The 57,155-nt window shown below is 61.8% G+C and carries 52 protein-coding genes and 4 pseudogenes (2 of these 56 only partly in view); 18 read left to right on the top strand and 38 right to left on the bottom strand.

Annotation, left to right across the window (positions count from 1 at the left end):
• On the top strand, positions 1–207 hold the final stretch of the coding sequence (gene mazG / locus SIN04_RS07095; protein ID WP_134487806.1) for a nucleoside triphosphate pyrophosphohydrolase. 654 nt of this gene lie to the left of the window's left edge; the window shows 207 of its 861 coding nt (coding positions 655–861); the start codon falls outside the window, past its left edge; it ends in the stop codon at positions 205–207.
• On the opposite strand, the gene hflX is transcribed toward mazG, so the two are convergent.
• From hflX to dusB, 10 genes are all read right to left on the bottom strand, one after another.
• Positions 204–1,616 carry a GTPase HflX gene (hflX, locus tag SIN04_RS07090; protein WP_423135999.1) on the bottom strand — a complete coding sequence of 471 codons (1,413 nt, stop codon included), beginning with the start codon at positions 1,614–1,616 and terminating at the stop codon, positions 204–206. The two genes, mazG and hflX, sit on opposite strands and share 4 nt — an antisense overlap.
• 75 nt (positions 1,617–1,691) lie before the next feature.
• A complete protein-coding gene (gene hfq, locus SIN04_RS07085) occupies positions 1,692–1,949 on the bottom strand; it encodes an RNA chaperone Hfq (RefSeq protein ID WP_134487803.1) in 258 nt (85 codons plus the stop codon).
• A 177-nt stretch (positions 1,950–2,126) separates the two neighbouring features.
• Positions 2,127–2,987, bottom strand: coding sequence for a D-amino-acid transaminase (locus SIN04_RS07080; RefSeq protein ID WP_134487800.1), 861 nt, complete (start codon positions 2,985–2,987; stop codon positions 2,127–2,129).
• A 16-nt stretch (positions 2,988–3,003) separates the two neighbouring features.
• Positions 3,004–3,543 (bottom strand): chromate transporter, encoded by a 540-nt coding sequence (locus SIN04_RS07075; protein ID WP_134487797.1) that lies wholly within the window; start codon positions 3,541–3,543, stop codon positions 3,004–3,006.
• Positions 3,543–4,106, bottom strand: coding sequence for a chromate transporter (locus SIN04_RS07070; protein ID WP_134487794.1), 564 nt, complete (start codon positions 4,104–4,106; stop codon positions 3,543–3,545). The genes SIN04_RS07075 and SIN04_RS07070 overlap by 1 nt, the downstream gene beginning before the upstream one ends.
• A gap of 34 nt (positions 4,107–4,140) precedes the next feature.
• A complete protein-coding gene (locus tag SIN04_RS07065) occupies positions 4,141–5,508 on the bottom strand; it encodes a sigma-54-dependent transcriptional regulator (RefSeq protein ID WP_134487791.1) in 1,368 nt (455 codons plus the stop codon).
• A gap of 9 nt (positions 5,509–5,517) precedes the next feature.
• Entirely contained in the window at positions 5,518–7,821 is a 2,304-nt protein-coding gene (locus SIN04_RS07060; protein WP_134487789.1) for a sensor histidine kinase NtrY-like, read from the bottom strand.
• 225 nt (positions 7,822–8,046) lie between these two features.
• The gene (gene ntrC / locus SIN04_RS07055) at positions 8,047–9,516 is read right to left on the bottom strand and encodes a nitrogen regulation protein NR(I) (RefSeq protein ID WP_134487786.1); all 1,470 of its coding nucleotides are present in this window, start codon (positions 9,514–9,516) and stop codon (positions 8,047–8,049) included.
• A gap of 114 nt (positions 9,517–9,630) precedes the next feature.
• Positions 9,631–10,782 carry a two-component system sensor histidine kinase NtrB gene (locus tag SIN04_RS07050; RefSeq protein ID WP_134487783.1) on the bottom strand — a complete coding sequence of 384 codons (1,152 nt, stop codon included), beginning with the start codon at positions 10,780–10,782 and terminating at the stop codon, positions 9,631–9,633.
• A complete protein-coding gene (dusB, locus tag SIN04_RS07045; protein WP_134487780.1) occupies positions 10,782–11,804 on the bottom strand; it encodes a tRNA dihydrouridine synthase DusB in 1,023 nt (340 codons plus the stop codon). Before dusB ends, SIN04_RS07050 begins: the two co-directional genes overlap by 1 nt.
• 156 nt (positions 11,805–11,960) lie before the next feature.
• Between dusB and SIN04_RS07040 the strand changes: the two genes are divergently transcribed.
• Both SIN04_RS07040 and SIN04_RS07035 read left to right on the top strand, forming a co-directional pair.
• Entirely contained in the window at positions 11,961–13,175 is a 1,215-nt protein-coding gene (locus SIN04_RS07040; RefSeq protein ID WP_134487777.1) for a bifunctional 2-C-methyl-D-erythritol 4-phosphate cytidylyltransferase/2-C-methyl-D-erythritol 2,4-cyclodiphosphate synthase, read from the top strand.
• A 10-nt stretch (positions 13,176–13,185) separates the two neighbouring features.
• Positions 13,186–13,677: a CinA family protein gene (locus SIN04_RS07035; protein WP_341264319.1), complete on the top strand. Its 492-nt coding sequence runs from the start codon at positions 13,186–13,188 to the stop codon at positions 13,675–13,677.
• Between the two features lie 15 nt (positions 13,678–13,692).
• On the opposite strand, the gene SIN04_RS07030 is transcribed toward SIN04_RS07035, so the two are convergent.
• From SIN04_RS07030 to eno, 10 genes and pseudogenes are all read right to left on the bottom strand, one after another.
• The gene (locus tag SIN04_RS07030; protein ID WP_341264318.1) at positions 13,693–14,145 is read right to left on the bottom strand and encodes a type II toxin-antitoxin system RatA family toxin; all 453 of its coding nucleotides are present in this window, start codon (positions 14,143–14,145) and stop codon (positions 13,693–13,695) included.
• 101 nt (positions 14,146–14,246) lie between these two features.
• Positions 14,247–15,254 carry a lipoyl synthase gene (gene lipA, locus SIN04_RS07025; RefSeq protein WP_134487768.1) on the bottom strand — a complete coding sequence of 336 codons (1,008 nt, stop codon included), beginning with the start codon at positions 15,252–15,254 and terminating at the stop codon, positions 14,247–14,249.
• A 35-nt stretch (positions 15,255–15,289) separates the two neighbouring features.
• Positions 15,290–16,732 (bottom strand): dihydrolipoyl dehydrogenase, encoded by a 1,443-nt coding sequence (gene lpdA / locus SIN04_RS07020; protein WP_134487765.1) that lies wholly within the window; start codon positions 16,730–16,732, stop codon positions 15,290–15,292.
• 24 nt (positions 16,733–16,756) lie between these two features.
• Positions 16,757–18,073 (bottom strand): pyruvate dehydrogenase complex dihydrolipoamide acetyltransferase, encoded by a 1,317-nt coding sequence (locus SIN04_RS07015; RefSeq protein WP_134487762.1) that lies wholly within the window; start codon positions 18,071–18,073, stop codon positions 16,757–16,759.
• A 146-nt stretch (positions 18,074–18,219) separates the two neighbouring features.
• Positions 18,220–19,608, bottom strand: a complete 1,389-nt coding sequence (locus tag SIN04_RS07010; RefSeq protein WP_134487759.1) for a pyruvate dehydrogenase complex E1 component subunit beta — start codon at positions 19,606–19,608, stop codon at positions 18,220–18,222.
• A 41-nt stretch (positions 19,609–19,649) separates the two neighbouring features.
• Positions 19,650–20,684: a pyruvate dehydrogenase (acetyl-transferring) E1 component subunit alpha gene (gene pdhA / locus SIN04_RS07005; RefSeq protein WP_134487756.1), complete on the bottom strand. Its 1,035-nt coding sequence runs from the start codon at positions 20,682–20,684 to the stop codon at positions 19,650–19,652.
• Between the two features lie 198 nt (positions 20,685–20,882).
• Positions 20,883–21,206, bottom strand: a complete 324-nt coding sequence (locus SIN04_RS07000) for an FtsB family cell division protein (protein WP_134487753.1) — start codon at positions 21,204–21,206, stop codon at positions 20,883–20,885.
• A 50-nt stretch (positions 21,207–21,256) separates the two neighbouring features.
• Positions 21,257–22,513 (bottom strand): SLC13 family permease, encoded by a 1,257-nt coding sequence (locus tag SIN04_RS06995; protein ID WP_134487750.1) that lies wholly within the window; start codon positions 22,511–22,513, stop codon positions 21,257–21,259.
• Positions 22,510–23,105: pseudogene (locus SIN04_RS06990) on the bottom strand (MFS transporter). The gene SIN04_RS06995 and the pseudogene SIN04_RS06990 overlap by 4 nt, the downstream one beginning before the upstream one ends.
• Before the next feature lie 113 nt (positions 23,106–23,218).
• Positions 23,219–24,502 carry a phosphopyruvate hydratase gene (eno, locus tag SIN04_RS06985; protein WP_134487747.1) on the bottom strand — a complete coding sequence of 428 codons (1,284 nt, stop codon included), beginning with the start codon at positions 24,500–24,502 and terminating at the stop codon, positions 23,219–23,221.
• 234 nt (positions 24,503–24,736) lie between these two features.
• Between eno and SIN04_RS06980 the strand changes: the two genes are divergently transcribed.
• Positions 24,737–25,543, top strand: a complete 807-nt coding sequence (locus tag SIN04_RS06980; RefSeq protein ID WP_244605702.1) for a lytic transglycosylase domain-containing protein — start codon at positions 24,737–24,739, stop codon at positions 25,541–25,543.
• A 30-nt stretch (positions 25,544–25,573) separates the two neighbouring features.
• Here SIN04_RS06980 and SIN04_RS06975 read toward each other — a convergent pair whose 3' ends face one another.
• Positions 25,574–26,155, bottom strand: a complete 582-nt coding sequence (locus tag SIN04_RS06975; protein WP_134487744.1) for a TetR family transcriptional regulator — start codon at positions 26,153–26,155, stop codon at positions 25,574–25,576.
• Between the two features lie 232 nt (positions 26,156–26,387).
• Here SIN04_RS06975 and queF point away from each other — a divergent pair, with 232 nt between their 5' ends.
• Positions 26,388–26,849 (top strand): preQ(1) synthase, encoded by a 462-nt coding sequence (gene queF, locus SIN04_RS06970; RefSeq protein WP_134487741.1) that lies wholly within the window; start codon positions 26,388–26,390, stop codon positions 26,847–26,849.
• A gap of 27 nt (positions 26,850–26,876) precedes the next feature.
• Here the strand turns inward: queF and SIN04_RS06965 are convergent, their stop codons facing one another.
• The 3 genes from SIN04_RS06965 to tpiA form a co-directional block, all read right to left on the bottom strand.
• The gene (locus tag SIN04_RS06965; protein WP_134487738.1) at positions 26,877–28,505 is read right to left on the bottom strand and encodes a CTP synthase; all 1,629 of its coding nucleotides are present in this window, start codon (positions 28,503–28,505) and stop codon (positions 26,877–26,879) included.
• 175 nt (positions 28,506–28,680) lie between these two features.
• Positions 28,681–29,082, bottom strand: coding sequence for a preprotein translocase subunit SecG (secG, locus tag SIN04_RS06960; RefSeq protein WP_134487735.1), 402 nt, complete (start codon positions 29,080–29,082; stop codon positions 28,681–28,683).
• A 230-nt stretch (positions 29,083–29,312) separates the two neighbouring features.
• Positions 29,313–30,098, bottom strand: a complete 786-nt coding sequence (gene tpiA, locus SIN04_RS06955) for a triose-phosphate isomerase (protein WP_341264454.1) — start codon at positions 30,096–30,098, stop codon at positions 29,313–29,315.
• A 144-nt stretch (positions 30,099–30,242) separates the two neighbouring features.
• Here tpiA and SIN04_RS06950 point away from each other — a divergent pair, with 144 nt between their 5' ends.
• From SIN04_RS06950 to aqpZ, 9 genes are all read left to right on the top strand, one after another.
• Positions 30,243–32,153: a peptidylprolyl isomerase gene (locus SIN04_RS06950; RefSeq protein WP_341264317.1), complete on the top strand. Its 1,911-nt coding sequence runs from the start codon at positions 30,243–30,245 to the stop codon at positions 32,151–32,153.
• A 10-nt stretch (positions 32,154–32,163) separates the two neighbouring features.
• Complete coding sequence (gene trpE / locus SIN04_RS06945) at positions 32,164–33,681, top strand: anthranilate synthase component I (RefSeq protein WP_134487726.1); 1,518 nt, start codon at positions 32,164–32,166, stop codon at positions 33,679–33,681.
• Positions 33,682–33,725: 44 nt separating this feature from the next.
• Positions 33,726–34,349, top strand: a complete 624-nt coding sequence (locus tag SIN04_RS06940; protein WP_134487723.1) for an FMN-dependent NADH-azoreductase — start codon at positions 33,726–33,728, stop codon at positions 34,347–34,349.
• A gap of 120 nt (positions 34,350–34,469) precedes the next feature.
• Positions 34,470–35,078 (top strand): anthranilate synthase component II, encoded by a 609-nt coding sequence (locus tag SIN04_RS06935; protein ID WP_134492330.1) that lies wholly within the window; start codon positions 34,470–34,472, stop codon positions 35,076–35,078.
• Between the two features lie 4 nt (positions 35,079–35,082).
• Positions 35,083–36,150: an anthranilate phosphoribosyltransferase gene (gene trpD, locus SIN04_RS06930; protein WP_341264316.1), complete on the top strand. Its 1,068-nt coding sequence runs from the start codon at positions 35,083–35,085 to the stop codon at positions 36,148–36,150.
• A complete protein-coding gene (gene trpC / locus SIN04_RS06925; RefSeq protein WP_174514011.1) occupies positions 36,147–36,977 on the top strand; it encodes an indole-3-glycerol phosphate synthase TrpC in 831 nt (276 codons plus the stop codon). The genes trpD and trpC overlap by 4 nt, the downstream gene beginning before the upstream one ends.
• Positions 36,967–37,491, top strand: a complete 525-nt coding sequence (gene moaC, locus SIN04_RS06920; protein ID WP_244605701.1) for a cyclic pyranopterin monophosphate synthase MoaC — start codon at positions 36,967–36,969, stop codon at positions 37,489–37,491. The genes trpC and moaC overlap by 11 nt, the downstream gene beginning before the upstream one ends.
• Positions 37,488–38,714 (top strand): gephyrin-like molybdotransferase Glp, encoded by a 1,227-nt coding sequence (gene glp, locus SIN04_RS06915; protein ID WP_134487720.1) that lies wholly within the window; start codon positions 37,488–37,490, stop codon positions 38,712–38,714. The genes moaC and glp overlap by 4 nt, the downstream gene beginning before the upstream one ends.
• 565 nt (positions 38,715–39,279) lie before the next feature.
• Complete coding sequence (gene aqpZ / locus SIN04_RS06910) at positions 39,280–39,981, top strand: aquaporin Z (RefSeq protein ID WP_134487717.1); 702 nt, start codon at positions 39,280–39,282, stop codon at positions 39,979–39,981.
• 309 nt (positions 39,982–40,290) lie between these two features.
• Here aqpZ and scpB read toward each other — a convergent pair whose 3' ends face one another.
• The 5 genes from scpB to SIN04_RS06885 form a co-directional block, all read right to left on the bottom strand.
• On the bottom strand, positions 40,291–41,049 hold the full coding sequence (gene scpB, locus SIN04_RS06905; RefSeq protein ID WP_134487714.1) for an SMC-Scp complex subunit ScpB: 759 nt from the start codon (positions 41,047–41,049) through the stop codon (positions 40,291–40,293).
• Positions 41,046–41,846 carry a segregation and condensation protein A gene (locus tag SIN04_RS06900; RefSeq protein ID WP_134487711.1) on the bottom strand — a complete coding sequence of 267 codons (801 nt, stop codon included), beginning with the start codon at positions 41,844–41,846 and terminating at the stop codon, positions 41,046–41,048. The genes scpB and SIN04_RS06900 overlap by 4 nt, the downstream gene beginning before the upstream one ends.
• A 136-nt stretch (positions 41,847–41,982) precedes the next feature.
• Positions 41,983–43,365: an SPOR domain-containing protein gene (locus SIN04_RS06895; protein ID WP_341264315.1), complete on the bottom strand. Its 1,383-nt coding sequence runs from the start codon at positions 43,363–43,365 to the stop codon at positions 41,983–41,985.
• Positions 43,366–43,586: 221 nt separating this feature from the next.
• Complete coding sequence (gene argS, locus SIN04_RS06890; RefSeq protein ID WP_134487702.1) at positions 43,587–45,380, bottom strand: arginine--tRNA ligase; 1,794 nt, start codon at positions 45,378–45,380, stop codon at positions 43,587–43,589.
• Between the two features lie 407 nt (positions 45,381–45,787).
• Positions 45,788–47,005: a deoxyguanosinetriphosphate triphosphohydrolase gene (locus SIN04_RS06885; protein ID WP_134487699.1), complete on the bottom strand. Its 1,218-nt coding sequence runs from the start codon at positions 47,003–47,005 to the stop codon at positions 45,788–45,790.
• Positions 47,006–47,162: 157 nt separating this feature from the next.
• On the opposite strand from SIN04_RS06885, the gene SIN04_RS06880 reads away from it, so the two are divergent.
• Both SIN04_RS06880 and SIN04_RS06875 read left to right on the top strand, forming a co-directional pair.
• The gene (locus SIN04_RS06880) at positions 47,163–47,507 is read left to right on the top strand and encodes a HesB/IscA family protein (protein ID WP_134487696.1); all 345 of its coding nucleotides are present in this window, start codon (positions 47,163–47,165) and stop codon (positions 47,505–47,507) included.
• Positions 47,508–47,670: 163 nt separating this feature from the next.
• Positions 47,671–49,572 (top strand): hypothetical protein, encoded by a 1,902-nt coding sequence (locus tag SIN04_RS06875; protein WP_134487693.1) that lies wholly within the window; start codon positions 47,671–47,673, stop codon positions 49,570–49,572.
• 102 nt (positions 49,573–49,674) lie between these two features.
• Here SIN04_RS06875 and SIN04_RS06870 read toward each other — a convergent pair.
• Positions 49,675–50,415: pseudogene (locus SIN04_RS06870) on the bottom strand (amidase family protein); the annotation flags it as partial.
• 63 nt (positions 50,416–50,478) lie between these two features.
• Here SIN04_RS06870 and SIN04_RS20235 point away from each other — a divergent pair.
• Both SIN04_RS20235 and SIN04_RS06865 read left to right on the top strand, forming a co-directional pair.
• Positions 50,479–50,649, top strand: a pseudogene (locus SIN04_RS20235) (transposase); the annotation flags it as partial.
• A 26-nt stretch (positions 50,650–50,675) separates the two neighbouring features.
• The gene (locus SIN04_RS06865) at positions 50,676–51,239 is read left to right on the top strand and encodes an IS5 family transposase (protein ID WP_423136016.1); all 564 of its coding nucleotides are present in this window, start codon (positions 50,676–50,678) and stop codon (positions 51,237–51,239) included.
• Between the two features lie 58 nt (positions 51,240–51,297).
• Here SIN04_RS06865 and SIN04_RS06860 read toward each other — a convergent pair.
• From SIN04_RS06860 to SIN04_RS06825, 8 genes and pseudogenes are all read right to left on the bottom strand, one after another.
• Positions 51,298–52,633 (bottom strand): annotated as a pseudogene (locus SIN04_RS06860) (IS701 family transposase).
• 561 nt (positions 52,634–53,194) lie between these two features.
• The gene (locus SIN04_RS06855) at positions 53,195–53,872 is read right to left on the bottom strand and encodes a hypothetical protein (protein WP_134487685.1); all 678 of its coding nucleotides are present in this window, start codon (positions 53,870–53,872) and stop codon (positions 53,195–53,197) included.
• Entirely contained in the window at positions 53,869–55,191 is a 1,323-nt protein-coding gene (locus SIN04_RS06850; protein WP_134487682.1) for a metallophosphoesterase, read from the bottom strand. Before SIN04_RS06850 ends, SIN04_RS06855 begins: the two co-directional genes overlap by 4 nt.
• On the bottom strand, positions 55,188–55,463 hold the full coding sequence (locus SIN04_RS06845; RefSeq protein WP_134487679.1) for a hypothetical protein: 276 nt from the start codon (positions 55,461–55,463) through the stop codon (positions 55,188–55,190). Before SIN04_RS06845 ends, SIN04_RS06850 begins: the two co-directional genes overlap by 4 nt.
• On the bottom strand, positions 55,450–55,680 hold the full coding sequence (locus SIN04_RS06840) for a hypothetical protein (RefSeq protein ID WP_134487677.1): 231 nt from the start codon (positions 55,678–55,680) through the stop codon (positions 55,450–55,452). Before SIN04_RS06840 ends, SIN04_RS06845 begins: the two co-directional genes overlap by 14 nt.
• Positions 55,677–56,126: a hypothetical protein gene (locus tag SIN04_RS06835; protein WP_134487675.1), complete on the bottom strand. Its 450-nt coding sequence runs from the start codon at positions 56,124–56,126 to the stop codon at positions 55,677–55,679. The genes SIN04_RS06840 and SIN04_RS06835 overlap by 4 nt, the downstream gene beginning before the upstream one ends.
• Before the next feature lies 1 nt (position 56,127).
• On the bottom strand, positions 56,128–56,544 hold the full coding sequence (locus SIN04_RS06830) for a hypothetical protein (protein WP_134487673.1): 417 nt from the start codon (positions 56,542–56,544) through the stop codon (positions 56,128–56,130).
• 5 nt (positions 56,545–56,549) lie between these two features.
• Positions 56,550–57,155: the 3' portion of a phage tail tip lysozyme gene (locus SIN04_RS06825; RefSeq protein ID WP_134487670.1), read on the bottom strand. It continues 249 nt past the right edge of the window; 606 of the gene's 855 nt are visible here — the last part of the coding sequence; the start codon falls outside the window, past its right edge; the stop codon is at positions 56,550–56,552.

The following is a 57,155-nucleotide window of genomic DNA, read 5'->3' as shown; positions in this document are numbered from 1 at the left end:
CATGCGAAGATAGACCCGGAATCGGCGGTCCGCCGCGCCAACGCAAAGTTTGAACGCCGCTTCGGCTTCATTGAGCGGGAACTCGCCAGTCAGGGCGTTGCGCTTGGCAACGCCACCTTGGCGGAAATGGACTCGCTTTGGAACGCCGCCAAAGCGCGTGAAAGCGTGGACCCAGAATTTGCAGGCAAATCGCCTGCTGGCGGTTAGGCGGAGGCCGCGGCCGGCTCCAGGAATTTTCGACGCAGCGCCGCGGCGCGTTCGGGGGCAACGCGAACGCGCACATGCACTGCCCCGTCCGCGGCGACGCTCTTGCGCATCACTTCCGCATTTTCATAGAGCCAATGCAGCCCTTCGCCATTGTCCGGCTTCAGCACAATCTCAAGGACGGGGCGGCCGACAGCCAGCCGCGATTCAATCTCTTCGCGCAGCTCATCTAGCCCTTGCCCTGTTAGCGCCGAAACGATGACCGGCCGGCCGTTGTCGCCACTCTGCGCCCGCCGCCGCTTCGCGCTGCCTCGCGCGGCGGACAGGCTGTCTTCGTCAAGCAGATCGGCCTTGTTCCAGACCTCAAGCAGGCGGCGATGGTCATTGGGGTCCACGCCAAGATCACTAAGGATCGCCTCGACGTCGCCAAGCTGAGCCTCTGCGTCTTCGTGGGCGATGTCGCGAACATGTAAGATAAGATCGGCCTCCAGCACCTCCTCGAGAGTCGCGCGAAAGGCGGAGACCAACATGGTTGGCAGATCAGATATAAATCCCACAGTGTCAGACAGGATGATCTCGCCGCCATGCTCAAGGACAACAGCGCGCAGGGTTGGGTCCAGAGTGGCGAAAAGCATGTCTTCGGCCAACACCTCGGCTTTGGTCAACCGATTGAAAAGCGTCGACTTTCCCGCATTGGTGTAGCCAACCAGCGCGACGATTGGATAAGGCACGGCGGTGCGGCTCTTGCGGTGGAGGCCCCGCGTTCGTTTCACGCCTTCGAGTTCGCGCTCGATCTTGGTCATCCGCTCCTGAATGAGCCGTCGATCGGTCTCGATCTGCGTCTCGCCAGGACCGCCAAGGAAGCCGAAACCGCCTCGCTGACGTTCAAGATGGGTCCAGGATCGGACGAGACGTGATTTCTGATAGGCAAGATGCGCCAGTTCGACTTGCAGCGCGCCTTCTCTCGTTCGCGCGCGGCGGCCGAAGATTTCGAGAATCAGCCCGGTCCTGTCGATGACCTTGGCGGAGAATGCTTTTTCGAGGTTACGCTGCTGTACGGGCGACAGCGCGCAGTCCATGATTACGAGGTCGATCTCCTCGGCGCGAATGAGATCTGCAATCTCCTCCACCTTGCCTTTGCCGAGGAAGGTCGCCGGCCGGATGTTTGCGAGCGTGACGAGCTTCGATGCGATGATGTCAAGGTCTATGGCCCCGGCGAGGCCATGGGCTTCCTCTAGTCTCGCCTCGGGCGAACGTCTGCGCCCGTCTGGCGACAAGGACTTCGCGCCGGGTCGCACCGCTTTTTCGTTAAGATAAGGACCGATAACCAATGCGCGTGTCTTCGCGCCCGGGCCGCGCCCCGCCGTCCGAGGCTCCTTTGCTAATGCTTCGATTTTCGTCTCCCGCACCAATTCGGCTCTGTCTTTCCACAGATTAACGCCATCGAACCTTCATATGGGAGCTCTGAGCTTCATTGTCGATTATTTTCAGGAAGGCGAAGAGCCTCCCTCGTCGCCTGCCTCGAACATCTGAATAGGTTGCCCCGGCATGATGGTGGAAATCGCATGCTTATAGACCAGTTGCGAATGGCCATCTCGACGAAGAAGCACGCAAAAATTGTCAAACCATGTCACGACGCCCTGCAATTTCACTCCGTTGACCAAGAAAATTGTCAGGGGGACCTTATTTTTGCGGACAAAATTGAGAAAAGTGTCCTGTAAATTTTGTGGCCTTTCCGCTGCCATCTTTAAATTCCTGTTTTGTTTTTGGCGCCGCGTTGGCGCAGTCTCTTGGATATCGCATAAAATCGCTGCTGACGTTGCGACTTGCAAGCATTAAGCCGCGGCTTCTGCGCGCGCTCGTCTGACCTGACGGTTGACATTAGACCTTTTGCTCACTGCGTTTGCAATGAGTGTTTCGCGTTATGTCGAACGGGCGGCCTCGTCGTGGAATATCGAGCGCAGCTTGAGCGCCATTGGGCCCGGCGCGCCCTCCCCGATCGTGTGGCCGTCGATGGCGACGACTGGCATCACGAGCGTCGTAGCGCCGGTGATGAAAGCCTCGCGAGCGCCCAGCGCCTCCTCAAGGCTGAACTTGCGCTCCTCTAGCCGCAAACCATGCGCGGAGATAATATCGATCAGCGTCGTGCGGGTGATGCCCCGCAGGATCGAGTGATCGACCTGGCGCGTGATGATCGTGCCGGATTGATTGATGATCCAGGCATTCGATGCGGCGCCTTCGCTGACCATGCCTTCGGCGTCGATCAGCCAGGCTTCATAGGCGCCCGTTTCTTTGGCGGTCTGCCTCGCCAGCACGTTCGGGAGCAGGGCGATGGATTTGATGTCGACCCGCTTCCAGCGCAGATCCGGCGTTGTCGCCACGGCGACGCCCTTCTGCGCGGCTGCATCCCCTTTGCGAGGATCAACGCTCCGCGCCGTCACGATCAGGCTCGGGCGCACGGAAGCCGGCGGGAAGACATGATCGCGCGGCGCAACTCCTCGCGTCACCTGAATATAAACATAGCCGTTTAAGATTTTGTTTTTATGCAGAACTTCGCGCAAGATGATTTTCAGCGCGACGGCGCCGACAGGTTCTGCGATGCGTAGTTCCGTGAGCGAGCGGGCAAGCCGCGCCAGATGACGGTCCTCATCGATCAGCGCGCCACGAAAAACCTCGCACACTTCATAAACACCATCGGCGAACTGGTAGCCGCGATCCTCGATGGAAACGACGGCGTCCCGGGTCGCGACATAGGCGCCGTTGACATAGGCAATTCTGCTCACCTGCGCTCCGAGAGGTTCAGATAGAAAGGCCAAGACGCTGGGTCGCCAGCCCGAGGATGGCGCCGGCAGCGATGCCGTACAAAGGATTGATCCGCGTCAACCCGCTGAGCAAGGTCATGCCGCCTGTGAGCGCAATCGTCAAGCCGCCGCTATCGGCGGCGCGCGCGAGAATGAGGCCGCTGGCGCACATCAAGCCAACAGCGATCGGAGCAAGGGCACTCTTCAGGATCAAAATGGCGCGGCTCGCTGAAAAGCGGCGAAGAGACCGTTCGGCGCCGAATGCGATCAGCGAGGAGGGTGCGATCATCGCAACTGTCGCGACGCAGAGGCCGGCCGCGCCGGCGACATGCCAGCCCATCAAGCTCATAACGATGACGTTGGGGCCGGGCGCGGTCTGCGCGAGCGCGACGAGACGGGCAAATGTCGCGTCGTCCATCAGATGGAGGGCGCCGACCATCTGACGGTGCAATTCCGGCAGGGTCGCATTCGCGCCGCCGACGGCCCCGAGCGAGAGCACGCAAAAAGTGATCGCGAGCTGCGACAGCGCCGATCGCATCAGCTGCGGCGCCCGTAGAGGACAAAGAGAACAACACTGGCCGGAACCGTGATCGCCAAGGTAACCAGCAAGGACAAATGAAAAAATCCGGCCGACGCGAAGGTGAAGGCGGCGATCGCAAGCGCGAGGACGTCGCCCCGAAGCGCCTTGATCAATTTATAGGCATTGCCGAGGACGAGTCCCGCCGTCGCCGCCGCGGCCCCGGCGAGCGCGCTTCTGACCTCCGGTCGCATTGCGAAATGATCATAAAGCGAAGCGATGCCGATCAGGATCACGAGCGGAGCAAGCAACAGAGCGACAAGCGCAGTCGCGGCGCCCGACGCGCCCTGAAAGCGATCCCCGAGCATGACCGCGAGATTGACCGTGTTGGCGCCCGGTAGAACGCTCGAGGCCCCCAGCAGTTCGGCGAATTCGCGGTCATTCAGCCAACCCCGCTCGTCGACGATGATCGGGCGCACCCAGCCAGCGACGCCGCCAAAACCGCATATGCCGATCTTGAAAAACGCGGCGAAAAGCTCTCGATGCGAAACGCCGCGTGGCTGTTCGGCGGCGAGATCTTCCATAATGACGATGCTCCGAGCGGGGTCAGCCTAAAGGCTAGTCGACCCGCAGCGACTTCAGCTTCCGATGCAGAGCCGAGCGCTCCATGCCGATGAATTCGGCGGTTCTCGAAATATTGCCGCCGAACCGATTGATCTGGGCGACGAGATATTCCCGCTCGAAGACTTCGCGCGCGTCGCGGAGGGGAAGGCTCATCAGCTTTTCGCCGCCCGCGCCATTCGGCGTTGAAGGGACCAGAGCGCCGATCTCAGAGGGCAGCATATCGGCGGTGATCGCGGCGTCCGGATCGCCGGCCGCGAGAATCATCAAACGCTCCACATTGTTGCGAAGCTGCCGGATATTGCCCGGCCAGTCATGCGATTGCAGCACCGCCATGGCGTCGTCCGCGATGACGCGCTTGGGCATTCCCGTCGTCGTCGAGACCTGCTCCATGAAGAAAGCGATGAGCTCCGAAATGTCTTCACGCCGTTCGGACAGAGCCGGCACGCGCACCGGGACGACCGCCAGACGATGGAACAGATCTTCTCGAAACGATCCATCGGCGATGAGAAGGGCGAGATCGCGCGAACTCGACGAGATGATGCGGACATCGACATGCACTCGCGTGACGCCACCGACCCGCTGAAAATTCTGCTCCACCAGCACGCGAAGAATTTTGCCCTGCGTCTCTCTCGGCATATCGGCGATTTCATCGAGATAGAGCGTGCCGCCGTGAGCTTCTTCGAGGGCGCCGATCTTGCGGCCTGCCCCATCTTTGCCTTCGACGCCGAAAAGCTCGATCTCCATGGTCTCGGGCGCGATGGTCGCCGAATTGATCACGACGAAGGGACCGCTCGCTCTCGCAGAGACGTCATGGATCGAGCGCGCCGCGAGCTCCTTTCCTGAGCCGGGCGCGCCGGTGATGAGGACGCGCGAGTTGGCCGGGCCAACCCGGTCGATGGTTTGCCGCAATTGATTGATGGCGGTCGAGTGGCCGATGATCTTGTTGACCGCCCCTGCCCTTGTGCGCAATTCGCTGACTTCCCGCTTCAGCCGCGAGGCCTCGAGCGCGCGTTCGGCGACGAGGACCAGCCGATCGGCCTTGAACGGCTTCTCGATGAAATCATAAGCGCCGAGTTTGATCGCCGAGACCGCCGTCTCGATATTCCCGTGCCCGGAAATCATCACCACCGGAAGCAGAGGATGCTGCTCCTTGATGATGCGCAGGATCTGAAGGCCGTCGAGCTTTGAGCCCTGCAGCCAGATATCGAGAAAGACGAGACTGGGCCGGCGCGCTTCGATCGCGGCGAGCGCCTCGTCCGAGTTCTTCGCCGTTCGAGCGCCGTGCCCTTCGTCGGACAGGATCCCCGACACGATGTCGCGAATGTCGGCTTCATCATCTACGATCAGGATGTCGCTCGCCATGAGTGTCCTTCACGATCCTTGTGTTGCGGCCGCGTTCGCGGCGTGAGCCGAAGGGCCCGGCTGATCTTCACCGGCTGCGGCTTGATCGGAGCCGCCGCGATCGGCGCCCGTTTCTCCGTTTATCGGGAAATACAAACGCACCCAGGCGCCGCGCCCTTTCGGGGCGTCGCGCAACTCGAGTCCGCCGCCATGATCGGCAAGGATCTTGGCGACGATCGGAAGCCCAAGTCCCGTGCCCTCCGCCCGCGTCGTCATGTAAGGCTCAAGCAGCCGTTGCCGGTTGTCTTTTGGGAAGCCTTTGCCATTGTCGACAACATCGATGAACACGATCTCCGCGGCGACGGAGAGGAAGACGGAAATATGTCCTTCGAAGCTGGCGTCGCCCGCATAAGCTTCGATCCCTTCAGTCGCGTTCTTTACGATGTTGGTCAAGGCTTGGGACAAAAGCCGTCGATCGAAATGGCCGAGCACCGGCTGGTCGGGCAAATGGTCCTCAATGACGATGCTTGGATGTGCGACGCGCATCAGGAAAAGGACCCGGCGAATGCATTCGCCAAGATCATTGTTTTCCACGCGGGGCTTCGGCATGCGGGCGAACGACGAGAATTCATCCACCATACGCTTAATGTCGTCCACCTGCCGCACGATCGTATCGGTGCATTGATCGAAAATATCGCGGTCCTGCGTGATGAGGCGCCCGTATTTGCGTTTCAGGCGTTCGGCCGAAAGCTGAATGGGCGTCAGCGGATTTCTGATTTCATGCGCGATGCGGCGCGCGACGTCGGCCCAGGCGGCGGTCCGTTGCGCGCTCACAAGGTCGGTGATGTCGTCGAGCGTGACGATATAGCTCTTGTCGGCGCGGCCTGTCGGGGCGCTGGTGATGCTGACGCTGAACAGCCTGTCGAGACCGCCGCGCGACAGCGAGATCTCGGTCGGCGCCAAGCGCGACAGGCCGGCGCGCGCCTCTGCGAAAGCTTCTCTGATTTCCGGCAGGACGGCATCGACCGCCTGACCGACGATCGCGGTCGCGCCCTCCCCCGCCGGCGGGATCAGCCGTTCGGCGGACGGGTTGAGCACTGTGATTTCGCCTTTGGCGCCGACGCCGACGACGGCGACGGGAACGCCGGACAGAACCGCCTCGGTGAAGAGACGTCTCTCGTCGATGAGATTACTGGCCGCGATGAGCCTGCTCTGCTGCAGCCGCAGCTCGGAGGTCATTTTATTGAACGTCTCGCCGAGATGGGCGAGATCCCCTTCCGATTTTCGCACCGCGACCTGAACATTGAGATTGCCGGATGAGACCTGATCCGTCGCGGCGATCAGGCGCCTGATTGGCGCGACAAGGCGATTGGCGAAGGACAGGCCGAGCCAGGTCGCCGACAAAAGCATGATCAGGGCGATCAGAATGAACATCGTCGCGAAAGCGATCTGAATGCTCCGCCGATGCATGTCGAAGCCGTCGTAGAGTGCAACGAGCTTGGTGGCCTGGCGGGGAAATTCCACCGTGAATGGATCGACTGGCCGCGCCACGTAGAGGAAAGTGTCCTGGAAGGAAATCAGCGCGCGCAGGGCGACGAATGTTCTCCCCTCGTCGAGCACAAGGCATAAAGGTTCATTCTTTCGGGCGTCTTCAAAATCATTGGCCTCCGGCCGGGCGACGCTATTGCCGATCAGCGCGCCCGTGTCGATCTTCTCGACGATGGAGCCGTCGGATTTCAAAAGCGCCGCCGCGGTAAAGCCGAGAAAGCGGGCGCGTGAGGTGAAGAAGTCGCGAAACAGCGGTCGATCGACCTCGAACATGAGCTTGGCGCGGTCGAGATCGGAGGCCGTCAGCCGCGCTTCCTGCAACAGCGACTTGCACTGCGCCTCCCGAAACAGCCGCGCGGCGTCGATCGTCGTCTGCACGAAGGCTTTGCCGTCGCGCATGAACGCCGGATTGAGGCTGCGCTCCAGGGTCACCGATCCGACCCAGGCCATCAGCAGCGCGGGCGCGGCGGCGACGATCGAAAACAGCGCAACGATCTGGATATGCAGCTGCGCGCCGGCGACGCCCGCGCGCCGTGCTTTGAAAAGCGAATAGGCCTCGACGACGATGAAGCAGAAGACGAGAAAGATGCCAAGGACATTGGCGACCAACAGCCAGAACAGCACGCCGCCTGTCGGAGCAATCGGGGTAAAGCCGGCAAAGATCAGGAAGCTGCCGAGCGCGACGAGCAGCACAGCAATGACGGCCGCGGGACCGAAGCGCACGGTAAAGCGACGATCGCTGTGGGAAGCGCCTGATAGGGCTCGTGCTTTTGTTTTGTCGCTCATCGAGGGTCAGATCAGGACTAGGGCTGCAAATGAGCGAATCCCAGTTGCCTTTATGCCACGGTGTTGCATGATTACGACATTTCGACGGCCAGAGCCAAGGCCGTAGCGAGCCAGCGCCAGCCCATTTTTAAGGGACGGCCGCAAGCCTTTGAAAACGCAGGCGCATTTTCTCACGCTTCGAGCAGGCTCCGGGAGCTCAGATTGCGAAGCGACTCTCGTTCCAAATTATCGTGGCGAGCGCATAAGCCGAATGTCGAGATCGCGCACTTTTTTGCGCAGCGTGTTCCGGTTTAGCCCGAGGAGTTCCGCCGCTTTGATCTGATTGCCGCGTGTCGCCGCCAGCGCTGCGGAAATCAGCGGATATTCCAGCTCACGCAGGATGCGATGGTAGAGGCCAGGAGGCGGCAGGCTGTCTCCGTGTCCGCGAAACAGTTCGGAAAGGTGCCGCTCCATGGCGCTTGCCAGCGTCGCGGCGCGCTCCGGCTCCTGCGGGCGTGCGGCCCCTGCCGGCGCGAAGCCTTGCGTCAAAGCCGGCGCATTGATGGCGAGCTCCATGTCAATCAGCTGAGCCGTCACCGCTTCCTGCGGATAAAGAGCGGCGAGCCGCCGCGTCAGATTTTCCAGTTCGCGTATATTGCCCGGCCAACGATAGCGCTTCAGCCGTTCGAGGGCGTCGGGCTCGATATGTTTCAGCGGCAAACCCTCGCTCGCGGCGAGCGTGAAGAAATGCTGCGCGAGATCGCCGATATCCTCGATGCGTTCGCGCAGAGACGGCAGACGCAAAGGCACGACATTGAGGCGGAAGAACAGATCCTCGCGGAAGAGTCCCTGCTGGATCAACACCAGGAGGTCTTTGTTCGTCGCGGCGATGATGCGCACATTGGTCTTGATCGGCATGCGGCCGCCAACGGTCGTATATTCGCTTTGCTGAAGCACGCGCAGCAGCCGGGTCTGCGCCTCCATAGGCATGTCGCCGATTTCATCGAGAAATAAAGTGCCGCCCTCGGCCTGCTCGAAACGCCCCGCCGAGCGCTGGTTGGCGCCCGTGAAAGCGCCCTTCTCGTGTCCGAACAGCTCGCTCTCGATCAGATCGCGCGGGATCGCCGCCATGTTGATCGCGACGAAGGGGCCCTTCTTGCGTTTGCCATAATCATGAAGCGCGCGCGCCACGAGCTCCTTGCCGGTGCCTGATTCGCCGCTGATCATGACGGTCAGATCGGTCTGCATCAGGCGCGCGAGAGACCGATAGATTTCCTGCATGGCCGGCGAACGTCCGACGAGCGGCATGCCTTCCAGCTCTTCGTTGCGCTCGACTTTGACCCGGTTCTTGGGTTCGCTCATCGCGCGCCCGACGATCGAGACGAGTTCGCGCAGATCGAAAGGTTTTGGCAGATAATCATAAGCGCCCCGTTCGGACGCCTTGATCGCGGTCATGAAGGTGTTTTGCGCGCTCATGACGATGATCGGCAGATCTGGCCGCAACTTTTTCATTTTGGGAAGCAGTTCGAAGGCGTTTTCGTCCGGCATGACGACGTCGGTGATGACGAGGTCTCCGTCGCCGGACTGAACCCAGCGCCACAGAGTCGCCGCCGTGCCGGTCGCCCGCACGTCATAGCCGGCCCGTGAGAGAGCCTGGCTCAGCACTGTGCGGATCGCCGTGTCGTCGTCAGCAATGAGGATGTTTCCGGTCGCCATTACCCAAGCCTCTCCTTCAGGGCGAGCGTCGATCGCGAATGCGCGATCACGCCATGCATACGCGTGGTTTCATCGGGCGTTGACCCGGGTGGGATACGCCGGCGCTAACTGACCTCAGCTGCGTGGCGCGCCCCGACCATCGCGTGGCGAATACATCGGCATGAGAACACGGAATGTGGTGCGCCTCGTCGCGGACTCACATTCAATAGTGCCGCCATGATCGCCAATAATCTTGGCTACCAATGCAAGTCCAAGGCCACTTCCGCTGGCTTTGGTGGTGATGAATGGATCGAACAAATAGGGCATTACTTCGGGAGGGATGCCTGGACCATTGTCGCGTACACAACATTCAAGTGGCAGGCTGACAGGCTTTTTGGAGCCGGGAATCTGCATTCGCACGCCCGGCCTGAACGCCGTCGATAATTCGATGTCGCCATCGCCTCCTTCGCCAATCGCTTCGGCGGCGTTTTTCACGAGATTGAGGAACATCTGCACGAGTTGATCCCTGTTGCCGAGCACGGGCGGCAGCGAGGGATCGTAGATCTCGTGAAAGCGGATGTTGCGGGCGAATCCGGCCTGCGCCACCTTCTTCACGTGATCGAGAATGGCGTGAATATTGACGCTCTCCCGCTCGATTGGCCGCCCATCCGAAAAGGCGCTCATCCGGTCGACGAGCTTTACGATCCGGTCGGTTTCCTCGCAAATCAGGCGCGTCAAAGCGCGGTCCGAATCATTTGCATCAATTTCAAGCAGTTGCGCCGCGCCTCTGATGCCAGACAGCGGGTTCTTGATTTCATGCGCGAGCATCGAGGCCATCGCGGCGACCGAACGCGCGCCGCCGCGGTGATTGAGCTGCCGCTCCATCTTGTCCGTCAGCGAACGTTCCTGCAGCATCACGACGACGCCGTTTTGCGGCTCCGCCAGCGGCGTCACGAAAATATCGACCAGAAGATCGACCGGTCCGCCTTTGGCGAGACCGAGTTCGACGCGATAGCCATTGAAGGCGGCGCCGCTGGCCTTTACCTGCTCGACGAATTCGAGGAGCGGAGAGCCGCGGACGACGAACTGACTCAACTTAAGCTGGCGCATCGATTCCCGGCTCATGCCGAAGAAAGTTTCCGAAGCGACATTGGCGTCGGCGATCGCGCCGTCCGGCCGAACGGCGAGCACCGGATGAGGCAATGCGTCCAAAAGTCGAGTCGCGTCGAACCCCGCCGGAGCGATCGGCGTGGGTTCATCGTTGCGGGCAGCCCAAAGCGTCGCCATTATGCCGCCTCCGCTTGGGCTGGCGCCTCGAAAGCCTCGCGCAAAAGAGATCTGACAATCGCCGGATCATCGGCCGTGACAAGGCGCTGGCGCAAGGTCCCTGCCCCGGACCATTGCGCATAAGCCGCCAGATGCTTCCTTGCGTGGCGGAGCCCTTGCTCCGCGCCGAACAGTTCGAGGATTCCCTCGTAATGCTCCAACGCCGCGTCGCGTCGCGCCTCGCGCGAGGGCTCGGGACGCATTGATCGATGCGCGAGAAAATGCGCGGCGTCGCCAACGAACCACGGACGCCCCACGGCCGACCGCCCGATCATGACCGCATCCGCGCCAGAGGCGGCAAGCATCGCGGCCGCGTCGGCCAGGCTGGCGCAATCGCCATTTGCGACAACCGGAATCGTCACAGCCGCCTTGACGTCACGGATCGCTCGCCAATTGGCCTTGCCGGCATAAAACTGACAGCGGGTGCGGCCGTGAACCGTCAACATGGCGACGCCTTCCGATTCAGCGAGGCGGCCCAGCTCAGGCGCATTGATCGAGCCCTCGTCCCAGCCCAGCCGCATTTTGAGCGTTACGGGGATGCGAACGGCGCCAACAGTGGCTCTGATCAAGTCAAGCGCAAGAGGGAGGTCGCGCATCAAATGCGATCCGGCGTAGCCGGTCGTCACTTTTTTCGCCGGGCACCCCATGTTGATGTCGACCATCGCGGCTCCGCAATCCTCAGCAATCCGCGCCGCTTCCGCCATGGCCGCGGGCGCGCAACCGGCGATCTGCACGACATGCGGATCGACGCCGCGCCCTTCCGCCTTCAGGCGATTGGCCGCGTCGCCCCTTACATAGGCGTCGGCGGCGACCATCTCGGAGACTACAAAAGAGGCTCCAAAGCGCCGCGCCAGTCGGCGCATTGCGAGATCTGTGACCCCTGACATGGGAGCCAGCATGGCTCGGCCCTCGACGCAAAGGGCGCCGATCCGAAGGCGGGCAGCCGGATCACGACTGCCTAAATTCTTAGCACTATCGCTCATGCCTATATCATAATCAATTTGTGCACCGCGACAATGGAATAAAATGGTTCAGATGACTGGACGGAGAAATTGACGCAGGGCTGGAAAAGCGACAGGAACAGCGCAGCTCTTTCCATGCTCCACAACGCTGATGCAATCCAGCAATTCTCAAGGTTCATGAACGCTCGATCTCCCTTATATGGCGCGGAATTGGCCATTCTCGTCGTCGCCGCCGGACGAGGCTCACGCGTCGGCGCGGGCCGTCCGAAGCAATACCGGCCGCTCGCCGGCCGAACCATGCTCGCCCATAATTTAGCGGCGCTGCTTCGCGCCGCGCCGCACGCTCTCATCGCGCCGGTCATTCACGAGGATGATCTCGAGCTTTATAGAGAGAGCGTCGCGAGCCTCGGCGCGCGGGCGCAGAATTTGAGAGCTCCGATCTTCGGTGGGGCGACGCGGCAGGAAAGCGTTCGGGCGGGGCTCGAGGCGCTTGACCTAGACCGGAACAAAAGACCAAAAATCGTGCTTATTCACGATGCTGCACGTATTTTTGCGAGCGATGAATTAATTGCCCGCGCAATTCTGGCGGCGAAGGCTCATGGGGCTGCCATTCCGGGGGTTGTCGTTACGGACACCATCAAGGAGATCGCCGACGACGATTTCATCGCCCGGACGCCGCCGCGTGCGCGGCTGCGGGCGGTACAGACGCCACAGGCGTTTGATTTCGACCTCATTCTCGCGGCGCACCGGAAGGCCGCGGCGGCGGGCGCGAACGAACTGACCGATGACGCCGCCATCGCCGAATGGGTCGGCCACCGTGTCCATGTTTTCGAAGGAGACGCAGGAAATATGAAAATCACCAGCGCCGAGGACGTAGTAGCCGCGGAGGCGAGGCTGATCCGGGACCTGCAGGACATCAGGACGGGTCAGGGCTATGACGTCCATGCATTCGGGCCGGGCGATCACATCTGGCTGGGTGGCTTGAAAGTACCACACGATCATGGGCTTGTCGGCCATTCCGACGCCGACGTATTAAGTCACGCGATCACCGATGCGCTGCTCGGCGCGCTCGCGGACGGCGATATCGGCAGTCATTTTCCGCCTTCCGATCCGCAATGGCGCGGCGCCGCTTCAAAAATTTTCCTCGCAGCCGCGGCGGCCAAGGTGCGTGAGCGCGGCGGCATGATCGCGCATATCGACGCGACGCTTGTCTGTGAAAGGCCGAAAGTTGGCCCTCATCGCGAGGCGATCCGCGCCAGCATCGCGGCGATCATTGACGCTCCCCTGGACCGGGTGGCGGTCAAGGCGACAACCAGCGAACGCCTCGGTTTTACCGGGCGCGAAGAAGGCATCGCCTCGATCGCCATCGCGACCATTCGGCTGCCGCTTTAAGGCGTTCTCAATGTTCGACGACAAGCTGATCCGCCGGGCCGAAGCGCTGATCGCGCTCTATCGCGAACAGCGACTTCTTTTGGGAAGCGCGGAATCCTGCACCGGCGGCCTCGTCGCGGGCCTTCTCACCTCGATAGCCGGCTCCTCCGAGGTGTTCGAGCGCGGCTTCGTCACCTATTCGAATGCCGCCAAGACGGCCTGTCTTGGCGTTGACAGCGCGCTTCTTGAGCGGTTCGGCGCCGTCAGCGCCGATGTCGCGGCGGCGATGGCGGTCGGGGTGCTGGAGAATTCGCCTGTGGACGTCGCCGTTTCCGTGACTGGGATCGCCGGTCCGGGCGGTGGTTCGCCTGCCAAGCCGGTCGGACTCGTTTATTTCGGCGTTGCGCGCCGCGGCGGCGAGGCGCGGACGCTCGAAAAGCGATTTGGCGACCTCGGACGATCCAATGTGCGGGCCGCGTCTGTCGCCGTGGCGCTCGATCTTTTGTTCAGGGCCGTGGAATAGGTTGACCTCGGCGCGTCACGGCGCGCCGTACACAACATCAGCGCGGCGCTCGAAGGCCTCGGAAAATTTGCGAAACGCCGTGTCGAACATGCCGCCCATCAAAAGGCTCAAAGCACGGCTTTTGAATTCATAAGCGATCTCAAATTCGACGACGCAGACGCCGGAGGCCTGTTCGCGAAAACTCCATCGGTTTTCGAGATGCCTGAAGGGCCCGTCGATATATTCGACAAAGATTTCACGTTTTGCGGGGTCGCAGGCGACGCGGCTCGTAAACGTTTCGCGGATCGCTCTGTAGCCGACCGACATATCCGCGACCTTTGTCACGACGCCGTCGTTCTCCGTGCGTCTGCGGATCTCGAGCCCGCGGCACAAAGGCACGAATTGCGGATAAGCTTCAATGTCCGCGACAAGGTCGAACATTTCGGTCGCGCTATGGCGAACCCTGCGGGTCGTTCGAAAGGAAGGCATGCCTCGTCACAAATGCCCCTTAAAGCAACATGCGGCCATTTTGCGCGGGCAAGGCGCAAAGAGCATGCTTTGCTTTGGAAAATCGGAACTGATCTAGCGGCTCAGGCGCCACGCTGCAAGGCCGGGCGCCGCGCCTGCCGTTGCGACTTCAGCTTGGCGAAATCCTCTCCCGCATGATGCGAGGAACGCGTCAGGGGAGACGAGGAAACCAGGAGAAAGCCTTTCGCGTGTCCGATGGCGGCGTAAGAGCTGAACTCCTCCGGCGTCACGAAACGCTCGACGGCGTGATGCTTTTTGCTCGGCTGCAGATATTGTCCGATGGTCATGAAGTCCACATCGGCGCTGCGCAGATCGTCCATCAGTTGGAGCACCTCATGGCGCTCCTCGCCGAGGCCGACCATGATGCCGGATTTGGTAAAAATCGTCGGATCGAGCTCTTTTGCCCTCTGCAGCAGCCGGATCGAGTGGAAATAGCGCGCGCCCGGACGAACCGTCAGATATTTTGAGGGGACAGTCTCAAGATTATGGTTGAACACGTCGGGTCTCGCCGCGACGACAGCCTCTAGGGCGCCGGGCTTGCGCAGGAAATCCGGTGTCAGCACCTCGATCGTCGTCCTCGGGCTTGCGGTCCTGATCGCCTCGATCACCTGCGCAAAATGGCGCGCGCCGCCATCCGTAAGGTCGTCGCGATCGACTGACGTGATGACGACATGTGAGAGGCCGAGCTTCGCCACGGCGTCCGCCACTCTCTCTGGTTCATTGGCATCAAGAGCGCGCGGCAGTCCGGTTTTGACGTTGCAGAAGGCGCAAGCCCGCGTGCAGGTGTCGCCCATGATCATGAAAGTCGCGTGCTTTTTCGCCCAGCACTCGCCGATATTCGGACAGCCGGCCTCCTCGCACACGGTGACGAGCTTGTGATCCTTGACGATTTTTTGCGTCGCGGCCCATTCGGGCGACCCCGGCGCTCTGACCCTTATCCATTCCGGCTTGCGCAACACCGGCTGATCGGGGCGATGCGCCTTTTCAGGATGGCGCAGCGGCTCGTTCGCGCGGGCTTCCTGCGCCTTCGCGTCTTCCACGAGTTCGGAGAGGTCGGATGCGTCCGTCATATCTGCGTTTCCCTGCCGCCTACTCGCGACCGTAACTACATATGTATCACGCGCCCATAAGCATCGAGCACGCTTTCATGCATCATCTCGGAAAGAGTGGGATGTGGGAAGACCGTATTGATGAGCTCTTCCTCGGTCGTCTCGCAATTCATGGCGACAACGAAGCCCTGGATCAATTCGGTCACTTCCGCGCCGACCATGTGAGCGCCGAGGAGCTTGCCGGATTTGGCGTCGAAGATCGTTTTGACCAGCCCATCGGGTTCGCCGAGCGCGATCGCCTTACCGTTGCCGATGAACGGGAAGCGACCGACCTTCACGTCATATCCCGCCTCTTTGGCCCTGGCCTCGGTCAGCCCGACGGAAGCGACCTGCGGATTGCAATAAGTGCAGCCCGGGATCATGAGCTTATCCATCGGGTGGGGATGGAGTCCCTTGATCGCTTCGACGCAGATAACCCCCTCATGCTCGGCCTTATGCGCAAGCATCGGCGGCCCGGCGACATCACCGATCGCATAGACGCCAGCGACATTGGTGCGGCCGACGCCATCGGCTTTGATGATTCCGCGATCGACGACGACGCCAAGCGCTTCGAGCCCAAGATTTTCAATATTGCCCATGACGCCGACCGCCGAGATCATGCGCTCGGCGGCAAGTGTCTGGGTCGCGCCCTTGGCGTCCTCGATCGTGGCGACGAGGCTGTCCGCCTTCTTCTCGACCTTCGTCACTTTGGTCGCGGTGAAGATCTTGATCCCCTGCTTTTCGAACCGTTTGCGCGCGAGCCCCGCGATTTCAGCATCCTCGACCGGCAAAATTTGCGGCAGTACTTCGACGACGGTCACTTCCGCGCCCATGGTTCGATAGAATGAGGCGAATTCAACGCCGATCGCGCCTGAGCCCATGACGATCAGGCTTTTCGGAAACGCCTCCGGCTTCATCGCCTCGAAATAGGTCCAGATCAGCTTGCCGTCCGGCTCAATGCCAGGCAGCACGCGGGGCCGCGCGCCGGTTGCTATTATGATGTCCTTCGCCCGATACGTCCCCTCGCCGAGGACGCCTTTGGGAACGGGGTTTTGCGGTTGCACAACAGGCTTTTTCGAGGCGCTCACAACAACTTCGCCAGCCTTGGTGATCGTCGCCTCGCCCCAGATGACGTCGATCTTGTTCTTCTTCATCAGGAATCCGACGCCCGCGTTGAGCTGCGCGGAAATGGCGCGCGAGCGCTTGACCACCGCGCCGGCGTCGGCGCCCGCCTTGCCCTCAAGCGCCAGACCATAGTCCTTGGCGTGATGCATGTAGTGGAAAATTTCGGCCGACCGCAGAAGGGCTTTGGTCGGGATGCAGCCCCAGTTGAGGCAGATGCCGCCAAGATGCTCGCGCTCTATTACGGCGGTGCGGAAGCCAAGCTGGGCGGCGCGGATGGCGGCGACATAGCCGCCAGGCCCGCCGCCGATGATGAGAATGTCGTATGGGTCTGCCATTGCGGACTCGTTTCGGAAGAAAAACTAGACGAGCATCCCCATGGGGCGCTCGATCAGATGTTTGAACGCGCCGATGAGTTCTGCGCCGAGGGCGCCGTCGATGGCGCGATGGTCGGTCGAGAGGGTCGCGCTCATCAGGGTTGCGACCACGGGCGCGCCATCCTTGACGATGACGCGCTGCTCGCCCGCTCCGACGGCGAGGATCGAGGCCTGCGGCGGATTAATGATTGCGGAAAAGGACTTGATCCCCATCATGCCGAGATTGGAGACCGAGGACGAGCCGCCCTGATACTCCTCAGGCTTCAATTTCCGAGCTTTCGCGCGGGCGGCGAAATCCTTCATCTCGTTCGAGATCGTCGAGAGGCTTTTCGTGTCTGCGGAGCGAATGACCGGCGTAATCAGGCCGCCGGGGATCGAGACGGCGACGCCAACATCGGCGTGCTTATGTTTCAGCATAGCGGCTTCGGTCCAGGTCACATTGGCGTCCGGCACGCGAATAAGTGCGAGCGCCAGAGCCTTGATGATGAAATCATTCACCGAGATTTTGTAGGCTGGCTTGCCGTCCTTATCGCGTGGCGCGCTCGCGTTGACGCTCTCGCGCACGGCGAGGAGAGCGTCAAGATCGCAGTCTACCGAAAGATAGAAATGCGGAATCGTCTGGCTCGCCTCGACAAGGCGACGCGCGATCGTCTTGCGCATGGAATCATGCGGCGTCTCGTCGTAGGACCCAGGCTGAAAGAGTTTCCGAATGGCGTCGTCCGAGGCTGGCGTAGGCGCCGGAGTAGTCGGCGCGGGAGCGACCGGGGCCTTAGCTGTTTGCAGGCGTGGCTGAGTTAGCGCCGCCTTCACGTCTCGCTCGATGACGCGGCCATGCGGCCCTGAACCGGCGATAGCCGAGAGATCTAGGCCTTCCGTTTTCGCAATGCGTCTTGCGAGCGGCGAAGCGAAAATCCGCGGTCCTGCATGCCCGTTGACGCTGGAGCCCAAAGGAGCGGCGGCTGGCGCTGCTGGGGCGACGGTGGCGGGAGCCGGGGCGGAAACCGTCGTCGTCGGCGCGGCCTTTGGCGCAGCGGCCGGCGCGGCGGATGCTGCGTCCTCGCCATCGCCTGCGATGACGCCGATGACGTCATTGACAGCGACATCAGGCGTTCCGTCCGGAACGACGATCTTAGCGAGGACGCCTTCGTCCACGGCTTCGACCTCCATCGTCGCCTTGTCCGTCTCGATCTCGGCGAGAATGTCGCCGGACTTGACCGTGTCGCCTTCCTTTTTCAGCCATCGGCTGAGATTGCCTTTTTCCATGGTCGGGGAAAGCGCGGGCATCAGGATATTGATAGGCATGGGAGGCTCACATTTCGAGCTGGACGCCGACGTCGATGGGGGTCATCTTCAAACGAGGCGGAGAACGCCAACCTCAAGAAAATGAATAAAAACACATTGTTAGCTGGTTTCTATGATGTCGCGCATGAAAAACTTCTCCAAGCGGCTCATCGATAAAGCGCGGCTTTCGCCGCCGCGACGACTTCACCCGCGTTGGGGAGCGCGAGCTTTTCGAGGTTGGCGGCGTAAGGCATCGGCACATTCTTGCCGCTGACCCGCACGACAGGGGCGTCGAGATAATCAAAGGCGCGCTCCATCAGCAGCGCGACGATTTCCGCGCCAACACCGCTCTGCGGCCAGCCCTCTTCGATCGTCACGCAGCGGCCTGTCTTTTTCACGGATTCAATAATCAGCTCCGTATCCATTGGACGAATGCTGCGTAGATCAATGACCTCGGCCTCGATGCCTTCCTTCGCCAGTTCCTCGGCCGCCTTTAAGGCGTAAACCATGCCGATACTGAAGGAGACGAGCGTCACGTCCTTGCCGGCGCGCGCAATGCGGCCCTTGCCGATCGGCACGACGAAATCATCGATCTTCGGCACGTCGAAGCTGTGCCCATAGAGGATCTCGTTTTCGAGAAAGATCACCGGATTGGGGTCGCGGATGGCGCTTTTCAGAAGGCCCTTGGCGTCGGCGGCGGTGTAAGGAGCGACGACCTTGAGACCTGGCACATGCGAGAACCAGGCGGTGTAATCCTGGCTGTGCTGGGCGGCGACTCGCGCCGCGGCGCCGTTGGGGCCGCGGAAAACGATCGGGCAGCCCATCTGTCCGCCCGACATATAGAGTGTCTTGGCGGCGGAATTGATGATCTGATCCATCGCCTGCATGGCGAAGTTGAAGGTCATGAATTCGACGATCGGGCGCAGACCCGCCATAGCGGCGCCGACGCCAAGGCCGGCAAACCCGTGTTCGGTGATCGGCGTGTCGACAACGCGCCTGTCGCCGAATTCCTGCAATAGTCCTTGTGTGATTTTATAGGCGCCTTGATATTCGGCGACTTCCTCGCCCATGACGAAAACGCTTTCGTCGCGGCGCATTTCCTCGGCCATGGCGTCACGCAACGCTTCGCGGACGGTCATTGAGACCATCTCGGTCCCTTCAGGATATTCGGGCGCGCGCGGGACGACGGCCACTGCGGGCGCCGCGAAAAGGGATGCGCTCGACGCCGGTTTTGCCGCGGCGGGTTCGGCGGCCGGGGCCGTGGTCCCGCCATTGGGGCGGGGTGCGGGAGCGGCGGCCGCTGCGGCGTCTTCGCCCGCGCCCGCGATGACGGCGATTGGCGTATTCACTGCGACATTGTCGGTTCCATCAGGAACAAGGATCTTGGCAAGCGTGCCTTCATCGACCGCTTCGACCTCCATTGTCGCCTTGTCGGTCTCGATCTCGGCGAGGATATCGCCGGAACGCACCGAATCGCCCTCTTTTTTCAGCCATTTCGCGAGCTTGCCCTGCTCCATGGTCGGCGAAAGCGCGGGCATGAGAACATTGGTTGTCATCGGCGTTCCTTGAACAAATCCCTCGAATGTTTTTTTGGAGCCTACTTCAACACATCCGTCCACAATTCGGCTGGATCAGGCTCTGGATCATGCGAGGCGAAGTCGACCGCCTCGGCGATGACGGCGCGAACCTCGCCGTCGATAGCCTTGAGATCATCCTCACCGAGCTTGTGTTCGGCGAGCAGGCGCGCGCGCACTTGCTCGATCGGATCGTGCTCCTCGCGCATCTTCTGCACTTCTTCCTTCGATCGGTATTTCGCAGGATCGGACATGGAATGGCCGCGATAGCGATAGGTCTGCATCTCGAGGATGATCGGGCCGTTGCCGCCGGCGCACCATTCACGCGCGCGGTCCGTCGCGGCCTTGACGGCGCGCACATCCATGCCGTCGACCTGCTCGCCAGGAATATTGAAGCTCTGGCCGCGCTTTGAGAAATCGGTCAGGGCCGAAGATCTCTTGACGGAGGTGCCCATCGCATAGCGGTTGTTCTCGACGATATAAACGACGGGAAGCTTCCACAGCTCGGCCATGTTGAAGCTCTCGTAGACCTGCCCCTGATTGGCCGCGCCATCCCCGAAATAAGTATATGAGACGTTCCCGTTGGCCCGGTAGCGGTCGGCGAAGGCGAGCCCGGTGCCGAGCGGCACCTGCGCTCCGACAATGCCGTGGCCGCCATAGAAATTCTTCTCTTTCGAGAACATGTGCATCGAGCCGCCCTTGCCTTTCGACAGGCCGCCTCTACGCCCGGTCAATTCGGCGAGAACGCCCTTCGGATCCATGCCGCAGGCGATCATATGGCCATGATCGCGATAACTCGTGATGGTCTGATCGCCGGGCTTTGCCGCCATCATGACGCCGACGACGACAGCTTCCTGCCCAATGTAGAGATGGCAAAATCCGCCGATGAGGCCCATGCCGTAGAGCTGCCCCGCCTTCTCCTCGAAGCGGCGGATCATCAGCATCTCGCGATAGGCCTTAAGTTCTTCCTCTTTCGAGAAGGGAGGCGGGACAGGAGGGGCGTCGGTCGCCTTCCGCGACTTCGATTCGGCGCGGACGGAGGTTGATGCATCGGCCATGGACAGACCCTTTGCAAGTGCGGACACACAAGATGAAGCGAAAGCTAACGCAGCTCTTCGCCGAAAGCGAGAGCGGAAGATCACGCCTTGATTACGGCTCGAGGAGAGGCTCGCGGCCGCACTGACGCATAATCCTACCGAGATGCCCGAGCAAGCGTTGTCTTGACCTGAGCATCGACAATCGGCGCCGGCTCGCTCTTAGTTCGCGGGATGAGGCAGCAAAACGACGAGATCATTCTTATCGTCGCGTCCGAGAAGACTCCTCGCCTCTTCGTCGAGGAGGTCGCGATCGATGACGGCGCCGTTGATCAACTCGATTTTGTGCTGCCAAAGGGCCCGGTCCGCCTTGAGACCCCGCAGCTCCTTTTGCAGACTCTCAATTTTAACCTGGTATTCGTCCTGAGTTTTCAGCCCGCGCTCGCCGTTCACTGCGTGCCATACAAAATAGCCGCCCGCCGCGCCGGAGACGCAATAGAGACACAAGGGATAGAGGATAGCGCGCCAGCGCCTGCGAATGACCATTGCGGCACATTCCCCGACCAAGGTTAGCGATCCATTAACGCCTCCTCGATTCATTGCGAAAGCGCGAAGGCGCCCAAGCCAAGGCTGAGCACAGTCAGGGGAAGGCCGACCTTCAAATAGTCGAAAAAGGAGATGGTCACGTCCGATCGCTTCGCCCGCTCCGCCACGATCAGATTGGCGATCGAGCCTACGAGAGTGAGATTGCCGGCGAGCGTCGAGCTCATGGCGACGACAAGCCAGGCCTGATTCGCATTGGGCGAAGCCTCGATAAAGGGCTTCAGAACCAGCACGGCCGGAACATTACTGATGAGATTGGAAAGGCCCGCCGTCACGCCGGATAAAATCCAGCCATTTTCCAGGTGGAGCCGCCCAACGGCGGCGAGGGCGTCCGGCGTCAAAAGAGCATTTTTCGCGCCAGCCACGACGATGAAAAGCCCGGCGAACATCAAAAGGAGAGCGCCGTCCATTTCAGCGTAGATCTTTTTCGGATTGACCGCGCGCGAGACGAGAAGCAAAGAGCCGCCGATGAGCGCCGCCTCGGCGACCGGCGCGCCGGCGAAGAAGGCGATGATGACGCAAACCGTCACCAGCGCCGCCTTGCCGATCTGCCAGGGGTGGCGGCGAGCCCGCGCCGGTCCGTCCGCCTCCGAAAATGGCGTCGAAAATTCCCGCCGATGCACAACCGCTATGAGGCAGAAGGTCAAAAGCAACGCCGCCGCCGCGATCGGCGCCAGCCGAAGAGCGAACTGCGCGTAGGGAATATGCGATGCGACGCCGATCATCATATTCTGCGGATTGCCGGTGAAGGTCGCAACGCTTCCCGCGTTCGACGCCATGGCGACCGCGAGCAGATAGGGAACCGGATTGCGGCGCAGTCTGCGCGTCAAGTCGATGACCAGCGGCGTCAGCGCGAGGCAGATCGCGTCATTGACCAGAAAGGCCGAAAGGCATCCCGTGACGATGACAATCGCCGCGAGAAGCAGCAGCGGACCATGCGCGCGCCGCAAGGCAAAGCTTCCGGCGAGTTCGAAAAAGCCAGAAACGCGCAGTTGCGCGACAATGATCATCATGCCGAGAAGCAGCGCGATCGTGTCGAGATCGACCGCTTTGAGCGCGTCCTCGAAACCAAAAGCGCCGGTCGCGAGCATCATGCTGGCGCCGACGAGCGCCATGCCCGCTCGATCGATCCGCAGGCCGGGCGCCCGGCCGACAGCGATCCCCGCCAAGGTGACAAGAAAAATCGCGACGACTGCGATCCGCCGCCAATCGAGCGCAACTGTCCACGAGAGTATAGCTGAAAAGCTCATTGAGCCGGGACCGGCGCTGGAATTGTCTCTCCTTCGCCTCGATCAGGTTCGAGCGTCTCCGGCATGCCGAACAAATACAATAGAAAGCCGAGAGCCGCTATCGCCCCGAGCACGAGAAAGGCCGCGGAATATCCGGCGCGCACGACGATAAATCCGGCCAGAGAGGTGCTTAACGCCGCCCCTACGCCTTGCGCCGTGATGACAGCCCCTTGCGCAAGATTGAAATGTCCGCCGCCGCGCGTCAGATCGGCGACGACGACAACGAAAGGCGCTCCATAAAGGCCCGCCCCGACACCGTCCAGCCGGCAACGAGGATGAAGGAGGTCATATAGGGAAGGATGATCGACGCGCCGGTGACGACAAGGGCGGCGGCGATGATGATCGCTCGCTTGGCCCGGCTGGCGTCGGTCAGCGCTCCGGCCTGCGTCTGCGCGATGATGCCGGCAAGGCCGGCGATCGTTATGACCAGCCCGATCCTGTCTTCCGGCCAATGACGCTCCGTGAGGAGATAAATCGCGAGGTAGGGCCCCAGCCCTTCCCGTACATCGGCGAGAAAGAAATTCAAAGCGTCGAGCGACGTTTCGTTGTGCATGGAGCCGCCTGGAAGAGCTGAAGCGTGACGCCTTAAGCCTTCGAGGCGACGTTGGTTCCAGGGCTTCGCCGAACATTTTCGCGGCGAAGCTGTCGTTCAAACGGTGCCTGCCCTCAGGCGAAAGCCTTCAGCGCCTTGCGTCCGGCGTAGACCGCCTGCGAGCCGAGCTCCTCTTCGATCCGGATCAGCTGGTTATATTTTGCGGTGCGGTCAGACCGCGCGAGCGAGCCCGTCTTGATCTGCCCGCAATTGGTCGCAACAGCGAGATCGGCGATGGTCGAATCCTCCGTTTCGCCGGAGCGATGCGACATCACTGCGGTGTAGCCGGCGCGCTGCGCCATATCGACGGCGGCGAGCGTCTCGGTGAGCGAACCGATCTGATTGACCTTGACGAGAATGGAGTTGGCGATGCCTTTTTTGATGCCTTCGGAGAGACGCTCGACGTTGGTGACGAAAATATCGTCGCCGACGAGCTGGATTTTGCCGCCGATCAGATCCGTCACGATCTTCCAGCCGGCCCAGTCGTCCTCCGACATGCCGTCTTCGATGGTCGCGATTGGATAAGACGCGGCAAGTCTTGCGAGATAATGGGCCTGTTCCTCCGGCGAACGGGAAAGCCCCTCGCCAGCATAGATATAGGCTCCGTCCTTGAAGAATTCGGTCGCAGCGCAATCGAGGCCGAGCGCGATGTCGGCGCCCGGTTTGAAGCCGGCGCTTTCGATCGCCCGCAGAACAAAATCGAGAGCTGCTTCGGCAGACGGCAGATTAGGCGCAAAACCGCCTTCATCGCCAACGTTGGTGTTGTGTCCCGCCTTTTTCAAAGCGCCCTTCAACACCTGGAACACTTCGGAGCCCCAGCGCACGGCCTCTTTGATCGAGGGCGCGCCGACCGGCAGGATCATGAATTCCTGGAAGTCGATCGGATTATCGGCGTGCACGCCGCCGTTGATAATATTCATCATCGGAACGGGCAGCACATGCGCCTGCACGCCGCCGATATAGCGATAGAGCGGTAATGCGGAGGCGTCGGCGGCCGCCTTGGCCACCGCGAGGGAAACCCCGAGAATGGCGTTGGCGCCGAGCTTTGCTTTATTCGGGGTTCCATCGAGCGCAATCATGATCGCGTCGATCTTGCCCTGATCTTCCGCCTCGAGGCCGCTTAGAGCATCGAAAATGTCTCGGTTGACGCTTTCGACGGCCTTCAGCACGCCCTTGCCGCCAAAACGCGACTTGTCGCCATCGCGCAATTCGACGGCTTCATGCGCGCCCGTCGAAGCGCCGGACGGCACGGCGGCGCGGCCGTGTGAACCATCTTCCAAAGTCACGTCGACCTCGACGGTTGGATTGCCGCGGCTATCCAAAATCTCACGGGCGGCAATGTCGATGATCGCGGTCATGGAGGCTTCCTCTTCTTTCGATTAGGGCGAATGGCTTAGGCTTTTACGACGAAGCTTCGCTGGACAAAAGGGCTTGAACAGGGTCTTGCGCTTGGAATTTTTTAAGCCTCTATCTAAAATTTCTACGCGACGCCCTCTGCCCGCGAAAAATCTTGCCGAGGGATTGAATGCAGCGATTCCTTTTAATTATTCCGCGTTAGCGTCAGCATCGCGACCCTTAGGCAAGAGCATCACGTGGCAGGCAAAATCGCTTTCGCGTCAATCGGAGCCATTTGCGTGGCGCTGACGGCGCCGGTTCAGGCGCAGAGCAATGCGCCGGCCGCTCCGTTGCCGGTCGCAAGGCCAGCCAGTCCCGGCGATGCCGGGCGTCACGACCCGGCCGGCGCAGATAAGACCGCGCAAGATAATGCGGACGATGATCGCCATGAGCCTGCCTTTTCTGCTGCTTCGACAGATGCGCGTAAAAATTTTCGCACTTTGTTGCGGCGCGAGGCTGGCAAGACAGGCCTTCCGCCCGACATAGCCGATGCCGTCGTCGCCATTGAAAGCGGCTATGATCCAACCGTGATCGGCGACATCGGCGAAATCGGACTGATGCAGGTCCGGCCCGAGACAGCCGCCATGCTTGGTTTTCGCGGGGACGCGACCGAACTCGCCAGGCCGGAAGTGAATATTCACTATGGCGTCGTCTATCTCGCGGAGGCGTGGCGGCTCGCCAATGGCGATCTCTGCCGCGCGCTGATGAAATATCGCGCCGGCCACGGCGAGGAGCAGATGTCGCCGCTGTCCGCGACTTATTGCGGGCGGGCGCGGGCGCATCTTGCCGCGCTCGGCTCTCCCTTCGCGGCGGCGGCCTCGGTTCCGATGGTTTTCGAGTCCATCCAGTCGAAGGCGCCGCGCGCTTTCAGAACGGCAAGGCGCGGCCTGCCGCGGCTTCGCACCGCGTCAACCAGCCGGGCGTTCTGGGCCGCGCACGAGGCAAGGGTCGCGGCGATTTCGCGGCGCATCGAGGCCAAGTGGCGCAGAATGGCGTCGCGTTAACGAAATGGGCGATTTGTCTTAATTGGTTGCTCACCGGCTAAGTCCGCGCGAAATCAGCCGCCAAACCGCGTCAAAATTCAGCTTCATCTCCGGGCGCGCCCATTCGCGCGCGTGCAGCGGATGATGAAACCGCAACGTCGCGTCAAGAATAGCGCAGGCCGTCATGCCCGATTCGACGGATGTGAAGGCGGCCTGCTTCACGCCGTCGTCGATGATTTTGGCGACATGGACCGTTAATCTCGCCAGGTGGTCAGCGACGACGGGACGGTCTAAGCGGGCCAGTTCCAGGTAGGTTCCAAAAAGGTCTGGATCGTTTTCCGCCTTGGCGCGCGCCGAGGCCATGAGGATATCGAACCATCGCCGCAAGCGTTCCGGCGCGGGCCCGCTTTCGGCGGCGATCACCGAAAGAGGCCCCGCCATGCGGGATAACCAGCGCGCGACGACGGCGTCGAGCAGTTCCGCCTTGCCGTCGAAATGGCGGTAGAGGCTGCCGTGGCTGACATTCAGAGCCCGGGCAACGTCGATAACGCTGGTCTTGGCCGGACCAAACCGGCGCAGCGCCGCCTCCGTTGCATCGAGAATGGCATCTGGCGTGAGGGCTTTCTCATTCATTCTCAATGCTTTCAGCAATTCGCATAGGCCGAACGGAGCGGCTGATCCGAATCCATGTATCATGATAACAGATTTCACTATCTGTTATCATGATTGCTACATCATGATAACATATTCTGGGCTGCGGAGATTGAAATTTTCTCGGGATCGGCCTAGAGGCGGGTGCGAAGAGGCGCGATGGCCCCCTACCCTACCGGCCGTGACGCCTGACGCCCAAGCTGAGGCTGTTCAAATGGTTAAGACGCATACGGGAACGAGTCAGCTGGGCGCCAGCGTCGCCGCGCCGGCCTCGCCCGAAGAAGCAACGCTGGAGCGCGTCCCTAATCCGCATCGAAGCGAGCATTACCTCGCGCGCTTCACCGCGCCGGAATTTACCTCGCTCTGTCCGGTCACCGGCCAGCCGGATTTCGCGCTTCTCGTGATTGATTACGTGCCGGACGAATGGCTCGTCGAATCAAAGTCGCTGAAGCTCTATCTGGGCTCGTTTCGAAACCACGGCGCATTTCACGAGGACTGTACCCTGCGCATCGGCAAGGACCTCGTGGCCATCCTTTCGCCGCGCTGGTTTAGGATTGGCGGCTATTGGTATCCGCGCGGCGGCATTCCGATCGACGTTTTCTGGTCCACGGGAGAACCGCCAGCCGGGCTTTGGCTCCCCGATCAGGGCGTCCCGCCCTATCGCGGCCGGGGTTGATAGCGGAAGCGCGCTGCGCCGGTTAGGTCAGACGAGCCGCGATTGCTCAAGCGCCGCAGCGATAAAACTCGCAAACAGCGGATGCGGGTCGAAGGGGCGCGATTTGAGTTCGGGATGAAATTGCACGCCGATGAACCAGGGGTGATCCATGAGTTCTATGGTTTCCGGCAGCAATCCGTCAGGCGAAAGCCCCGCGAAGATCAGCCCTTTTTCAGCAAGCTGGGCGCGATAAGCGGTATTGACCTCATAACGATGGCGATGGCGCTCTGAAATTTCGGTCGCGCCATAAATCCCTGCGATTTTGGAGCCGGGCGCGAGTTCCGCCCGATAGGCACCCAGCCGCATCGTGCCGCCGAGATCGCCTTCGGCGGCGCGAATCTGCAATTCATTGCCGCGCATCCATTCTGTCATCAGGCCGACGACCGGCTCGCTGGTTGGTCCAAATTCCGTGGAATTCGCCTTTGTGACGCCGGCCAGAGAGCGGGCTGCTTCGATCACAGCCATCTGCATCCCGAAGCAAATCCCGAAATAAGGCACCTTGCGTTCACGCGCAAAACCAGCGGCGAGAATTTTTCCCTCCGCGCCGCGATGGCCGAAGCCGCCCGGAACGAGAATGCCATGCACATGGTCAAGGTAAATGGCGGGATCGTCGCTCTCGAAAATCTCTGATTCAATCCAGTCGATGCGAACGTTGATGCGGTTCGCAATGCCGCCATGCGCCAACGCCTCGATCAGTGATTTATAGGCGTCCTTGAGGCCGGTGTATTTACCGACGATGGCGATTGTGACTTCGCCCTCTGGATTGTGGATGCGCTCCATCACGGCGTTCCAGCGGCTCATGTCGGGTTTAGGCGCCGGCTCGATCCCGAACGCGGCGAGAACCTCCTGATCGAGGCCGGCGGCGTGATAGGCGCGTGGAACGTCATAGATCGAGGCGACGTCGCGCGCCTCGATGACGGCGCTTTCGCGGACGTTACAGAACAGTCCAAGCTTGCGCCGCTCCTCGCGCGGAATTTCGCGGTCGGTCCGGCAAAGCAGGATATGCGGCTGAATCCCGATCGAACGCAATTCCTTGACCGAATGCTGTGTCGGCTTGGTCTTCAGTTCGCCGGCGCTCGGGATAAACGGCAATAAAGTCAGATGAATATAGATCGCATGGGAGCGCGGCAGATCATTGCCGAGCTGGCGAATCGCCTCGAAGAACGGCAGCCCCTCGATATCGCCCACTGTGCCGCCGATTTCGACGAGCACGAAGTCGACGCCGTCATTGCCGTCGAGCACGAAGTCCTTGATCGCATTGGTCACGTGCGGAATGACCTGCACCGTCGCGCCGAGATAGTCGCCGCGGCGCTCCTTGGCGATGATGTCCTGATAGATGCGGCCGGTCGTGATGTTGTCGTTGCGCATGGCCGGGCGCCCGGTAAAGCGCTCATAATGGCCAAGGTCGAGGTCGGTCTCCGCGCCATCGTCGGTGACAAAAACCTCGCCATGCTGGTAGGGGCTCATCGTCCCCGGGTCTATATTGAGATAGGGATCGAGCTTGCGCAGCCGGACGGTGTAGCCGCGCGCCTGAAGCAAGGCGCCAAGCGCCGCAGACGCCAGTCCCTTGCCAAGCGATGAAACCACGCCGCCGGTGATGAAAATGTACCGCGCCATGGGCTTTGAGCTTTATCCGAGTTTGATCGGGAGGGGAAGCCGATTCGAGCGGTCCCCCGGTTCATCCACAAGTCAGCGGCATGGCAGCCGCCGCTCGCAGTCGATTGGGGCCTGCGCGCTGACCCCGGTCAGAATTTATTTGGCAGGCGTCTGAGCTTCGTCCAGCTCTGCGCCGTCAATTCGGCGGGGCGAGCGGACTTGCCGGCTGAGCCGGCGACGGGGAGGACTGGCGCTGATCCTCGATCTGCTTCAATTGATCAAGCAAACCGCCGCCGGGGCTGGCGGGCTGGCCGGGAGGCGCGTTAGCGGCCGGCTTCGTCGCAGGCGCAACATGCTGGATAATAGATGAAGGCGCCTGGTTGACCCGCGCGAGAATGGTCAAGCCAAGGCTGGTGGCGAAGAAGAGAGCGGCCAAAATCGCTGTCGCCCGAGTGAGCACGTTCGCCTGTCCACGGCCGGTCATGAAACCGCCGCCGCCGCCGACGCCAAGAGCGCCCCCTTCCGAGCGCTGCAGCAGCACGGTCACGACAAGCGCAACGACGATCATAAGGTGGACGACGATCAACACCGACTGCATCAAAAATCTCTTCTCTACCCGCGTCGCGAGTCGCGACGCCTCGCATTGCGGCTTTAATTAAGGGTCTTTGCGGCGCGCTTCCAGAGCGGGCCCCCAGTTTCCAGGCGCATGGCAAGCTTCACACCCAGCGAAGTCGCCCTCATGGACGATGCGCCACGACGGGTTCTTATACCGCCTCGAGCCGCGAGGGCTAGTGAATAAAAGCGGGCGATGGCGCTTTTTGCCCGCTCTTATCTGATGAAATCGCGATAAACGCCGGCGATCGCCATGAAATCGCGCGCCGTCAGGCTCGCGCCGCCAACGAGGGCGCCGTCGACATCCTCGACTCCCAGGAGATCCGCCGCGTTGCCCGGCTTTACCGATCCGCCGTAAAGGAGGCGAATCCTGTCGCCGATGCCCGGCAAATCGACGTCAATCCGTTCGCGGATGAATCGGTGCATCGCGGCGATGTCCTGCAAAGTCGGCGTCAGGCCGGTGCCGATCGCCCAGACCGGTTCGTAAGCGATGACGAGGCTTTCCGGCGTGGATTTCTTCGGGATCGAGCCGGTGAGCTGCGAGCCGACGACCGGCAAGGCCTCGCCGGCCTCTCGTTCGGCCCGTGTTTCGCCAACGCAGACAATCGCCGTCAATCCGGCCCGCAAAGCAGCGCTGGCTTTTTCGCGGACGCTTTCATTGCCCTCGTTGTGGCCGGAACGCCGCTCGGAATGGCCGAGAATGACATAAGAAGCGCCTGCATCTTTCAGCATTTCGGCGGAGATGTCGCCCGTGAAGGCGCCGCTCGGCTCATCGTGACAATGCTGGCCGCCAAGTCCGACGCCGGCGCTGCGGCAGGCCGGCGCCGCGGAGATCAGCAAAGTCGCCGGCAGGCAGATCACGACTTCCGCCTGCCCCGCTTCGCCGGCGGCTGTCGCCGCGCAGATCTTTTCCGCTTCGACGAGATCCTTGCGAAGCCCATGCATCTTCCAGTTTCCGGCGACGAGGGGTCGCCGGGGAGGCTGCGATTGTCTATATGCCATCATAAAACTTCCGGCTTTGAGGCTGGACATGCGCCGCGGACGCGTTGCAAGCGCCGGCGCACCTTCTTATAGTCCCGACCAAATTTGTAAACGTCCGGCCCAAGCTTGGCCTCAACTCTCGCGATAAAGAAAGATCAGTAAGACATGCTGGAAGCCATGCGCGCCGCAACACAGGGCTGGATCGGCCGCATCATCATGGCGATCGTGATGGGCTTTATCATTCTCAGCTTCGCAATCTGGGGCATCGGCGACATTTTCCGCGGCTTCGGCGCCAATAAGTTGGCTGAGGTCGGCGGCGAAGAGATCACCACCGACACCTTTCGCAATGCCTATCAGACGGAACTGCAACGCGTTCAGCGCCAGGCCAGACGGGCCATCACCAATGAAGAGGCGAAGCGCTTCGGCCTTGATCGTCAGGTGTTGTCGCGTCTCCTCAGCGAAGCGGCGCTGAACCAGGAGACGCATGCGCTGGGACTCGCCATGAACGATTCCGAAATCGCCAAAGCGATCGCCAATGATCCGTCTTTCAAAGGCCCCGACGGGCAATTCGACCATGCGCGCTTCGATGAGCTTTTGCGCGACAACGGCCTCAACGAAAAGGCTTTCGTGCGGGATCAGCGCGGCTTTTACCTGCGCCATGAGCTCGTCGACCCGCTGACCGCCGGACTGCAGCTGCCGAAGGCCATGCTGGAAGCGATCCATCGCTTCCAGGCGGAAACCCGCAGCGTGGATTTTGTCATTCTTCCGGCCTCCAGCGTGGGTCCGGTCGCATCGCCGCCGGAAGATGAGCTGCGCAAATATTTCGAAGATCGCAAGCTTGGTTATTCGTCCCCCGAATATCGCAGCCTCGTGACATTGACGCTGACGCCGGAGTCCATTGCCACACCTCAGAACGTCTCCGACGCCGACGCCCAAAAGCGATACGACGAAACCAAGGGCGACAAGTTCGGCTCGCCCGAAAAGCGCGCCATCGAGCAGATCATTTTTCCCGACGACGCCGCGGCCAAGGCGGCGCGAGACAAGCTCGACGCGGGCGCGAGCTTCGACGATATTGTCAAGGATCGGGGATTGACGCTGAAAGATGTCTCTCTCGGCCTGGTGACGCGCGCGCAGTTGATCGACAAGGACGCCGCCGACATCGCCTTTGCGCTGCCGGAGGGCGCCGTCAGCGCTCCGGTCAAGACGCGTTTTGGCGCCGCTCTTATCCGCGTCACGAAGATCGAGCCCTCGAGCGTCAAGCCCTTCGCGGAGGTGGCGGACGAGATCAAACGCGATATCGCCATCGAGCGCGCGCGCGCCGAGATCGGCCGGCTGCATGACGCGATCGAGGATCAACGCGCCTCGGGCAAATCGCTCGCCGAGGCCGCGAAAAGCGCCGGCCTCGAGGCCCGCACGATCGCCGCCGTCGACGCCGCCGGGAAGAACCCGAGCGGCGCCCCAGTCGCCGGCCTGACCAATGGGCCGGCTTTGCTCAAGGCTGCCTTTGTTTCCGATGTCGGCGTCGACAATGACACGCTGACGCTGCCGCAGGGCGGTTACCAATGGTTTGAGGTCGCCAAGATCGATAAGGCGCGGCAAAAGACTTTCGAGGAAGCGCGGCCCGATGTCGAAAAGGCGTGGCGCGACGATGAAACGGCGAAGCTTTTGTCGGCGAAGACCGTCGACATGAGCAAGCGCCTGGAGGTTGGCGAACCCCTCGCTTCGGTCGCGGCCTCGGAAGGCAATCTCGAAGTCAAGCACGCCAATGACGTCAAACGCAGCGGCGGCAAGGATCTGCCGGCGAACGCCGTCGCCCAGATGTTCAATGTCGGCGTCGGGGGCGTCGGCTCCGCGCGCCTTGATGATGGCGGCCGGCTCGTCTTCAGGATCCTCGACGCCGTCGTCCCCCCGATCGACTTCGCGGACCCGGCGCTCGTCGCCATTGGCGGTGAAGTGAAGAAGACCTATTCCGACGATCTTCTGGCGCAATATCTAGGGGCGCTGCAGAATGAATTCGGCGTCAAGGTCAATATGCGGGCCCTCGCGGCGGCGACCGGCGCGGCCGATGCTTACTGAGGCCGATATGATGACCGATGAGACGCATGCGGCCTTCGCCGCGAGCTATGCGGCTGGCAAGCCTTGTCTCGTGTCAGCGCGCCTCATCGCCGACCTCGAGACGCCGGTTTCGGCCTTCCTGAAGCTGTCGGCTGGACGCGAAGGGCGCATCTTTCTCCTTGAGTCGGTGGAGGGAGGCGCGGCGCGCGGCCGTTATTCAATGATCGGGCTTGACCCCGACATCGTCTGGCGCACGGTCGGCGATAAAGCAGAAATCAACCGGCGCGCCCTCTCGCATCCGGACGCGTTTTCGCCATGCGCCGCGCGGCCGCTTGAATCGCTGCGCGAACTTATCGCCGAATCACAGATCGAAGCCTCCGAGGATTTGCCACCGATGGCGGCCGGGGTATTCGGCTACCTTGGCTATGATATGGCGCGGCAAATGGAGAAGCTTGACGCCGCCAAGCCGGATCCGATCGGCGTTCCGGACGCGATGATGTTGCGCCCGACGATCATGGTCGTGTTCGACGCCGTGCGGGAGGAGATTTTTGTGGTGACGCCGCTGCGTCCCGTTTCCGGACAATCCTTTCGCGCGGCCTATGAGCGCGCGCTGGAGCGCCTCGACGCTGTGACGGTTACGCTGGAAGGCCCTCTTCAGCACGAGGCGATCGCCGCGGACCCCGCGCTCTCGACGACGGCGCCGCGCTCCAATACGGATAAGCAGCGCTTCCATGAGATGGTCGAACGCGCCAAGGACTATGTCCGCGCGGGCGACATTTTTCAGGTTGTGCTGTCGCAGCGCTTTTCGGCGCCTTTCGCCTTGCCCGCATTCGCGCTCTATCGCGCCTTGCGCCGCGTCAATCCGTCTCCCTTCCTGTGCTATCTCGATTTCGGGCCCTTCCAGATTGTCTGCTCCAGCCCCGAGATCCTGGTTCGCCTGCGCGATGGCAAAGTGACGATCCGTCCCATCGCGGGCACCCGCTGGCGCGGCAAGACCAAAGCCGAGGATGACGCTCTGGCGCAGGACCTCCTTGCCGACGAAAAAGAATGCGCGGAGCACCTGATGCTGCTCGATCTGGGCCGCAACGATGTCGGACGCGTCTCCGAAATCGGCTCTGTCCGCGTGACCGATAAATTCGTCATCGAGCGCTACAGTCACGTTATGCATATCGTTTCCAATGTCGAGGGCAGGCTCAGCGCCGCCCATGACGCCATCGACGCGCTTTGCGCCGGGTTTCCCGCTGGCACCGTCTCTGGCGCGCCGAAAGTGCGGGCGATGGAGATCATCGACGAACTCGAGGCTGACAAGCGCGGCATTTATGGCGGATGCATCGGCTATTTCGGCGCTTCGGGCGAGATGGACACCTGCATCATCCTGCGCACCTCGATCGTCAAGGACGGCATGATGCATGTGCAGTCCGGCGCGGGCGTCGTCTATGACAGCGATCCCGCCTATGAACAGCGCGAATGCGTGAACAAAGCCCAGGCGCTGTTTCGCGCCGCCGAAGAGGCGGTGCGTTTTGCGGCGCAGGCCAGGCGCGGGCAGTAAAAAGGCGAAGGCGCGGTCGCTTCGGAGTCGAAAGGATCTGCGACATGCATTTGCTCCATGTGGAAGGATCGCCGCGCAAGCAGCGATCCGCCTCGCTCGAGGTCGCGCGCAGTTTCATCGGTTCCTGGCAAGCCCGTTATCCCTCAGGGACGATCGATACGCTCGATGTCTGGAACATGGCCTTGCCGCCCTTCGACGGAGCGGCGCTCGACGCCAAATATGCAGGGCTCGCGGGTCAAGCGAGGACCGTGGAACAGGAAACAGTCTGGAACGAGATCAGAGCCCTTGCTGAACGCTTTCACCGCGCCGATCTGATCCTGTTCAGCGCGCCGATGTGGAATTTCGGCATTCCATACCGGCTGAAACATCTCATCGACGCAGTGTCGCAAAAAGACCTCCTGTTCACCTTCGATGAACGCGGCCTCCTTGGCCTCCTTGGCGGCCGCACGGTTGTGATCGTGGCGGCGCGCGGCGTGGCCCTGGGCGAAGATTTTCCTGAAAAAGATTTTGACTTCCAGAGCGCTTATTTGCGCATGTGGAGCCGCATGGTTGGCGTCACCGATGTTCGGACCGTGACGGTCGAGAAGACCCTTTTCGGAACCGAGGCGGACGAAGCCTCGAGATCAAAGGCCAAGGCCGAGGCCGAGGAGCTTGCCGGCATCGTCTGAGGCAAAAACTCCGCGGCCGCCCGCAACAAACGGCTCCTCCTCCGGCGGCGGCGGCGATCCTTCTTGACCTCGGCGCGCCCGCGGCTCAAAAGAGCGGCTTCCGACATGGAAAGCGCGCCTGTGACCGCCATAACGCTCATCGATAATTACGACAGTTTCACCTGGAATCTGGTGCATTGCCTTGGCTCGCTCGGGGCGGATGTGAGCGTTTACCGGAATGACAAAGTCAGCGTCGAAGAGGTGATCGAGGCCGCTCCCGACGGCATCGTGATCTCGCCTGGCCCTTGCGGGCCGGCGGAAGCGGGGATCTGCCTCGATCTGATCAAGGCCGCCGCGCCCTCGATCCCGATTTTCGGCGTCTGCCTCGGCCATCAGGCGCTCGGCGAGGCCTATGGCGGCGAAGTCGTGCGCGCGCCTTTGCCGGTGCATGGCAAGATCGCGTCCATTCAGCATCAGGGCGAAACGCTTTTTCATGGTATCAATGGGCCGTTTCGCGCGGTGCGCTACCATTCGCTGGTGGTGCGCGCGGAGACGATGCCGGACGACCTCAAGATTACGGCCGAGACTGACGGGCTGGTGATGGGACTTTCGCACCGGCGTTTCCCGGCGCATGGCGTGCAGTTTCATCCCGAAAGCATCGCGTCGGAATACGGGCTGCGTATTTTCGAGAATTTTCTTGCGCTCGCGGCGCGTTGGAATAAGGCGCGCGCAGCCACGATCGAGGACTAGGACGTTGGACGCGCTGAAGCCGCTGATCGCCAAAGTCGCAACCGGCGCCAGCCTCACCGAGGCGGAGGCGAGGATCGCTTTCGATCATATTTTTGCAGGCAACGCCACCGCCGCTCAACTCGGCGCCTTCCTGATGGCGCTGCGGCTGCGCGGAGAGACGATCGAGGAGATCACCGGCGCCGTCACCGCCATGCGGGCGCAGATGCTGCGAGTCGAAGCGCCGGCGAATGCGATCGACATTGTGGGAACAGGCGGCGACGGGCACGGAACCTATAATGTCTCGACTCTCGCGGCCCTCATCGTCGCGGCCTGCGGCGTTCCCGTGGCGAAACATGGCAACAGAGCCGCTTCGTCCCGTTCTGGCGCAAGCGATGTCCTTTCCATGCTTGGCGTCAAGATCGGCCTTTCGCCCGCGGATGTTGAAGCCTCGATCAAGGAGGCGGGCGTCGGCTTCATGAGCGCGCAGGCTCATCACGCGGCGATGCGCCATGTCGCGCCGGTCCGTGCTGAGCTTGGCGCGCGCACGATCTTCAACCTGCTCGGGCCGCTTTGTAATCCGGCCGGCGTCAAATATCAGTTGCTTGGCGTCTATGCGGCCGACTGGCTCGAGCCGCTTGCGCATGTGCTGCGCAATCTGGGGTCGGAGCGCGTGTGGCTCGTGCATGGCGCCGATGGGCTCGATGAAGCGACGACCACAGGACCGACCCTTGTGACGGCTCTGGAGAGCGGCATAGTCCGGTCTTTTGAGATAACCCCCGAGGCGGCTGGCCTGCCCCACGCTTCGCTGAAAGATCTCAAAGGCGGGACGCCGGCGGTCAATGCGGCGGCCTTGCGCGCGGTGCTGGAGGGTCACAAAACACCCTATCGCGACATCGCCGTCCTCAATGCGGCGATGGCGCTCGTGATCGCTGAAAAGGCTGGCGATCTCAAGGAAGGTGCGGCGCAGGCCGCCGCCGCCATTGACGACGGCCGCGCCGCCGCTACGCTGACGAAGCTTGTGAAGGTTTCGAACCGCGCGACGGCGCGCTCGGACCTTGCGCCAAAAGCCGTCGCGATGGGACCTGATCCATGACCGACATCTTGAAGACCATCGAGGCTTATAAGCGGCGCGAAATTGCTCAGGCGAAAGTGCGCATGCCCTTTGAGGCGCTTGCCCGCAAAGCGCATGATCACGATCCGCCGCGCGGTTTCGTCAAGGCGATCGAAGCCAAGCATGCAACCGGCCATCTCGCTTTGATCGCGGAGATCAAGAAAGCCAGTCCCTCAAAAGGTCTGATCCGGGCGCACTTCGACCCGCCAGCGCTCGCGAGAGCCTATGAGGAGGGCGGCGCCGCCTGCCTCTCGGTGCTGACCGACGGGCCTTCCTTCCAAGGCGATTTGAGCTATCTGGACGCGGCGCGTAAATCGACGCATTTACCTTGTCTTCGCAAGGATTTCCTCTTTGATCCTTATCAGGTTTATGAGGCGAGGGCGAATGGCGCGGACTGCATTTTGATCATCATGGCCTGCGTTGGCGACGAAGAGGCCAGCCAATTGACCCGTGCCGCGCATGATCTTGCGATGGACATCCTCGTCGAGGTTCACGACGAAGCCGAACTGGACCGCGCCCTACGGCTCGAAACCCGGCTCGTCGGGATCAATAATCGCGACCTGCGCACGTTTGAAACCTCGCTCGACCTATCCGAGCGGCTCGCGCATAAAATTCCTTCAGACCGCATCGCGGTCAGCGAAAGCGGGATTTTCAAGCACGAGGATTGTTTGCGGCTCAAGGCGCATGGCGTATCGACATTCCTCGTCGGCGAAAGCCTGATGCGCCAGAAAGACGTGACCGCCGCGACCAGGGATCTGCTTATCGGCGCGCTGCCGCCGGTCCACGGCAAGCACGCGCATGGACTATGAAATGGGGAGCGCGGGCCTCTCTCATCTCTCCGCCGCCGGCGCCGCCGCCATGGTCGACGTCTCCGGCAAGGCGGCGACGGAGCGTGTCGCCGTCGCCTCCGGCCGCATCGTCATGCGTCAGGAAACGCTGGAGCTCGCTTTGTCCGGCAACGCCAAAAAAGGCGATGTCTTCGGCGTCGCGCGGATCGCAGGAATCATGGCGGCCAAGAAAACGCATGAACTGATCCCGCTCTGTCATCCTCTGCTGCTCACCAAAATCAGCGTCGATCTTGAAGCTGACCCGGCGCTGCCGGGGATCCTCGTCAGCGCCCGTGCGAAAGTGCTCGGCCAGACGGGGGTTGAAATGGAAGCGCTGACGGCCGTCTCAATCGCCTGCCTCACCCTCTACGACATGTTGAAAGCGGTTGACCGTTCGATGCGAATCGAGGCCATCGGCCTAATGGAGAAGACCGGCGGCAAATCCGGCGACTGGAAAGCGGAAGGCGAGCATCCCGCGGAGACGCCGCGCGCATGACCGGCAGGGCTGCTCTTTCGGTCGCCGAGGCGCGCGCGCGCATCCTCGCCGATGCGCCGGCCGATCGTCCGGTCGAGATGGTCCCGCTCGTCAGGGCGCTGGGCCGCACCCTCGCACACGATCTCTCATCGAGGCGAACCCAGCCGCCCTACCCCGTCTCCGCGATGGATGGCTACGCCGTTCGCGCCGCCGATCTCGCGCGCCTCCCCGTGCGGCTGACGCAGATCGGCGAGAGCGCCGCCGGCCACGGCTTTTCGGGGCGTCTCGGCCCCATGGAGACCGTCAGGATATTTACCGGCGCGCCAACGCCCGACGGCGCGGATGCGATCCTCATTCAGGAGGAGGCGCGCTTGGAGGCGGGCTTTATCGAGCCTCTGCGAAGCGTCCCGAAAGGCAATTTCATTCGGCCGGCGGGCCTTGATTTCGCTGAGGGGCGCGTTTTGCTTCAGGCGGGGACGCGGCTCGGTCCGGCAGGGATCGCGCTCGCCGCCGCGATGAACCATGCCGAACTGCCGGTGGCTCGGCGCCCGCGCGTCGGCATCGTCGCCACCGGAGACGAGTTGGTTCTGCCTGGGACCGCTATCGGGCGCGATCAGATCGTCGCCTCGAACGCTTTTGCGATCGCCGCCCTGGTCGAAGACGCCGGTGGCGAGCCGCTCGATCTTGGCATCGCGCATGATGATTTCGCCTCGCTGGAGATCGCGATCGGAACAGCGATCGACGCCGGATGCGATATTTTGGCGACGAGCGGCGGCGCATCGGTCGGCGATCATGATCTCGTAAGGCCAGCGCTCGCCAAAGCCGGAATGGAGCTGAATTTCTGGCGCATCGCGGTCAGACCGGGCGCGCCTTTGCTGCATGGAAGACTTGGCCGGATGGCGATTATTGGCCTGCCCGGCAATCCCGTTTCGGCGGTCGTCGGCGGCGTGCTGTTCCTCAAGCCCTTGGTGCGAGCGTTGTCAGGCGATCTTTTCGCGGGCGCTGACCAGAGCGAAGCGGCAATTCTTGGCGCGGCTGTTGACGCCAACGACAGGCGACAAGACTTTATGCGAGCCACTCTCGAGCCGGGCGGCGACGGGCCGCCGATCGCGACGCCCTTCGAGGCGCAGGACTCGTCGATGCTTAGCGTGCTCGCAAAGGCGCGCTGCCTCCTGATTCGTCCGCCCCATGCGTCGGCGGCCAAGGCCGGAGACCCGTGCCGGATTATCCGCCTGCCCGGCTGATCGAACGATGGCGCCGAGCGCCCGCCGTCAGAGCGCAAGACGAGACGTTAAATCAAAAGGTTAAAAGGCAGGATACAATTCCGTCATAGCGCGCGCGGCGTCGGCCGGCGCAAAATCACAACATTTTTCAGCTTTGCAATTGACAATTGATTTTCATCTTGCCCAAATGCTGGCCGCAGGCGTCCTCTAGTAGCGTAGTATTGCGCCACTACAGAATCCTTCTATTGGCGGCAAGCTGTCTGTCTTGCGCTGCATCCAGGTTCATGGCGTCTATTCTCCAAAGCCTTTCATCATTTGTATAAGAATATGCACTAAACCTTTGTATCAAAGCATGTCGCTGTTTTATGAAGCGATCGAGCTCGCATGAATGACAATACGACTGAGCGAAGCGTGCAAAACCATCCGGAAACCACGTCAATTCGTGACCGATGCAAACGGAAGCGCTCCTGCGCCACGTGAGAAACGAAGGTTGCGGTCAAGAGTCTGGGAAGCGAAGCTGTCGGGCTGTTTCGGAAGGCGCCGGGCGAAGAGCTCCGACGATTGGTCATCTTGAGGAGATAAGTTCATGAATTCTTCACTGACTCAACGCGTGAGCGCGGAATTTCTCGGCACTTTCTGGCTCACCTTCGGCGGCTGCGGCAGCGCCGTGCTCGCCGCGGCCTTCCCTCAGCTCGGCATCGCCTTCGCCGGCGTGGCATTGGCTTTCGGCCTCACCGTCCTCACCGGCGTCTATGCGCTCGGACCCATTTCCGGCGGCCATTTCAATCCGGCGGTCACGATCGGCCTTTGGGCCGGCGGCCGCACGCCTTCGATCTATGTCGTGCCTTATGTCGTCGCGCAGGTCGCGGGCGCCATCGCAGCGGCCGCCGTGCTCTACGTCATAGCGAGCGGCAAACCAGATTTCGTGCTCGGCGGCTTCGCATCGAACGGCTATGGCGCGCTGAGCCCCGGCCATTACAGCCTTCAGTCCGCCCTCATGATCGAAGTGCTGCTGACCTTCTTCTTCGTGCTGATCATTCACGGGGCGACCGCGCCTTTTGCTCCGGCCGGCTTTGCTGGCCTTGCGATCGGCCTTGCCTTGACGCTCATCCACCTGGTGTCGATTCCGGTCACCAATACATCTGTTAATCCGGCGCGCAGCACAGGCCCCGCCCTCTTCGCCGGCGGCGAATATATCGCGCAGCTCTGGCTCTTCTGGGCGGCGCCCATCGCCGGCGGCGTTATCGCCGGCCTGGTCTCACGCGTGCTTTACAAAGAAACACGCTGATCTAACCGGCTTCACAACACCTGCTTGGCCTGCCGGGACCTCTCGACAGGCCATTTCTTTGTGCGACGGACTTCATGAGCAGACACGAAAGGGGCGACGTGCGGGCTTCATAGCCTCTATGGTTTTCATGAATTAAAACGCTATGGCGCCAAAATGGGTTTCTGCAAAAACGTCATCGAGGCCATAGGCCACACGCCGTTCATCAAATTGAGGCATGCCTCCGAAGCCACCCAATGCGCCATTCTCTCCCCGGCTGGACCGAGCGTAAGCCGTCGATCACGCCGGATTTCCTCTGAAAACGTCTTGACGTCATTCATCCTCATCGGCGTCAGACGCAGCCGGCTGCGGTTCATCCGGCTCGGCGGCGCCATCGGCCTCGAGCGGATCCTCATCGGCGCAGAGGGCGTCATCGTCAGAGGGTTGCGGAATGGCAAAGCCCGACGGCAGACGGCCGTCGAATAGGCCCGCGCCTTTCAACTCCTCGAGCCCCGGCAGATCCGTAATGGCTTCAAGACCAAAGTGGATGAGGAAATTTGTCGTCGTGCCATAGGTGATTGGACGGCCGGGCGCGCGCCTTCGCCCGCGCAGTCGCACCCAGCCCGTTTCGAGCAGAACGTCGAGCGTTCCCTTGGAGATGGCGACGCCGCGAATATCCTCGATTTCGGCGCGCGTCACGGGCTGATGGTAAGCAATGATCGCCAGCGTTTCGAGCGCCGCCCGGGACATGCGTTTTTGTTCGCCCTCGCCGCCGGCCAAAAGCCAGGCAAGGTCCGTCGCGGTGCGAAACATCCATTTTCCGCCGACCCGCACGAGATTGACCCCGCGCCCGCTGTAGCTCGCCTTGAGATGGTCGAGCGCCGCCTTGGCGGAAACGCCGCGCGGCAGCCTCTTCTCGATATCCTCTTCGGCGAGGGGCTCCGGCGCCGCGAACAGCAGCGCCTCGGCTATGCGCATCGCCTCGGTGAGCTGCTGGTGTGCTTCGGCCGGCTCAGCTGTGCCGCCGTTAGCGCTCGCGGGAAAAAGCCTGGCGATTTCTCCCATAACGAGCCCTCCGTCCTGCCCTGTCATTGAATGCTCCGCGGATCTTCATCCGCCGGCAATTTTTGCGATTTAATCCAAACGGGCGCGAATGGTGCATCCTGCCGGATCGAAATGAAGCCCTCCCGCGCCATTTCAAGAGTTGCGGACAGGGACGACGCCCTGATCGTCCGGCGCACTTCCGGCGTTGTGCAAAACTCCAATAGAAACGAATCGAGCACGGTCCAGTCGACAGCGTGGCCGACGAGCTTCTCCAGTTCGCCCCTCGCCTGAGCCAATGACCAGACGAAGCGCTGTTTCAAGGTAACGCGCGTCAGCGCATGCTTTTGGCGCCGCTGCGCGTAGGCCGACAAAAGATCATAAAGGCTCGCCTGCCATTGCGGCGCGCCGTTCGGGTCCGCCTGTTCGGGCCGGCCGCGTGAAAACACGTCGCGTCCGAGCCGCGGCCTCGCGACCAAAGCCTCGGCGGCAGCTCTGATCGCCTCGAGGCGGCGAAGGCGCAATTGCAGGGCCTCGGCCAGTTCCTCAGCTGCCGGCTCCTCACTTTTTTCCGTCTGAGGCAGCAGAAGCCGCGATTTCAAATAAGCGAGCCACGCCGCCATGACCAGGTAGTCAGCGGCGAGCTCCAGACGAAGGCTCCGGGCGGCTTCGACGAATTCGAGATATTGTTCCGCCAGCGCCAGCACGGAGATTTTCTGCAGGTCTACTTTCTGTCGCCGAGCAAGATCGAGGAGCAGATCGAGGGGCCCCTCAAATCCTTCGATGTCGACGACGAAAGAGCGGTCTTCCGCCTCCTCTTCGGGTCGTGGCTCAAAATCAAATTCCAAAAAGGCCGCTCCCGTCGATCGATTCGATCAAGTCATCGAGCTTGACCCGATCGCGCCCGCGCCGCAACAAGCCTCTTGCGCCCGCACCTTCAATCCACAGGAGCAGGGCGACGAACGCGCCCCGCCCGCGCCAGCATCAATTCTTGGCGACGAAACATGCGCCTCCGCTGCTCTGGACTTTCTGGCAGAGCGCCGTGGCTTCCTCTTTCGAGAGGCCGACGGATCGCACGCGATAGACTGTTTTTTCGCCGCTGATGGCCTTGCGGATCGCGGGATGGAAGCCGGGGATCTCGCCTCCGTATTTCTTGATGAGGCGCATCTGAATCTCACGGGCCTCCTGCTCCGAAGCGGGCGCTGCGAGCTGCGCCGCATAGCCGCCGCCCGCCGCAGGACTCGCTGTGACAGGGGCGTCGTCGGCTTGAGCGGCGGCGATCTGCACGGGCTTTGCCTTCGTGGGCGCGGCCGTCGCATGCGCGGCGTCGGCGCCGCTGGCGACAGGCTTCGGAGTTGTGGCGACGCGCGCCGTCGACTTCGGGGTCGCGGCCTTGGCCGTCGGCGTTGATGGCTGATGCGGCGCTGACGCAGCCGGCAGCGGCGCGCCCGTTGTCTGCGGGGGCTGGTCGTTCGGCAACAAGGTTCCATCGGGGCGCACCGAGATGGTCTTGACTTTTTTTGGCTCGATCAGCCCGGCGATGCCGAGCGGCTCGGAAGATTGCGTTTGCGCCGCATGCGCGGGAGGAGCGGGCACGGGAACGCTCGCGGCCCCGGATTGCGCTCCATTCATGGCAATGACGCGTGGCGCGCGGTCTGGCATTTGCGACAGATCGACCGGCTGTTCGGCTCCATCGGCGACGGCGACGGGCGCCGCCTGCGGCGTGCGGTTCAGGATCGAGGCGTCCTCGCCCGGCGCGTCGGCTTTGCCGGCGCCCTCCGGCTGGATCTTGACTGGTCCGTCAACGGCCTTGATCATGGCGATCTGATGCGAAGACGAACCGCCCTTTAGCGCGAAGGTCGCGCCGATCCCGCCGATCCCCGCAAAGATGATGGCGGCCATGATATAGAGTGGACGGCGCGAACGACGTTCCGGCTCATAGCCAAAGCCGGAGGCATAGGGATCGTCGTCTTGGTAGCGCCAATCGTCGGACCGATCCTCCGTCGGATAATTGTTCAAATCGTCCGGGCGCGAGGCCTGCTGGGGGCGGCCCGTCGCGCGCAGACCCGCCTCGATGGAAGCGAAATTTCCGCTGATCAGGCGCTCCTGCTCCGCGAGATCATCCGGCGCCGGTTCGCGCCAGCGCTCCGTTTCATAGGCGTCCGCATAATCGTCATGCGTTTCCGCCCTGCCGGCTGAAGGTTGCTGACCCTTCTGCTCGAAGACGGCTTTATATGGGTCGGCCTTATAAGCGTCGTCATCCTGGCCGCCGACAAGACGCGCCAGCTCCGCCAATGGATCTTCATCGGCTCTGCCGGCGGTGTTTGGTTGGCGCAGACGTCTTTCGAACTGCTCCAAGTCGATCATGGGGCGCCGCTTTGCAACAGTCTCGCGCATGCTCACCTACCTCCTGCCGCATTTACGCAACGGCGCGCTGGCCCAAAAGGCCGGCGATTTCAGTGCTCGAGCGGGGGCGCGGCCCGCGGCGAACCTGTGACTTTTGCCGGTCACGCTTTTCAGAGACTTGCGTCCTCTATAACCGGCTTCAACCCGCGCGTTTCGATGCCTTCGACGAAGAATTTTGTGGTCTAGCGCATTTCTTCCGGAGCGCTGACCCCAAGAATACCAAGGCCAGACGACAATACGGCTGCCAATACCGTTACCAAACCCAGCCTTGCAATGGTTAGATTTGGCATTTCTTCATTAAGAAATCGTAATTGTGGCTGATCTTTGCCGCGCGTCCATTGCGCATGCAAAGTCGACGCCAGTTCGTGGAGATAGAACGCCAGCCGATGCGGTTCGTGCGCGAGGGCGGCGGCCTCAATGACGCGGGGATATTGGGCGAGAAGCTTCACCAGCTCAATCTCGCCGCGATCGTTGAGCAAGCCGAAATCGGCCCTGGCCAGGCCTTCTATTGACAGATCGATCCCGGAAATCGTCGCATATGCTTGACGCAGCACGGATTTCGCCCGCGCATGGGCATATTGTACATAAAAGACGGGATTGTCCTTCGACTGTTCGATGACCTTGGCCAGATCAAATTCCAGCGCCGCGTCGTTCTTGCGAAACAGCATCATGAAGCGGACCGCGTCGACGCCGACTTCATCGACGACTTCACGCAATGTGACGAAATCGCCCGAGCGTTTCGACATTTTCACGGGCTCGCCGGCGCGCATCAATTTGACCAGCTGGCACAATTTGACGTCGAGCGTGGCGGCGCCTTCCGACAGGGCTTCGACGGCGGCCCGCATCCGCTTGACATAGCCGCCATGGTCGGCCCCCCAGACATCAATCAAAAGCCGGTAGCCCCGGTCGATCTTGGCCTTATGGTAAGCGATATCGGACGCAAAATACGTGTAGGAGCCATCCGATTTGAGCAGCGGACGGTCGACATCGTCGCCGAAAGCGGTCGATCTGAACAAAGTCTGCTCACGATCCTCCCAATCCTCGATCGGCTGGCCCTTCGGCGGCGTCAGACGCCCCTCGTAGACGAGCCCGCGCCTGCGCAGATCAGCGATGGCCGCCGCCACCTGATCGCCGGCGTCGCCACCTGTCAGCGATCGTTCAGAGAAAAAAATCTCGTGTTCGATCTTGAGCGCGGCGAGATCCTCGCGGATCATCGTCATCATATCCTCGATCGCGACAGCGCGGACGTCAGCGATCCATGCGCTCTCGGGTAGGCCGCGGAGCTTGCCGCCAAAACGCTCGACCAGGGTTGCGCCAACGCTTTTCAGGTAATCGCCGGGATAAAGTCCCTCCGGAATCTCGCCGATCGGCTCGCCCAGCGCCTCCAGGTAGCGCAGATAGGCGGAGCGCGCCAAAACATCAACCTGCGCGCCGGCGTCGTTGATGTAATATTCGCGGGCGACGTCATGGCCTGCGAACTGGAGCAGATTGGCGAGCGCGTCTCCGAAGACCGCGCCTCTGCCATGTCCGACGTGCATCGGTCCCGTCGGATTGGCCGATACATATTCGACGTTGGTCTTTTCGCGCTGAAGCTTGCCTGCGCCGTAATGGTCGCTGTCGGCTTTGCCAAAATCCGCCCCCTGCTCCAGCGCAGTGTGAAGAATGCGGCTGAATGCCTGTGGTTTGAGGCGAATATTGATGAAGCCAGGCCCGGCGACCTCGGCCTCAGCGACGTCGGCGTCTTCCGACAACGCGAAGGCGATCTCGGTCGCAAGCTGACGCGGATTGCCGAACGCCGCCTTGGCCTCCTTGGCGTAGACCATCGCGGCATTGGCGGCGAGATCGCCATGCGAAGAGTCGCGAGGCGGCTCGACCACAAAACGGTCGAGGTCGAGGTCGCGCGGCAAACGTCCGTCTGCGATGATCTTCCGCAGGATGCCGGCGATACGCTGGTGAAAATCGGCGAACACATTCATTTCTATCGACTTCTCATAAATCGGCGCAGCGCGCTCATGTGGCCGCGCCGGCGCCCGCGGCCTTGAAACAGACCGGATCAAGATGGAAGATCATGAAGGCCTGAGGCTTTGCCTTCCCGGCTCCGGCTTGAGCAGGTTTTATAAAATCCAGCAGCGCCAGATCTGGACCGCGCCAAGATCAGGGAAAACATCGCGCGGACGTCGCCTTGTAAGCCATTTTGCCGGCCGCGGGCCTTAAAAATCGCTCTATCCTTTTGTTTCCGCGCATTTCTTCGCGCGAACCGGCAGTTCGCTTCGCTTGGAGACGCGGGCGCCCGCACTTGCGACAAAGGCCGCCGACTGCAGTTAAGATCATCTGCTAAAACAGTGACATAGACGATGCTCCCCAAGTTGGGAGCGATGGTGCTCTAGCGCAAATCCGGAGCCTCGTCAAAAAGCCTGCGGTGCTTGGACACGGCATAGCGATCGGTCATACCGGCGATATAGTCACAAACGACGCGGGCGCGGCGCCCCTCGTCAGCGCCGATTCTCAGCGCCGCTTCGGACCATTCCGCGGGCATTGACCGGGGCGCGTTCAAAAAGCGCGGGAACAGATTGAAAATGATCGTGGCCGCCTGATCGCGGACCCGGATGAGACGCGGATGGCGATAAAGGTTTTGGAAGAGAAAGTCTTTGATCTGTCTTTCGATCCTCGCGGTCGAAGGCGAGAATCCGATCACCGGCGCGCCCTGCGAGCGCACGTCCTCCGCGCTGGAAACGCCTGTCTTTTCAAGCCGCCGCCGGCTTTCATCAATGGCATCCTCGATGAAAAAAGTGATAAGGCGGCGCGTCAGCTCATGAATGAAACGGGACGGCTCCAGGCCGGGGTAAAGCTTTTCAATTTCACAGCCAAGCTCGCGTAGGAATTGAACTTCGGTGATGTCGGATATCGCGATCAGCCCGGCGCGCAAACCATCGTCGATGTCATGAGCATTGTAGGCGATGTCATCGGCCAGCGCCGCGGCCTGCGCCTCGGCCGTCGCAAACCGGCTGAGATCGAGGTCGGAGATCGCGTTATATTCAAGAAGCGCGGCGGGAAGCCCGCGCCCGGCGTAGCGCGCGACCGGCCCGCCGCTGGACAGCAAGAGCGGCCCATTATGCTTGACCAGCCCCTCCAGCGTCTCAAATGTTAGATTGAGGCCATTGAAGGCGGCATAGCGACGTTCGAGTTTAGTCACGATGCGCAGCGTCTGCGCATTGTGATCGAAGCCGCCATAGGGGCGCATGGCGGCGTCGAGCGCATCCTCTCCCGCGTGGCCGAAGGGCGTATGGCCGAGGTCATGGGCGAGCGCCAGCGCTTCGGCGAGGTCATCGTCAAGCCCGAGCGCGCGAGCGAGCGAGCGCGCGATCTGGCCGACTTCGAGGGAATGGGTGAGCCGCGTGCGGTAATGATCGCCCTCATGCGGAATGAAAACCTGGGTTTTATGGGCAAGACGCCGGAACGCCGACGAATGAATGATGCGGTCGCGATCGCGCTGAAACTCCGAACGCGAGGCGGACGCCGGCTCGCTGACAAGCCGGCCTCGGCTGCGCGCCGCATCGGCGGCGTAAGGCGCGCGAACCGGAGGAAAGGCTGAGGGCTGCATGAAACTCGATTCGTCGGCGGGCTTATTGCGGTCGCGAACGCTGCGACCTATGTTCTTTATTTCACGGTGAGGCAAGCGGCGTTGGTGCGGCGTGATGCTTGCATCGCCGCCTTGAAACCCGCCGCAAAATCCGCCGAATGTCACCTTGAGGACAATCATGAGCGAAGCCGCAGTTGAAGCCCCCGTCGAGATGACCGAAAGCGCAGTGCTGCGCATCGCAGAGATTTTGAAGACCGAGCCTGAGGGATCATTCCTGCGTATTGGCGTCGATGGCGGCGGCTGTTCGGGCTTCACCTACACTTATAAGATTGAAACCGAACGCGCGGAGGACGATCTCGTCCTGGATCAGGACGGCGCATTGGTTCTGATCGATCAAATCTCTCTTGAGTTCCTGCGCGGTTGCCGCATTGATTTCATCAATAATCTGATGGGACGGATGTTCAAGATTGAAAATCCCGCCGCGACCGCCTCCTGCGGCTGCGGTTCGAGCTTTGCCGTTTGAGCTGAAGGACGGAACGTCCCCGCGCCTAGCGTTTGAGGGGCGGTGGCTTTATATGGACGACGCGGCGCTTTAATCGAGCAGCCTGTGGGACCGCGGCGCCTATTGTGGATGTGTCGGTGCGCCTGCCGGGCCTTCGAACCCATCATGCGCCTCGCGAGGTCTCATGAAGTCCAGAACTTTACTCGGCGGCGTCGCCTTTTGCGCCCTCGCCGTCGTCTCGCTCGAGGCCGCGGATCGGTACGCTTTCCGTCAATCGGTCGCGGCGGTCGCCTCCCGCGTCGACGGTCTCACCTTCAGCCGGGTCATCGATGAGCCCTGGCGCGGCGACGCCCGCATCATTGGCCTCGACTGGCGGCGCAAGGACGTCTCGCTCCATATCGGCGCGTTGAACTTCGCCGCGTCGGCGTTGCTGCCGCCGATCGCCGCGGCGCTTGCCGGGACGGGTTCTGCAAGCGCCGAGGACGTCGTCATCGAGACCGGCCTCGCGACCTATAAAATCAAAAAGATCGAGCTTTCCGGCGCATCAATTTCAAATTCGGATCTTTTGGCCCTCTTCGACGCGAAAGCCGCAAAGCCCCTCGCCGAACGGCTGGCCGCGCTATCGGCCGCGGCGATTACGATTCCTGAAATGACCGTCGAGAGCAAGGTGGGAGCGGCAACGCAAAAGCTGACTTATCGCGACATTGCGCTGAACAGCCTTGTCAATGGTAAGGCCGCCTCCGCCAGCGCCGCCGGCGCCAGCTTTTCACTTTCCAATCCTCAATCCGGCGACGTCGGCGGCGCTTATGGCCCAATGAGCGCCAAGGATATCGACCTCGTCCTTGGCGCCAGAATCCTGACCGAAACGCGCGATCGGGCCGACGCGCCCAAGCTTCCGCTCTATAATTCGCTCGCCATCAACGGATTTCATCTTGGCAATGCGCATTTCGATCTTGACGTCAAAAACCTGACCGTCGGCGCTGTGAAGGCGCGTCCGGAACTGAAACAACAGGTCGATGCGAACACGGTCGAGGCTCAGCCGCAGAGGACAGCGAAAGGCGACGCCCTGAGATTACTCGATTGCTTCGAGGTCGACGACGTCGCGGCCAGCGCGCTGAAACTCGAGCTCAATAAGGATGGAGACGCCGCCACCTTCACGATGGCGCAGGCGTCGATGACGCGCCTCGATGGATCACAGATCGATTCCCTCGATGGGAAAGACCTCGCCCTCGACCGCGCCGCCGGGAGAATGGCGGTCGAGAGCGTCAGCTTCCGCGGCATTGATCTGAGGCCTCTCTCGAGCGCCGATCACGCGCCGGATTTATTGGGCAAGGATCTGCGGCCGGACTTCGAGGAGATCGTGGTGACGAAGTTCGCCGCCGACGCGACTCCCGCCAGCGAAACAGCAAAGTCCGGCGGCTCATTCAAGGTCGAGCGTTTCGGCATCAGGAGCGCGGCGCAAAAGGACGACTCCACGTCTGGTCTCGACGTTGCGCTCGATCATTTGGTCTATCCGCTCGATGAAGGCGGAGACGGCGGGGCCCTGCCCGCGCTCGCCGCCATGGGGTATTCCCGGCTCGATCTGACGAGCCGCCTCAATGTCGTCTGGACGCAGACGTCCAAGCAACTCGCAATCAATGATTTCTCGCTTGAGGGCGCCGGTATGGGCGCTCTCAAAATGACGGCGTTGATCGATAATGTGACGCAGGATCTTGCCTCAAACAATGAGCAGATCGCTGCCGCCGCCGCGCGCAATCTTCTTGTTAAAAAGATCGACATTCGTGTCGAAAACGCTGGCCTCTTCGACCGGTCTCTCGCAGCCCAGGCGAAAAGCCAAAAGAAATCTGTGGATGAGGTGCGTCAGTCGGATCTGATGGCGGCGACTTTCATGTTTCCGGCCCTGCTCGGAAACAATCCCTCAGCGCGCCTCCTTGGCTCCGAACTCGCGAAATTCATCGTCGAGCCGAAAAGCTTTAATCTCGTCGCGCTGGCGCCGGAAGGGTTTGGCCTCGCCGATCTTGAACTGGTCAAGACGCCCGGAGCCTTGCTGAAGAAGATGGCGATCACCGGCTCGGCAAATGAGTAGCTGGCGGCTTTCGCTCTGCTGCGCCAAGGACTGAATCAAGGCCTTTTTATCTTGCTCTAATCCGAGTAGTCGGAGTGCAGGGACCACGCGCCTGGCCAGGCTCTAGGTCCGCAACATTGCGACCGGCGCCTTCGCTACGCCAATCGCTTCCAGCGCGGCCGCGACCCGCATTACGAGGTCTTCCCGCCAGGCCGGGCCGATGATCTGGACGCCGATCGGCAGACATTCGCCGTCGCTCCAGACCGGGACCGTGACGACCGGCAAGCCAATGAACGAGATCGGCTGCGTGTAAAGACCGAGATGCGCGCGTACGGCCATCGTCGTTCCCGCTATCGTCATTTGCGATTGGCCAAGTTTGGGCGCCCGGCAGGGAGTCGCGGGTGCGAGAACCACATCTACAGTCTCGAAAAGCGCTTCCGCCTCGCGCTGAAACCAGCGCCGAAATTTTTGCGCCTTGGCTACCCAGGCGGCCGGGATCATGGCGCCAGCCATCAATCGATCTCGGACTGCTGGATCGAACTCGGCCGCCCGTGTCCGGAGCCGATCGAGATGCAGCGCCGCGCCTTCCGTCGTCGTGATGAGGAAGGCGGCCGCCCGGGCGCGCTTCGCCTCTGGAAACTCGACGATGCGCGTCGCGCCCAGGGCCTTCGCCACGCGATCAGCGGCGGCGAACGCTTCTTGATTGCCGTTCTCCGCGAAATAGCCCCCGGCGACGCCGATTCGCAGCCCCTCAGCGCCGCGATCGAGGAGCGCCGATACGTTCTCGACCGGCTTTTGCGCGCAACCCGGATCGTCGGCGTCCGGTCCCTGCATGGCGTCGTAGGCGAGCGCTAGGCTCAGGACCTATTAATTTGCTTGCGGAGATGGCGAACGATTGATTCATTGGAGGCGCCGGGAGGTGCTTTGATGAGTGATCTGTTTTGGCTGTCGCCGGCGCAGATGCGCCGTATTGAACCTTACTTTCCGCTGTCGCATGGGGTTGCGCGGGTCGATGATCGGCGTGTGATCTCGGGGATTATCTTCGTGATCCGCAACGGACTGCGCTGGCGCGACGCCCCGAAGGACTACGGCCCGCATAAGACGATCTACAACCGCTTTATCCGCTGGAGCCGGCTTGGCGTGTTCAACCGGATCTTCGCCGAGCTGGCGGCCAAGGGCGGCAAGCCCGACCGGCTTATGATCGACGCCACGCATCTCAAAGCCCATCGCACGGCGGCAAGCCTGCTCAAAAAGGGGCTGTTCCCAGACGTATCGGGCGCACCAAGGGCGGCCTGAACTCCAAGCTTCACGCGGTCTGCGATGGCCAGGGCCGCCCACTGGTGATGCTGCTGAGCGAAGGCCAGATGAGCGATTACAAGGGCGCGGCCCTGATGCTTGGCGCCTTGCCGAAAGCCAAGGCCATGCTCGGCGACAGAGGCTACGACGCCGGCTGGTTCCGCAACGCCCTGGCCGAACGCGGTATCGTCCCCTGCATCCCGTCGAAGGCGAACCGCAAAATACCGATCAACCACGACCGCACGCTTTACCGTCAGCGCCACAGGATCGAGAACATGTTCGGCAAGCTGAAAGACTGGCGCCGCATCCACACCCGCTACGACCGATGCGCACACACCTTTTTCTCCGCAATCTGCATCGCCGCAACCGTCATCTTCTGGATCAATCAATGAGTCCTGAGCCTAGCACTACTTTGGCAGATTTGGTTCGACGGCGTCGGCGATGAGTTTCTCACAGTGGGGGCATCGTCTGGGTGGAGGCCGTGCGAAGAGGTCGAGAATGGCTTGTCTGATGGCCGGCAGGCTCGGTTGTGGCGGCGGTCCCCCGATTCTTTTTTTTCCGTCCCGCGGCCTTGAGGCGGCGGGTCTGGAGGAAGGCGTAGGCGATCATTGTCATCAAGGCGTGCCGGTGTAGTCCGATCCAGGATCTGCCTTCGAAGTGGTCGAGGCCGAGTTCTTCCTTCAACTGCTGATGCGCCTGCTCGCAGACCCATCTGGCTTTGATCGTGGCGGCGAGCGTCTTGAGGCTGGTATCGGCCGGAAGGTTGGACACATAGTATTTTTGCTCGCCGCTCGACCTCCGTTCGCCGACGAGCCAGACCTCGTCGCCCGGCATGCATTGCATGCGATCATCAAGCATGCGGTGCTTATGACCGTCTGCAACGCGAACGCGGCGGGCCGCGAAGAGGCATGTCAGCCGGCCCTTTGTGCCCCGCCGCCAATTAACCCTTCGCCATTTCTCTTCCGACAACAACGCTTCGGCAGAGACCGGAGGCTGATCCGGGATGCTGTATTTGCGCGGCCTTCCGGCCCTGGCGACCGGAAAGATCAAAGCGACGTCGGCGGGATAGACGTTCTGGCGCCGCGACAGCCCGACCGCCCACTTGAGACCGCGCGCGCTCAGAGCCTGACGGAAAGACCCGCTGGAGCCGTATCCCGAATCGGCGAGGACGCAACCGAAGCGCGCGCCCGAGGCGATGACGCGGTCGATCTCTTCGATCGCGATCTCCGGCTTCGTCAGAGCGGTCCGCCTATCCTCCGGCACACGAGCCCGCGCCATGCGCTCGGGATCATCTGTCCAGCTTTCGGGCAGGAATAGCCGCAGGCCCACCATCACCGGAATCTCGCGTGACGCCAACGTTAGCGAGACCAGCGACTGACAGTTGGCGGTCTTTCCGAGCGACGAGGCATATTGTGGCGCGACGCCGACCGAATGCTCGCCCTTTTTCGGCAATGCCGTATCGTCAACGATCAGCCACGCGTCGGCGCCGCCAACCATTCTGTCGGCTTCGGCGAGCAGGGCCTTCTCAAGCGGCGCGGCGTCCCACACGCCGCTGGCGATGAAGTGATGAAGCTGGTCGTAGCCGACTTCGCCGTCGCGCGCCGCCATGGGCTGGACGCTCTTGCGATCCCCCGCGCCGATCAGCCCCGCAACATAAACCGGGCACATCCGTGCCCGCGCCTTGTGTCGAAAAGCACTGAGAAAAGGCGCCAGCCACCGCTCAAGATCGGACTTCCAAATCTCGTCCATGGTCGGCCCTCCGTGACGCCGACCACCCATGAATCACGCAATGCGCGTCTCGGGAATCCTAAAAACGCCCGACCCCTCAAAAATCTGCCAAAGTAGCGCTAGAATGCAAACGTCCGAAGCGGACCGGGACTGGCGATCCTTCAATCTTCAAGATCAATCCGCGTCGCCTCATTGCGGGACTACGAGCCACGCGCTGTTCCCGTTATCCTCCCGCTATTTACGGACCGATCCTCCGTTTTGATTTGGACGCTCGGCATTGCGGTAACCAAACGTCCAAAGGTCACGGGGTGACAGCGGCGGCGGCGCGGGAGCTGCGACATTGGCCAATTCTGTCCAGACCCCGGCGGCGGGCGCCCGTGCGATGGTAGAAGGTCGATGGCGGCTCCTTTGCCGAATCGCCCCCCGCACGCCTCCTGCTTCCGGTTCGCTTCTGAATGTTCCTCGCCGGAAGCATCCATTCGCTGAGATGCTTGATTTTAATGGTCGGAGTGGCGGGATTCGAACCCACGACCCCTAGTCCCCCAGTCATAAGTGCGCAAGGCGCGAAGTGCTTGTAAATCAAGTGGATGCGCGCGTTTATTTGCGACCTTCGGGAATTTTATCGGGATTTTGTGTCTCCCGGATCTCCACATGCCTCGGCATGGGAGAGCGGCGCGTCCACGCCAGCGGCATGATCGCCGAGATGCTGCCGCCAATATCTGCGCCGCACGGCGTCACCGAATGCCGCCGAACAATTCAGCATATTTATCCCATGATGCAGCGCAAGAAGGCCATCATGTGGATTTTCGATCGTCAGATCATACGGGAAGCCCTGCTCTTCCGAGCGATGCGAAGCCGGCGGCGGCGCAGCCCCCTCCGCGACGATCTTCACGACAATGCCGCCGAAGCCCCAGATCTTCGACGCCTCGTTCAGAAAGCGGACGTCATCGATGGCGACGCGGCCGCCGGCCACCAAGACCCCCTGCGCCTGGCGCGACCATGCCTCGACCCAGAAATCAGGCCCGAGCAGATCCCTGCCCCATTCTGTGCCAAGCCATTGCATCGCCTGGCGCGGCGTCCTACCGCACAGAAGATCGCATGGCGCTTCCTTGCGGTCTCCCTCGACCTCCGCGTCAGTCAGGCCGAGCGCGCGCATCATATCTTTCAGGGGCCCAGCGAATCGGACACGGGTGAAACCATAGCGCTCGCAAAGATAACGTGCGGCCGTGGTCTTGCCTGCGCCCGCGCGGCCGGCGAAGCCGATGAGGCGCGGCCCGCGCCATTCAACCGCCGTCATGCCCGACCCTTATAAATGCTGCCCTCGCTCGGGTCGCCGACCATGATCTTCCAGCGCCTGGCGATGCCGCGGCGCGGATGCACCGAGAGCATCCATTGCGAGGCTGGGTGTGAGCGCATGCGCAAGGACCGCCCATATTCGGACGGCCCCGGCAGGCTTCCGTTGACAAATCCATACTCGAGCTCCATCGGCGAGTGAAAGTGCCCGACGATGATCGTGTCGAGAATCACGCCCTCGGCCGAATAATCCTCGATCAGCTTTTTCATGCCGCGCGTCGCCGTGGCGGAGACGCCGACAAAGCCCGCGCCGCCGCGCGAGCCGATTCGATCGCCATGCGTCAGCAGGACATTCCAGCCGAGGATATTGACCAGAGCGTCGCCGCTTGCAGGCGCAGAAAACGAAATCTGATCTGCGCCCTTGGCCGCGTACCAGGACTCGATCGTCCAGGCGACAAGCGTGTCATAGGAATTTAAAGCAAACCCTTTCGATTCGGGCTTGCGTGTCGTGCGGCCATGATTGCCAGGCACGCTGATTACGTGGATTGGCGTCGCGGGGAATTCCCGCACGAGCATGTCAAAGCCCGCGATGAGCGCTTCCGAGACCGCCCGCACGGCCGGAATAGCGAGGAGATCGTTGGTCTTGGCGAGCTCCTCATGGATCTCGCCCGAGACAAGGTCGCCCATCAGCGGCACAAAGATCGCGGAGGGCTTGGGTCCGGACCAATGGACCGTCGCCAGCTTCACCGCCGAGGCGAAAAGCCGTTCGATGCGCCGGCGCGCGATCTTCACATTGTAGCTGTTGCGCCCCCCCATCTGGTCGAGATCGATGACCTCGCCCATGTGGATGTCGGAGATCGGCAGGATAATTGCCTCGCCCACCTTGCCATCCGGCCGGTCCGGCTTCGGGTTCCATGAAGGCGGATCGAGCGGCGCGGCCGTGAGCCGAAATAGAGCTTCGCGAATCGCCTCGCCATCCGCGAGCCGGCGCTCTGCGATTTGCCGGCCGGTGGCCTCCGCGCGGACGCGGTCCTTCAGCCGCCGCACCTCGATTGGATCGGCTGGCGGACGCGGCGGCGCTGCTTCCGGCGCGGGCTTCGCCAGCGACCAATTAACCGGCAGCGCATGGAGGCGCTCGCATGGGCCGCCAGCCTTCACTCGGGAAAAGAGCGTCGATGGCGCTATGCCAAGAGCGGCCGCTGCGACGGAGACCGCGCTCTTGCCGCTCTCCGATTTGCCGTTCGGCGGCGCATGGCCGGCTTTGAGGGCTTTCTGAACGGCCTCGACGCTGCGCCGCGCTTCCTTCTTGGTCAGGCCGATCATGCGCCAAAGCCCCGCTGCTTGCGCGCTTCCTCGAGCGCCTTCGTCAGCTCAACAACTTTCTCCTCGAGCTCGACGATTCGTCTTTCCTGCGCCTCGAACAACGTGCGGACGCTATCATTGACCGCCGCGACCATGGCCGGCTGCCTTTTGATCAGCGCGGCAACGATGATGGCAATCGCGCCGAAGACCGCCCCAAAGCTGCCGGCGCCCAGAAGCTGTCCTATGTTTCCAGAGACGACCGCGCCGACAATATCATTCTCATTGACCGCCATCTGCGCGGCTCCCTTCCTTTGTCGGACGTCCGCAGACGATTTTGGTGCGAAGCCCCTCATTGCCGCGGGGATCGCTGGCGGCAATCGTCATGCCCGCCATGGCGCATTGCATGATCGAATCGGCAGCGATCTCGCGAAAATCGATGGCTGTTTTCTTGGTGCACTCTTCCTGTGGTGTGGAAGCAAGGCATGTCAGGACCAGGACGATGATTTTCATTTCGCCTTCCCAAGCCAGGAGGAGACGTTGCTTGTTCCAAGCGTCACCGCATGGACAAGGAAGAAGCTGGAGACGATCGCCCATTCGAAGGTGTCGTAGGGCGCGGGCAGCTTGGCGACGCCGAAAAAGGGAGCGCCAAGAAAGGCTTTCGAGGCCAAGATCGTATCGATAAAGATCAGCCCGAAATGCAGTGCCGGCGGCACGCCCGCGATCAGCATGATCAACCGATTGATCGGCTGGCCATAGACCTGGACTTTCAGGGCCGCGAGCTGAACGTCACTGGCGAGCGCCGCCTGCATCACGGTTGCGTCCGCTGCGGCGCCGGCCGCGAAGCCCTGCTCTTTGATCGTCGCCGTATTCGTCTTGTAATTGACCCATGCCGTCACAAACGGCGTGATAAGACCGCCAAACAGGGCGTTGAGGAGGGGAAGAATGAGCGCGCCCATCTCACTGCCCCTGCGGCGGCGTCTTGGCGGCCTGGTTGACGCCCTGTTCATGCGTCAGCGGGATCAGCGCGAGAATGGCAAAATTGATCCATGCCGCGACATGAACATCAACGACCGAGGACCACGGCAGAGCCTGCCATTGCTGCAGAAGTTCGGCGTTGAAACAGGCGAGCGCGTGCGGGATCGCGGCGAGGCCGTTCGTCACCACGCCGACGAGGACCAAGATGTGCGTCTTCCACCCTTGCAAGATAGCGAGGATCTTTTCCGGCCCGGCAGTCGCCGCAACGGTCGCGGCCTTGCCCGTCACGGCCGCCGTCTCGACCATTTTGTTTCGGATGTACGTGAAATAGACATAGACAGCGCCGCCCCCGGCGGCGATCGCGAGAATGACGAGAATGGCGTGTAGGAAGCCGCTCATGTGGATTATCCTTTCGCGGGCGTGGGAGGAACGATAGGCAGCGATGCGGCGGACGCTGGCGCAGCCGTTTGGACGCCGGCCACGACAGCCTTCGCGGCGGCGACTTTCGTCTCCTCGGCCGAGATCGAGGCGATCGTGGTGGCCTTGGCGGCTTCGACCGCCAACGCCTTCGCCTTGAGATCAGCGACAGCGCTGTCCAGCGTCGAAACCGTCTTCGCCTGCCGCAGCGCCGTGGCGGCGGCGGCGATCGCGGCGATGATGGCGACGGCGAGCACGGCTATCCCGATCCACGCCGCACCATGGACGATGTGAGACAACAGTCCCGCTCCTGCCGCGGCGCCTGCGACAATTGCAGGCGCGGCCGAATGAACTACTGGCGGCGCAGCCTTTACTCCGCCCATGGCGTTGAGGGCGTCTGTCGCGTATTTGATTCGCTTGTTATTGGTGGCTTCGTCATCGGCGGAGCGTTCATAGAACCGGTTTATGTTGGTCGTCAGGGTCGCGAGCGACTTTTTGCCGTCGAGAAGATCCCGATAGAGCGCATCATATTTGACGCCGCCCGCGTCCCCATCGCGCAGCTCCTTCAGGAAGAAGGCGGCTTGCGCCTTGAC

The organism is Methylocella tundrae, assembly GCF_038024855.1.
GTDB lineage: Bacteria > Pseudomonadota > Alphaproteobacteria > Rhizobiales > Beijerinckiaceae > Methylocapsa > Methylocapsa tundrae.
This window is presented reverse-complemented; position numbering and strand designations above follow the sequence as displayed.

Bases quoted from the DNA above. Each gene is read 5' to 3' on its own strand.
- SIN04_RS07065 (WP_134487791.1), bottom strand. From the start codon at position 5,508: ATGGCGAGCGACATCCTGATCGTAGATGATGAAGCCGACATTCGCGAC.
- SIN04_RS06840 (WP_134487677.1), bottom strand. From the start codon at position 55,680: ATGAAAATCATCGTCCTGGTCCTGACATGCCTTGCTTCCACACCACAG.
- hfq (WP_134487803.1), bottom strand. From the start codon at position 1,949: ATGGCAGCGGAAAGGCCACAAAATTTACAGGACACTTTTCTCAATTTT.
- SIN04_RS06995 (WP_134487750.1), bottom strand. From the start codon at position 22,513: ATGAGCTTTTCAGCTATACTCTCGTGGACAGTTGCGCTCGATTGGCGG.
- SIN04_RS06835 (WP_134487675.1), bottom strand. From the start codon at position 56,126: ATGGGCGCGCTCATTCTTCCCCTCCTCAACGCCCTGTTTGGCGGTCTT.
- moaC (WP_244605701.1), top strand. From the start codon at position 36,967: ATGGACTATGAAATGGGGAGCGCGGGCCTCTCTCATCTCTCCGCCGCC.
- SIN04_RS07015 (WP_134487762.1), bottom strand. From the start codon at position 18,073: ATGCCTATCAATATCCTGATGCCCGCGCTTTCCCCGACCATGGAAAAA.
- SIN04_RS07075 (WP_134487797.1), bottom strand. From the start codon at position 3,543: ATGCGATCGGCGCTGTCGCAGCTCGCGATCACTTTTTGCGTGCTCTCG.
- SIN04_RS06950 (WP_341264317.1), top strand. From the start codon at position 30,243: ATGCTGGAAGCCATGCGCGCCGCAACACAGGGCTGGATCGGCCGCATC.
- tpiA (WP_341264454.1), bottom strand. From the start codon at position 30,098: ATGGCATATAGACAATCGCAGCCTCCCCGGCGACCCCTCGTCGCCGGA.
- SIN04_RS06975 (WP_134487744.1), bottom strand. From the start codon at position 26,155: ATGAATGAGAAAGCCCTCACGCCAGATGCCATTCTCGATGCAACGGAG.
- glp (WP_134487720.1), top strand. From the start codon at position 37,488: ATGACCGGCAGGGCTGCTCTTTCGGTCGCCGAGGCGCGCGCGCGCATC.
- SIN04_RS06885 (WP_134487699.1), bottom strand. From the start codon at position 47,005: ATGCAGCCCTCAGCCTTTCCTCCGGTTCGCGCGCCTTACGCCGCCGAT.
- pdhA (WP_134487756.1), bottom strand. From the start codon at position 20,684: ATGGCCGATGCATCAACCTCCGTCCGCGCCGAATCGAAGTCGCGGAAG.
- queF (WP_134487741.1), top strand. From the start codon at position 26,388: ATGGTTAAGACGCATACGGGAACGAGTCAGCTGGGCGCCAGCGTCGCC.
- secG (WP_134487735.1), bottom strand. From the start codon at position 29,082: ATGCAGTCGGTGTTGATCGTCGTCCACCTTATGATCGTCGTTGCGCTT.
- SIN04_RS06895 (WP_341264315.1), bottom strand. From the start codon at position 43,365: ATGATCGACTTGGAGCAGTTCGAAAGACGTCTGCGCCAACCAAACACC.
- ntrC (WP_134487786.1), bottom strand. From the start codon at position 9,516: ATGGCGACCGGAAACATCCTCATTGCTGACGACGACACGGCGATCCGC.
- SIN04_RS06845 (WP_134487679.1), bottom strand. From the start codon at position 55,463: ATGGCGGTCAATGAGAATGATATTGTCGGCGCGGTCGTCTCTGGAAAC.
- SIN04_RS07060 (WP_134487789.1), bottom strand. From the start codon at position 7,821: ATGAGCGACAAAACAAAAGCACGAGCCCTATCAGGCGCTTCCCACAGC.
- trpE (WP_134487726.1), top strand. From the start codon at position 32,164: ATGACCGATGAGACGCATGCGGCCTTCGCCGCGAGCTATGCGGCTGGC.
- SIN04_RS06940 (WP_134487723.1), top strand. From the start codon at position 33,726: ATGCATTTGCTCCATGTGGAAGGATCGCCGCGCAAGCAGCGATCCGCC.
- lpdA (WP_134487765.1), bottom strand. From the start codon at position 16,732: ATGGCAGACCCATACGACATTCTCATCATCGGCGGCGGGCCTGGCGGC.
- SIN04_RS07030 (WP_341264318.1), bottom strand. From the start codon at position 14,145: ATGCCTTCCTTTCGAACGACCCGCAGGGTTCGCCATAGCGCGACCGAA.
- SIN04_RS07035 (WP_341264319.1), top strand. From the start codon at position 13,186: ATGTTCGACGACAAGCTGATCCGCCGGGCCGAAGCGCTGATCGCGCTC.
- SIN04_RS07000 (WP_134487753.1), bottom strand. From the start codon at position 21,206: ATGGTCATTCGCAGGCGCTGGCGCGCTATCCTCTATCCCTTGTGTCTC.
- SIN04_RS07010 (WP_134487759.1), bottom strand. From the start codon at position 19,608: ATGACAACCAATGTTCTCATGCCCGCGCTTTCGCCGACCATGGAGCAG.
- aqpZ (WP_134487717.1), top strand. From the start codon at position 39,280: ATGAATTCTTCACTGACTCAACGCGTGAGCGCGGAATTTCTCGGCACT.
- scpB (WP_134487714.1), bottom strand. From the start codon at position 41,049: ATGACAGGGCAGGACGGAGGGCTCGTTATGGGAGAAATCGCCAGGCTT.
- SIN04_RS06965 (WP_134487738.1), bottom strand. From the start codon at position 28,505: ATGGCGCGGTACATTTTCATCACCGGCGGCGTGGTTTCATCGCTTGGC.
- SIN04_RS07070 (WP_134487794.1), bottom strand. From the start codon at position 4,106: ATGGAAGATCTCGCCGCCGAACAGCCACGCGGCGTTTCGCATCGAGAG.
- SIN04_RS07050 (WP_134487783.1), bottom strand. From the start codon at position 10,782: ATGGCGACGCTTTGGGCTGCCCGCAACGATGAACCCACGCCGATCGCT.
- dusB (WP_134487780.1), bottom strand. From the start codon at position 11,804: ATGAGCGATAGTGCTAAGAATTTAGGCAGTCGTGATCCGGCTGCCCGC.
- SIN04_RS06830 (WP_134487673.1), bottom strand. From the start codon at position 56,544: ATGAGCGGCTTCCTACACGCCATTCTCGTCATTCTCGCGATCGCCGCC.
- SIN04_RS06855 (WP_134487685.1), bottom strand. From the start codon at position 53,872: ATGACGGCGGTTGAATGGCGCGGGCCGCGCCTCATCGGCTTCGCCGGC.
- argS (WP_134487702.1), bottom strand. From the start codon at position 45,380: ATGAATGTGTTCGCCGATTTTCACCAGCGTATCGCCGGCATCCTGCGG.
- SIN04_RS06850 (WP_134487682.1), bottom strand. From the start codon at position 55,191: ATGATCGGCCTGACCAAGAAGGAAGCGCGGCGCAGCGTCGAGGCCGTT.
- eno (WP_134487747.1), bottom strand. From the start codon at position 24,502: ATGACCGCGATCATCGACATTGCCGCCCGTGAGATTTTGGATAGCCGC.
- lipA (WP_134487768.1), bottom strand. From the start codon at position 15,254: ATGACGGACGCATCCGACCTCTCCGAACTCGTGGAAGACGCGAAGGCG.
- SIN04_RS07040 (WP_134487777.1), top strand. From the start codon at position 11,961: ATGAACGCTCGATCTCCCTTATATGGCGCGGAATTGGCCATTCTCGTC.
- SIN04_RS06880 (WP_134487696.1), top strand. From the start codon at position 47,163: ATGAGCGAAGCCGCAGTTGAAGCCCCCGTCGAGATGACCGAAAGCGCA.
- trpC (WP_174514011.1), top strand. From the start codon at position 36,147: ATGACCGACATCTTGAAGACCATCGAGGCTTATAAGCGGCGCGAAATT.
- SIN04_RS06875 (WP_134487693.1), top strand. From the start codon at position 47,671: ATGAAGTCCAGAACTTTACTCGGCGGCGTCGCCTTTTGCGCCCTCGCC.